This window comes from Streptomyces sp. NBC_00376 (assembly GCF_036077095.1).
GTDB lineage: Bacteria > Actinomycetota > Actinomycetes > Streptomycetales > Streptomycetaceae > Streptomyces.
Genome location: NZ_CP107960.1, coordinates 1 through 57671, shown reverse-complemented (window position 1 = coordinate 57671; position 57671 = coordinate 1). Strand labels below are relative to the sequence as shown.

Annotated in this window: 49 protein-coding genes and 12 pseudogenes (1 of these 61 running past the window's edge); 21 read left to right on the top strand and 40 right to left on the bottom strand. The window is 68.0% G+C overall.

The features are described 5' to 3' along the window. From OG842_RS00310 to OG842_RS00295, 4 genes and pseudogenes are all read right to left on the bottom strand, one after another. Positions 1-57, bottom strand: partial view of an RNA polymerase sigma factor gene (locus tag OG842_RS00310; RefSeq protein ID WP_266726489.1) — the start only. It extends 594 nt beyond the left edge of the window; only the first 57 of its 651 coding nucleotides appear in the window; it begins with the start codon at positions 55-57; the stop codon falls past the left edge of the window. A gap of 150 nt (positions 58-207) precedes the next feature. Next, positions 208-618, bottom strand: a complete 411-nt coding sequence (locus OG842_RS00305) for a helicase associated domain-containing protein (RefSeq protein WP_266726487.1) — start codon at positions 616-618, stop codon at positions 208-210. 128 nt (positions 619-746) lie between these two features. Beyond that, positions 747-1951: pseudogene (locus tag OG842_RS00300) on the bottom strand (IS256 family transposase). A gap of 126 nt (positions 1952-2077) precedes the next feature. After that, a pseudogene (locus OG842_RS00295) lies at positions 2078-2961 on the bottom strand (IS982 family transposase). Positions 2962-3031: 70 nt separating this feature from the next. On the opposite strand from OG842_RS00295, the gene OG842_RS00290 reads away from it, so the two are divergent. From OG842_RS00290 to OG842_RS00280, 3 genes are all read left to right on the top strand, one after another. Continuing rightward, entirely contained in the window at positions 3032-3421 is a 390-nt protein-coding gene (locus tag OG842_RS00290; protein WP_266726485.1) for a hypothetical protein, read from the top strand. Positions 3422-3631: 210 nt separating this feature from the next. Further along, a complete protein-coding gene (locus OG842_RS00285; RefSeq protein ID WP_443064048.1) occupies positions 3632-5068 on the top strand; it encodes an IS1380 family transposase in 1437 nt (478 codons plus the stop codon). Positions 5069-5261: 193 nt separating this feature from the next. Beyond that, positions 5262-5477, top strand: a complete 216-nt coding sequence (locus tag OG842_RS00280; protein WP_266726482.1) for a hypothetical protein — start codon at positions 5262-5264, stop codon at positions 5475-5477. 90 nt (positions 5478-5567) lie between these two features. Here the strand turns inward: OG842_RS00280 and OG842_RS00275 are convergent, their stop codons facing one another. The 9 genes and pseudogenes from OG842_RS00275 to OG842_RS00235 form a co-directional block, all read right to left on the bottom strand. Next, positions 5568-5996: a hypothetical protein gene (locus tag OG842_RS00275; protein ID WP_266726481.1), complete on the bottom strand. Its 429-nt coding sequence runs from the start codon at positions 5994-5996 to the stop codon at positions 5568-5570. A gap of 58 nt (positions 5997-6054) precedes the next feature. Then, positions 6055-6888 carry a hypothetical protein gene (locus OG842_RS00270; RefSeq protein ID WP_266726480.1) on the bottom strand — a complete coding sequence of 278 codons (834 nt, stop codon included), beginning with the start codon at positions 6886-6888 and terminating at the stop codon, positions 6055-6057. 384 nt (positions 6889-7272) lie between these two features. Then, positions 7273-7875 (bottom strand): DUF6207 family protein, encoded by a 603-nt coding sequence (locus OG842_RS00265; protein ID WP_323185676.1) that lies wholly within the window; start codon positions 7873-7875, stop codon positions 7273-7275. Between the two features lie 171 nt (positions 7876-8046). Beyond that, positions 8047-8304 carry a hypothetical protein gene (locus OG842_RS00260; RefSeq protein WP_266726478.1) on the bottom strand — a complete coding sequence of 86 codons (258 nt, stop codon included), beginning with the start codon at positions 8302-8304 and terminating at the stop codon, positions 8047-8049. 285 nt (positions 8305-8589) lie between these two features. Next, positions 8590-9195 (bottom strand): dihydrofolate reductase family protein, encoded by a 606-nt coding sequence (locus OG842_RS00255; protein WP_266726476.1) that lies wholly within the window; start codon positions 9193-9195, stop codon positions 8590-8592. A 127-nt stretch (positions 9196-9322) separates the two neighbouring features. Beyond that, positions 9323-9821: pseudogene (locus OG842_RS00250) on the bottom strand (DUF6233 domain-containing protein). A 37-nt stretch (positions 9822-9858) separates the two neighbouring features. Beyond that, on the bottom strand, positions 9859-10671 hold the full coding sequence (locus OG842_RS00245; protein WP_266726474.1) for a GNAT family N-acetyltransferase: 813 nt from the start codon (positions 10669-10671) through the stop codon (positions 9859-9861). A 274-nt stretch (positions 10672-10945) separates the two neighbouring features. Next, positions 10946-12778, bottom strand: coding sequence for a TniQ family protein (locus OG842_RS00240; protein WP_266726472.1), 1833 nt, complete (start codon positions 12776-12778; stop codon positions 10946-10948). Then, positions 12775-13269 (bottom strand): hypothetical protein, encoded by a 495-nt coding sequence (locus OG842_RS00235; protein ID WP_266726470.1) that lies wholly within the window; start codon positions 13267-13269, stop codon positions 12775-12777. The genes OG842_RS00240 and OG842_RS00235 overlap by 4 nt, the downstream gene beginning before the upstream one ends. A 191-nt stretch (positions 13270-13460) precedes the next feature. Between OG842_RS00235 and OG842_RS00230 the strand changes: the two are divergent. Beyond that, positions 13461-14851, top strand: a pseudogene (locus tag OG842_RS00230) (IS1380 family transposase). Positions 14852-14981: 130 nt separating this feature from the next. Here OG842_RS00230 and OG842_RS00225 read toward each other — a convergent pair. From OG842_RS00225 to OG842_RS00215, 3 genes are all read right to left on the bottom strand, one after another. Beyond that, positions 14982-15599: a hypothetical protein gene (locus tag OG842_RS00225; protein ID WP_266726468.1), complete on the bottom strand. Its 618-nt coding sequence runs from the start codon at positions 15597-15599 to the stop codon at positions 14982-14984. 381 nt (positions 15600-15980) lie between these two features. Further along, a complete protein-coding gene (locus OG842_RS00220; RefSeq protein ID WP_266726466.1) occupies positions 15981-16505 on the bottom strand; it encodes a Mu transposase C-terminal domain-containing protein in 525 nt (174 codons plus the stop codon). Continuing rightward, complete coding sequence (locus OG842_RS00215) at positions 16502-16852, bottom strand: hypothetical protein (RefSeq protein ID WP_266726464.1); 351 nt, start codon at positions 16850-16852, stop codon at positions 16502-16504. The genes OG842_RS00220 and OG842_RS00215 overlap by 4 nt, the downstream gene beginning before the upstream one ends. 588 nt (positions 16853-17440) lie before the next feature. Between OG842_RS00215 and OG842_RS00210 the strand changes: the two genes are divergently transcribed. Further along, on the top strand, positions 17441-18115 hold the full coding sequence (locus OG842_RS00210; protein WP_266726462.1) for a hypothetical protein: 675 nt from the start codon (positions 17441-17443) through the stop codon (positions 18113-18115). 62 nt (positions 18116-18177) lie between these two features. Here the strand turns inward: OG842_RS00210 and OG842_RS00205 are convergent, their stop codons facing one another. From OG842_RS00205 to OG842_RS00170, 8 genes are all read right to left on the bottom strand, one after another. Further along, a complete protein-coding gene (locus tag OG842_RS00205) occupies positions 18178-18591 on the bottom strand; it encodes a hypothetical protein (RefSeq protein WP_266726460.1) in 414 nt (137 codons plus the stop codon). Next, the gene (locus OG842_RS00200) at positions 18588-19436 is read right to left on the bottom strand and encodes a hypothetical protein (RefSeq protein ID WP_328512066.1); all 849 of its coding nucleotides are present in this window, start codon (positions 19434-19436) and stop codon (positions 18588-18590) included. Before OG842_RS00200 ends, OG842_RS00205 begins: the two co-directional genes overlap by 4 nt. Next, the gene (locus OG842_RS00195) at positions 19352-19789 is read right to left on the bottom strand and encodes a hypothetical protein (RefSeq protein ID WP_328512065.1); all 438 of its coding nucleotides are present in this window, start codon (positions 19787-19789) and stop codon (positions 19352-19354) included. The genes OG842_RS00200 and OG842_RS00195 overlap by 85 nt, the downstream gene beginning before the upstream one ends. Positions 19790-19999: 210 nt before the next feature. After that, a complete protein-coding gene (locus OG842_RS00190; RefSeq protein ID WP_266726456.1) occupies positions 20000-20674 on the bottom strand; it encodes a hypothetical protein in 675 nt (224 codons plus the stop codon). Beyond that, complete coding sequence (locus OG842_RS00185; protein WP_266726454.1) at positions 20671-22641, bottom strand: hypothetical protein; 1971 nt, start codon at positions 22639-22641, stop codon at positions 20671-20673. The genes OG842_RS00190 and OG842_RS00185 overlap by 4 nt, the downstream gene beginning before the upstream one ends. Then, complete coding sequence (locus OG842_RS00180) at positions 22638-24161, bottom strand: site-specific integrase (protein ID WP_266733354.1); 1524 nt, start codon at positions 24159-24161, stop codon at positions 22638-22640. Before OG842_RS00180 ends, OG842_RS00185 begins: the two co-directional genes overlap by 4 nt. Then, the gene (locus OG842_RS00175; protein WP_328512649.1) at positions 24082-24792 is read right to left on the bottom strand and encodes a helix-turn-helix domain-containing protein; all 711 of its coding nucleotides are present in this window, start codon (positions 24790-24792) and stop codon (positions 24082-24084) included. The genes OG842_RS00180 and OG842_RS00175 overlap by 80 nt, the downstream gene beginning before the upstream one ends. After that, positions 24764-25024 carry a hypothetical protein gene (locus OG842_RS00170; RefSeq protein WP_266726451.1) on the bottom strand — a complete coding sequence of 87 codons (261 nt, stop codon included), beginning with the start codon at positions 25022-25024 and terminating at the stop codon, positions 24764-24766. Before OG842_RS00170 ends, OG842_RS00175 begins: the two co-directional genes overlap by 29 nt. 275 nt (positions 25025-25299) lie before the next feature. Here OG842_RS00170 and tpg point away from each other — a divergent pair. Further along, positions 25300-25662: pseudogene (gene tpg, locus OG842_RS00165) on the top strand (telomere-protecting terminal protein Tpg); the annotation flags it as partial. Positions 25663-25816: 154 nt separating this feature from the next. Further along, positions 25817-26614: pseudogene (locus OG842_RS00160) on the top strand (IS5 family transposase). Between the two features lie 80 nt (positions 26615-26694). Here the strand turns inward: OG842_RS00160 and OG842_RS00155 are convergent. Next, positions 26695-27537: a DUF6461 domain-containing protein gene (locus OG842_RS00155; protein WP_266726447.1), complete on the bottom strand. Its 843-nt coding sequence runs from the start codon at positions 27535-27537 to the stop codon at positions 26695-26697. A gap of 133 nt (positions 27538-27670) precedes the next feature. After that, on the bottom strand, positions 27671-29971 hold the full coding sequence (locus OG842_RS00150; protein WP_323185674.1) for an NF041680 family putative transposase: 2301 nt from the start codon (positions 29969-29971) through the stop codon (positions 27671-27673). Between the two features lie 1305 nt (positions 29972-31276). On the opposite strand from OG842_RS00150, the gene OG842_RS00145 reads away from it, so the two are divergent. The 6 genes and pseudogenes from OG842_RS00145 to OG842_RS00120 all read left to right on the top strand — a co-directional run bounded on the left by OG842_RS00145 (position 31277) and on the right by OG842_RS00120 (position 35115). After that, entirely contained in the window at positions 31277-31510 is a 234-nt protein-coding gene (locus OG842_RS00145; RefSeq protein WP_266733353.1) for a hypothetical protein, read from the top strand. Beyond that, a complete protein-coding gene (locus OG842_RS00140; protein ID WP_266726445.1) occupies positions 31510-31665 on the top strand; it encodes a hypothetical protein in 156 nt (51 codons plus the stop codon). Before OG842_RS00145 ends, OG842_RS00140 begins: the two co-directional genes overlap by 1 nt. 242 nt (positions 31666-31907) lie before the next feature. Further along, complete coding sequence (locus OG842_RS00135; RefSeq protein ID WP_443063945.1) at positions 31908-32156, top strand: hypothetical protein; 249 nt, start codon at positions 31908-31910, stop codon at positions 32154-32156. 168 nt (positions 32157-32324) lie between these two features. Next, entirely contained in the window at positions 32325-32882 is a 558-nt protein-coding gene (locus tag OG842_RS00130; protein WP_266726443.1) for an EF-hand domain-containing protein, read from the top strand. A gap of 130 nt (positions 32883-33012) precedes the next feature. Continuing rightward, entirely contained in the window at positions 33013-33723 is a 711-nt protein-coding gene (locus OG842_RS00125) for a TenA family transcriptional regulator (protein ID WP_266726441.1), read from the top strand. Between the two features lie 676 nt (positions 33724-34399). Then, a pseudogene (locus OG842_RS00120) lies at positions 34400-35115 on the top strand (IS6 family transposase). Positions 35116-35286: 171 nt separating this feature from the next. Here OG842_RS00120 and OG842_RS00115 read toward each other — a convergent pair. The 4 genes and pseudogenes from OG842_RS00115 to OG842_RS00095 form a co-directional block, all read right to left on the bottom strand. After that, positions 35287-35742 (bottom strand): hypothetical protein, encoded by a 456-nt coding sequence (locus tag OG842_RS00115; protein WP_266726439.1) that lies wholly within the window; start codon positions 35740-35742, stop codon positions 35287-35289. Positions 35743-35886: 144 nt separating this feature from the next. After that, positions 35887-36244 (bottom strand): annotated as a pseudogene (locus OG842_RS00110) (glutaredoxin domain-containing protein). A 462-nt stretch (positions 36245-36706) separates the two neighbouring features. Next, positions 36707-37051, bottom strand: coding sequence for a hypothetical protein (locus OG842_RS00100; protein ID WP_266726437.1), 345 nt, complete (start codon positions 37049-37051; stop codon positions 36707-36709). Positions 37052-37464: 413 nt separating this feature from the next. Next, the gene (locus tag OG842_RS00095; RefSeq protein WP_266726435.1) at positions 37465-37977 is read right to left on the bottom strand and encodes a cupin domain-containing protein; all 513 of its coding nucleotides are present in this window, start codon (positions 37975-37977) and stop codon (positions 37465-37467) included. A gap of 79 nt (positions 37978-38056) precedes the next feature. Here OG842_RS00095 and OG842_RS00090 point away from each other — a divergent pair. Continuing rightward, a pseudogene (locus tag OG842_RS00090) lies at positions 38057-38439 on the top strand (helix-turn-helix domain-containing protein); the annotation flags it as partial. 32 nt (positions 38440-38471) lie between these two features. Here OG842_RS00090 and OG842_RS00085 read toward each other — a convergent pair. Beyond that, complete coding sequence (locus OG842_RS00085; RefSeq protein ID WP_266726433.1) at positions 38472-39707, bottom strand: IS110 family transposase; 1236 nt, start codon at positions 39705-39707, stop codon at positions 38472-38474. 387 nt (positions 39708-40094) lie between these two features. Between OG842_RS00085 and OG842_RS00080 the strand changes: the two are divergent. Then, positions 40095-40427 (top strand): annotated as a pseudogene (locus tag OG842_RS00080) (transposase); the annotation flags it as partial. Here the strand turns inward: OG842_RS00080 and OG842_RS00075 are convergent. Next, the gene (locus OG842_RS00075; RefSeq protein WP_443063944.1) at positions 40314-41126 is read right to left on the bottom strand and encodes a hypothetical protein; all 813 of its coding nucleotides are present in this window, start codon (positions 41124-41126) and stop codon (positions 40314-40316) included. The pseudogene OG842_RS00080 and the gene OG842_RS00075 overlap by 114 nt on opposite strands. A gap of 2091 nt (positions 41127-43217) precedes the next feature. Here OG842_RS00075 and OG842_RS00070 point away from each other — a divergent pair. From OG842_RS00070 to OG842_RS00055, 4 genes and pseudogenes are all read left to right on the top strand, one after another. Continuing rightward, positions 43218-43940, top strand: a complete 723-nt coding sequence (locus tag OG842_RS00070) for a hypothetical protein (RefSeq protein ID WP_266726431.1) — start codon at positions 43218-43220, stop codon at positions 43938-43940. After that, positions 43927-44583 (top strand): hypothetical protein, encoded by a 657-nt coding sequence (locus OG842_RS00065; RefSeq protein ID WP_266726430.1) that lies wholly within the window; start codon positions 43927-43929, stop codon positions 44581-44583. Before OG842_RS00070 ends, OG842_RS00065 begins: the two co-directional genes overlap by 14 nt. A gap of 78 nt (positions 44584-44661) precedes the next feature. Continuing rightward, positions 44662-45240 (top strand): hypothetical protein, encoded by a 579-nt coding sequence (locus OG842_RS00060; protein ID WP_266726428.1) that lies wholly within the window; start codon positions 44662-44664, stop codon positions 45238-45240. 178 nt (positions 45241-45418) lie between these two features. Then, a pseudogene (locus OG842_RS00055) lies at positions 45419-45837 on the top strand (IS5 family transposase); the annotation flags it as partial. Between the two features lie 44 nt (positions 45838-45881). Here OG842_RS00055 and OG842_RS00050 read toward each other — a convergent pair. From OG842_RS00050 to OG842_RS00040, 3 genes and pseudogenes are all read right to left on the bottom strand, one after another. Continuing rightward, positions 45882-47003, bottom strand: a complete 1122-nt coding sequence (locus OG842_RS00050) for a cytochrome P450 (RefSeq protein WP_353962598.1) — start codon at positions 47001-47003, stop codon at positions 45882-45884. Positions 47004-47135: 132 nt separating this feature from the next. Next, positions 47136-48506: pseudogene (locus OG842_RS00045) on the bottom strand (NAD(P)/FAD-dependent oxidoreductase); the annotation flags it as partial. After that, the gene (locus tag OG842_RS00040) at positions 48503-48730 is read right to left on the bottom strand and encodes a ferredoxin (RefSeq protein WP_266726426.1); all 228 of its coding nucleotides are present in this window, start codon (positions 48728-48730) and stop codon (positions 48503-48505) included. The gene OG842_RS00040 and the pseudogene OG842_RS00045, both read right to left, overlap by 4 nt. Positions 48731-49255: 525 nt before the next feature. On the opposite strand from OG842_RS00040, the gene OG842_RS00035 reads away from it, so the two are divergent. Then, entirely contained in the window at positions 49256-49813 is a 558-nt protein-coding gene (locus OG842_RS00035; protein ID WP_266726424.1) for a GNAT family N-acetyltransferase, read from the top strand. A gap of 85 nt (positions 49814-49898) precedes the next feature. On the opposite strand, the gene OG842_RS00030 is transcribed toward OG842_RS00035, so the two are convergent. The 4 genes from OG842_RS00030 to OG842_RS00015 all read right to left on the bottom strand — a co-directional run bounded on the left by OG842_RS00030 (position 49899) and on the right by OG842_RS00015 (position 52609). Further along, positions 49899-51173, bottom strand: a complete 1275-nt coding sequence (locus OG842_RS00030; protein ID WP_266726422.1) for a cytochrome P450 — start codon at positions 51171-51173, stop codon at positions 49899-49901. 257 nt (positions 51174-51430) lie between these two features. Beyond that, entirely contained in the window at positions 51431-51703 is a 273-nt protein-coding gene (locus tag OG842_RS00025; protein WP_266726420.1) for a DUF6529 family protein, read from the bottom strand. A 4-nt stretch (positions 51704-51707) separates the two neighbouring features. Next, positions 51708-52148, bottom strand: a complete 441-nt coding sequence (locus OG842_RS00020) for a hypothetical protein (protein ID WP_266726418.1) — start codon at positions 52146-52148, stop codon at positions 51708-51710. 44 nt (positions 52149-52192) lie between these two features. Beyond that, positions 52193-52609 (bottom strand): cupredoxin domain-containing protein, encoded by a 417-nt coding sequence (locus tag OG842_RS00015; protein ID WP_266733351.1) that lies wholly within the window; start codon positions 52607-52609, stop codon positions 52193-52195. Positions 52610-53406: 797 nt separating this feature from the next. Between OG842_RS00015 and OG842_RS00010 the strand changes: the two genes are divergently transcribed. Continuing rightward, complete coding sequence (locus OG842_RS00010) at positions 53407-53835, top strand: DUF7144 family membrane protein (RefSeq protein WP_443063943.1); 429 nt, start codon at positions 53407-53409, stop codon at positions 53833-53835. A 707-nt stretch (positions 53836-54542) separates the two neighbouring features. Here OG842_RS00010 and OG842_RS00005 read toward each other — a convergent pair. Then, positions 54543-57185: a DEAD/DEAH box helicase gene (locus OG842_RS00005; protein ID WP_266726416.1), complete on the bottom strand. Its 2643-nt coding sequence runs from the start codon at positions 57183-57185 to the stop codon at positions 54543-54545. Between the last annotated feature and the right edge of the window lie 486 nt (positions 57186-57671).

The window sequence follows — 57671 nt, the reverse complement described above, 5'->3', positions numbered from 1 at the left end:
CGACCGCTCGTTCGTGCCCTCGGCACGGTGGACTCCGACGCTCGGTGAAACGGTCATCGGTCGCCTCTTAGGCTCATGTTTTTCCCTCGAAGACGCGGGCATGGTCACCCGCTGTTCGCCGATGGCCCGATTCGAGTTCCCATTTCTGTGCACGCAGGGCCCGCTCGTGTGCCGGCACTCGACGCGGCGGCGCATTGGTCCCCTCCGTCACCCGGCGGTCGCAGTTGCCGGAGGCAGGAGATGCCCGTGCACGGCCGCCCAGGCGCGGGAAGCCGTGAGGCCTTCCTCGAACGCGATGTCCTGGTGGGACCAGACCATGCCCAGCCCGGCCAGCTGTTCGACCCGTCCCGGGTCCAGGCGTCCGGCTTTGTGGGTTTTGCGTTGGTCGGCGAGCCATGTCCCGAGCGGGAACCCGGCCGGCACCCAGTCATCAGGGGTGACGTAGTCGTACGGTACCCGCAGCTCCCGCGCCCCGGTCTCCTTCATGTACCGCGCGCATGCCTGGATTCCGCGCCGCCAGAATGTGTTCTCGGGTTCGATGACCCGCAGCTTCACGAACCGTGCCAGCAGCGCCGGGTCCCTGGGTGTGCTGAACTTCAGCAGCTCCCGCGCGGGCACACCTCGGCCCCTGCTCGCCCTCCGACACTTCCCGCTCAGCCTCCGCCTCGCCCTCCTCGGCTCCCTTCGGGTGCCAACTGCCGCTCCGGATGGGTGTGAATTTAACGGCTGATCTTGGTTGTTGAGGTTCAGCTGTTGGCCGGGGTGAGCCGGCCCTCGAAGGTGATCGGGAACGCGTTGAGGGGTGCCTTCCAGCGCATGGCCCACTTCTTGCGGCCCTTCCCCGTCGGGTCCAGGCTCATCAGCGCCATGTAGACGCACTTGAGGGCGGCGGCCTCGTTGGGGAAGTGTCCGCGGGCCCGTACGGCCTTGCGTATGCGGGCGTTCACGGACTCGATCGCGTTCGTCGAGCAGATGACCTTTCGGATCTCGACGTCGAAGGAGAGGAAGGGCACGAACTCGGCCCAGGCGTTCTCCCACAGCTTGATGATCGCCGGATACTTCCGGCCCCAGGCTTCCTGGAACTCCCCGAACCGCTCTGCCGCCGCGTCTTCGTTGGGTGCGGTGCAGACGGGCTTGAGGGCCTTGGCGACCTTGTCCCGGTCCTGGCGGGCCGCGAGACGGAAGCTGTTGCGCAGGAGGTGAACCACGCAGGTCTGGACAGTCGTTCGAGGCCAAACGGCCTCCACCGCCTCGGGCAGGCCCTTGAGGACATCGCAGACGAGCATGAGCACATCGTCCAGGCCGCGGTTCTTCAGCCCGGTGAACACGTGCAGCCAGTACTCGGCGCCCTCACCACCGTCGCCGGCCCAGATCCCGGGATGTCCCGGGTGCCTTCGACGGTCACCGCCATCACGACGTAGACCGGCCGGTTCGCGACCTGCCCATCCCTGATCTCGACGTTGATGGCGTCCACGAACAGAACCGGATGGACACGGTCGAGTGGCCGGTTCTGCCATTCGGTCATCCCCTCCATCACCTTGTCGGTGATCGTGGAGATGGTCTGCTTGGACACCTCCGCCCCGTAGACCTCGGCCAGGTGCGCGGAGATCTCCCCGTGGGTGAGGCCCTTCGCGGACAGGGAGAGCACCCTTTCGTCCACGCCGGACAGGCGGCGCTGCCGCCTCTTGACGATCTGCGGCTCGAAGCTGCCGGCGGTGTCCCGGGGCACCCTGACCTCGACCGGGCCGACGTCGGTCAGCACGGTTTTCGCACGAGTTCCGTTGCGGCTGTCGCCGCTGTTCTTCCCGGCCGGATCGTGCTTTTCGTAGCCGACATGGTCGGTGATCTCGCCCTCCAGGGCCGACTCCACCACCCGCTTGGTCAGCTGCTGCAGCAGCCCACCCTCACCGGTCAGCTGCAGGCCCTCGTTGCGGGCCCGGTCGACCAGCATCGCGACGAGCTGTTCGTCCGATGCGGCCGACGGCACCGCACCACCGCCCGGCTCCTCGACGGACTCGTGCTCGATCACTGTCCCGCTCACCTGGCGTCTCTCCTTGATCAGCAGATCCGCCGTTGATTAGACACTCCCCGTGGCGTCGTTGTGCCAGATCGCGGCGGTCAGCGCGAGGATGCGTTGCATGACGCGGGCTATGACACCTCCGGGTGTGCGCCCTCGGTGCCGTTCGAGGTCAAGCTGTCCCTTGAAGGTCTCGTTGATCGATTCGATGACCTGTCGCAGCGGCTTGAACAGGGCTGCGCCAGGCCGTTCCCGTTCACCTTTACGTGCAGGCCGTAGCAACTGGACTCCATGCTCGGGCAGTTCGCGTTCGAAACCACGGCCGAAGTAGTTCTTGTCGCCGATGAGAGTCTGTCGGGGGCGCTCTCGCAGAAGCTCGCATTCGGCCGCCAGGAGGTCAAGGAGGGTCTCGCGTTCGTGGCCTTGGCCCCGGTCAGGGCGAAGGCGATGGGCAGGCCCTGAAGGGTGCAGACCAGGTGCAGGCGCAGGCCCCAGAAGAAGCGGCTGTGGCTGGCGCAGTAGCCGTATTCGGCCCAGCCTGCCAGGTCGGAGCGTTTGACGGTCTCGCGGGAGCGGCCGCATTCCACCGGGGTGGAGTCCACGACCCATACGCCGTCGCTCCACACCGAGGTGGTGGTGGCCAGGATCCGGTTGACGCTTCGCATCAGACCGGCAGCCGTGCGCAGCCGCTTGTTGTAGCCGGGCTGCTGGGGCAGGTAGGGGAAGAGATGGCGCAGGTAGGCACGGGCATGGCGGAGCCATTTGGCCTCGGAGGTGTAGCCGAGTATGGCCTGCATCGTGGCGAGGGTGACCAGTTCGGCATCGCTCAGGCGGGGCGTAATGCCGACCGGCGGGCGCCACGGCGCCAGGTCGGGATGCTCCTTCAGCATGTCGTCGGTCGTCGCATAGAGTGCTGACGCGAGGGTGTCCACGTCGTTCGTCACAAAACGATCTTGGACACCCTCGTTCTCGTCTCCGCAGGCACCCCTTGGACCACACCACCAGGAGGAACCAGTGTCATACCCGCAACTGCTCAGCCCCGAGGAGAAGCTCGCCGACGCGAAGAAGCTGTTGAGCCTCCCGCGTATCGTCGTGATCTGCGGCTCCACCCGCTTCATGACCGAGATGAACGAGGCCGATCTACGGGAGACCAAAGCCGGAAAGATTGTCGTCAAACCGGGCTGTGACATGAAGTCGCCGCACGAACTTTGGTCCGATCCTGTCGAGGCCGAGGCGCTGAAGGTTCGACTCGACGATCTGCACCGGGCGAAGATCCGGCTCGCTGATGAGGTGCTCGTAGTCGGCGACTACATCGGAGACAGCACCCGAGCCGAAATCGCCTACGCCCGTTCGCTGGGCAAGCCCGTGCGGTTCACGCACCCTGAAGTCGACCCTGACGCCTGACCGCCCGCTGCCACCTCGACAACCAGGGCCGGCAGCCCGCCGCCTGACCGTCTCGCGGTGGCTTCGGCCGCCGCCCGCCCCACACCCTCCGCAGGCATCCCTTGGAATTGATCATCTAGCCTCGCCGTTTCGTTTGGGTACGGCGGATGTTGGGGCGGAAACGCAAAAGTGCCCTTCCTGACCTGGGACGATGAACCTTGCTGAGGGGTTCTGTCGGTCCAGGCGGAGGGCACTTTCTACGTGCAGGATATCGGGTTGCGTCCCAAGATCCATGTCAGTGCGGATGGTTCGGGGGTGGTCGGTCATGCCGGGTCACGGTTACTGGCTGATCTTGCCGATGCCACGGGGCTGACCGCTGCGTACTCCGCCGCTCTCAGGCCGCTTCGGCCGCGCGGGACCGGGCATGATCCGGGCCGGATCGCCACCGACCTGGCGGTGATGCTCGCCGACGGCGGTGAGGCCATCGCGGACCTGGCCGTACTGCGGGACCAGACAAGGTTGTTCGGTCCGGTCGCCTCGACACCGACGGCCTGGCGGCTGCTCGCCGACACCGACGAGAGGACACTGGCTGCTCTGCGCCCGGCGCGTGCCCGAGCCCGGGAAGTCGCCTGGATGCAGGCCGCCGAGCAAGGCGAGGGCATACCCGCAGCCCGGGCCGCGGGGCACATGCTGCCCGGGCTGGTCCTGGACCTCGACGCCACGCTGATCACCTGCCACTCCGAGAAGGAGCAGGCCGCACCCACCTATAAAGGCGGCTTCGGCTTCCACCCGCTGCTGTGCTTCCTGGCCAACACCGGCGAAGCGCTGTCGGGCCGACTGCGGCCCGGGAATGCCGGTGCCAACACCGCGAGCGACCACATCACGGTGCTCGACCAGGCACTCGCGCAGATCCCCGACGCCCACCGGCACGGTACCGACATCCTCGTCCGCACCGACAGTGCCGGATCCGCGAAAGCCTTCCTCGCCCACGTCCGCGACGTGCGGAAACGAGGAATCCGTACCTTCTTCTCGGTCGGATACGCCATCACCGCGCCGGTCCGCCGCGCTGTCCGGGCCATGCCTGAGCACCTCTGGCATCCCGCCCTGAACCAGGACGGGACACTGCGCGCCAGCGCCGAGGTCGCCGAGCTGACCGGCATGGTCGATCTGGACGGCTACCCGGCCGGCACCCGCATCATCGTGCGCCGGGAGCGGCCGCACCCCGGAGCACAGCTGTCCCTGTTCGACCAGGACGAAGGCCTACGGCATCAGGTGTTCCTCACCGACACCCCGTACTCCGGTGGCGGCTCCGCGCAGTTCCTGGAGGTCCGCCACCGCGGACATGCCACCATCGAGGACCACATCCGGTGCGGCAAGACCACCGGCTTCGGCCGCTTCCCCTCCCGAGACTTCGGCGTCAACGCCGTCTGGCTCGAACTCAGCCTCGCCGCGATCGACCTGCTCGCCTGGACCCGTGTCCTCCTCCTGGACGGGGAGCTGGCCACCGCCGAGCCGAAGAAACTCCGCTACCGGCTACTGCACGTCGCCGGCCGCCTCACCCACGGCGGCCGACGCCTCCACCTGCGAATATCGGCGACCTGGCCCTGGAGAAACGAACTGGCCACGGCCTTCCACCGCCTCGCCGGACTGCCCCGACCCGCCAGCTGACCGGCAAACCCCCGTCCGCCCACGACCCGAAAGAACCCGGAGAACCTGACCACCGCGTCGGGACTCCGACCTGCCCAACAACCGAAATCACGTCGGCCACCCAGCAGTTGGCGATCAGCGACACCGCCTCAACCCAACCGAAACGGCGAGGCTAGGGCGCGCACCGCGTCTGGTGCGTTCTTGCGGCGCGGACATGCCGCAAGAAGGCGTCCGCCTCCGGCACCTGGTGCCGGAGGGGCCCGGCGCGGAGCCGACTCGGCAGCCGGCTCTGATCCAGAATGTGGTGACCGGGGTGCGCCAGTTCCTGCTCCACGGCGTCACGACGAAGGCGGTGCCGTCTGCTATGGCCCAGCTGTACGAGGTTGCGGCGCTCTGGGACCTGCCGGAGCGGGCTGGGGAGAGGGGTTGACCGGCTACCGGATGCGGCCCCCGTACGGGTGAAGGTGCCGCGCAAGAAGGGCGAGCGGGCTACCGAACGGGAGATCGTGGCGCTTTCGGCTCAGGCCCCGACGTCGAAGGCGATGTGGCGGTCGTCCAGCTTCACCGTGCTGTCGTCCCCGCTGAATTGGAAGCCGCCGGTCTTGACCGCGCCGGTCAGGGCAACGGTGCAGCGACCGGCGGGCAGGCCGGCAAGGGCGAACTCGCGGGTGAAGAAGATCGGGTAGGGCGGCTTGACGCCTTTCGCCATGATCTCCTCGGTGCCGATCACCGCTCCGTCGGGATCGGTCAGCGTCAGCGTTCCGGTGACGCGCGGAACGCTGCGGTCGACCAGTCTGTGCCCCTCGCTCTTCCAGCAGACAGCGTCCCAGTACCACGATTTCGCCTCGATCGAGACGACGGCCTTCTGGTAGTCGTCGCTGTCCCAGCCCAAGGTCAGGGACAGCCGGAGGGACGCCTTCTTTATGACTTCAAAAGCCGTGAGATACAAGACTCGATTTCCGTCTTGCATGAGCCGGTGAAGTCGGGAGGCCCGGCGCATCATTGCTTCAACCGGTGCAGCCGGGCACCGTGCCCGCACAGTTCGTCGGCACGTTGCCGCGGACACGGCTGTTGTTGAGACTGACTGTGCCGCCGGTCCTGAGAATGCCGCCAGCGCCTACGCCGTCTGTGGCCGTGTTGCTATTGACGTTGGACCGGATCAGATTGACGGTGCCGCTGAGATTGACGATCCCACCACCATCACCCGCGCTGTTTTCGTTGATGTTGCTGTTCCGGACCGTCAACTGGCCTCCTGCGTTGGCGATTCCTCCCCCCTGATTTCCGGCGCTGTTTCCGATAACTCGACTGTTGGTGATGGTCCCGACGCCGTCAGCGATGAATCCACCACCCCTCTGTGTAACCGTGTTGTTCGTGATGGTGGTGCGGTCGACGGTGATTGTCGTGTTTGAAAGGCCGCCGATCCCGCCGGAGAAAGCAGCGCTGTTGTTGACGATGTTGCTCCGGTTCACGGTAAGAGAACCTGAGCCGATCACGCCGATGCCCCCGCCGAAGTTCGGACTCTCGCCGACGGCGTTTCCGTTGGAGACGGTTGCGTTGTTCAGGGTGAGATGGCCCGAGACCGTGAGAATACGGAAGGCTGACGCCCCGGTGTCGCGGGTGATGGTGTCACCATTCGCGTTGATTGTGATGTTTCCAGTCACGTCCGGTAGCCGCATTGTCAGGTTGTACACGCAGTCCGGGGCGAGTGACAGCGTGGCAGACGTTGCGGCGTTGGCCATTGTGATAGCCGTTGACAGGGCACTCTCGTTGCAGGCGACGAACGGGGCCGGCTGCGCGGCCGCCGGGAATGCAGGCGCACCGACAGCGATGGCGATGCCCATGCTGGCGACCTGAGTGACGCGCCTGATTGACGTGCGAACAGACATGATGTCCCTTCGGTTCATAGGGGAGCCTGTGCCCTAAGGCACTTTTCTGAGAAAGTATGGCACCGGCGGAAGGGATAGGCTCATATGTGCATGCGGCAAGAACTGTGGTCCACCTAATCAGCCGAGCATGAGTGATTCGAAGCTTCGCGAATTGGTGGCGGGATTGACGCTGGGGTGTGAGCTGGAGTTGTGTCAACTTCGTTGAGAACGCGCGTGCTTGTTGCATGTAGCTTCTGCGTCTAAATGGCACTGGCTGTGTTCTTGCTGGCCAGAGACGTTTCGCCTGGTCAGCGTGGTGTGGCTTCCCGCTTTTTCCGGTGGCGGGTTTCGGCGAGGTGATCAATGCGGATCTGGTCGAGGCTGGTCTTCGTGGTGCGTTCGCTGCCATCGAGGATCACGGTGATCGCGGCCTGGCGGATCAGCCGGGTCGGGCTCCCGATCCGGCCGGCGGTGCGCTGGTGGAGATAGGCAGCGAGGCGGGGGGAGTGTCCCGGACCGGTGCGCGCGGAGACCGAGAGCGGTTTGTACCGAGGTGATCAGTTCCCTGAACGGCTGGCGTCGGCCGGGGCGGGTGAGAGGCGCACCGCACTCGATGAGTGACGCCCGTCCGGCAAGCTGCGTCCCACGCGCACCGCTGGACAAGGCGGTCGTGGTGACGTCGATGCCCACGTACGGGCGGCGGAGCCGTTCCGCGGCGTCGGTCCTTACACGGACAAGGGGTGATCGAGCAGGGTGGTGTCCGTCCCGCGCGGCATGTGATGTCGGCGTACACGCGCGCCCGCACCCCCGGCAGGCCGGGGTCGCTGCGTACGGGGTGATGCCGGAGGTGGCCCATCGCTGTTCCAGCACGGCCATCACGGCGTGGGCGGTGTCCTCGTCGGCGGCGGTGATGTCGAGGACCACGTGGCCGGGCTCGTCGATGTGCTGGGCGTCGATCTTCATGCCGCCTGCGACGCGGCGACCGCCCGGCGGGTTCGCCGAAGCGGTGCACGCCATCCGTACGAGCGACGTGAGGACCTGCTTGGCGGGGCGGCGGTTGACGGACGCCGCCTGCCCTACGCCCGGTGGCGGGGGAGGGATGCCGTCGCAGACATTGGCCGGGATCGCCCGGGGTCAGGGGGCGTCGCCGGCCCAGTGCCATCGGCCGGGTTCGCCGGGGCGGGGTTCGTAGTCGGCGCGGCCGCCGGCCCCGTACGTGCCGTCGTTCGTGATCAGCATGGCCTTGGTGGCTCGTTCCTCGTGGGTGACGTCGACGAGCTGGCCGTCCAGGGCGCCGCCGACGAGCTCGACGTACTCGCGGCCGGGCTGCTCGTAGGGGGCGGGGTCGTCGTGGTCGGACCCGTACACCCGTCGCCGGGGAAGTGCAGTCATGCGATCAGGCTGGCACCGGCCGTCCGGCGACGTCATCCGTTTGTGACTGAGCGCTTCAGTTGGCCCCATCGGCCATGTAGAGCGCTCAGCTCGCGAGGCTCTGCCCAGGGAAGCGTCCAGCGGCGCATCCGTATCCGGAAGGTGGATCTTTGCGGAGACCGCGGCCTGGGAGGGCGTACGTGGGCTGACCTGCGACGGCTCGGGGCCAGGTGGGCTGGGCGCCCTGACGTTGGCCGTCCGCCGGCGTCGGCCTGGCGGCCGTCCGGACCGGCGGACGGGGCGTCGTCACGCAGGGACGCTGAGCGGCGGGTTCTCGAGCACGCGGGGCTTGTACTCGACCAGCTGGATGCGGCCGTCGAAGGTGCGGTGCTCGATCATCTCGAGGGCAACGTCCGGATAGCCGTCGTAGATGCGTTCTTCACCCGTGGCCCCGGTGATCACCGGGAACATCACGACCCGGAAGCGGTCGACGAGTCCGGCTCGTAGCAGGGACCGGCACAGGCTGAGGCTGCCGATCGTGCTGAGGAGCCCCGAGCCACTCGACTTCATGGTGCGGGCCGCCTCGACAGCGTCGTCGCGGACGAGCGTGGAGTTGGCCCATGTCAGTGGCTCCTTGAGAGAGGAGGAGAACACCACCTTGGAAGCTTGCGTGAGCTCGTCGACGGACGCCTCCTCTTCGGGCCTGAACTCGTCTTGGCCATTCGGGACCTCGCCTGCGGCGAAGCCCGACATCAGGCGGTAGGTGTTCGCTCCCATCAGGTAGGTGGCCTCGGGCTGCTTGCCGAGCCATGCGAGGTACTCCGGGCCCTCGAGGCCCCAGAACCCGGGCCATCCCTCTCCCGATGCGTGGCCGTCGAGGGAGGTGATGAAGTCGACGAGAAGCTCCGACATGGCGGTGTCCTTTCCTGGGGTGTCACGAGCTTGGACCTGCCGGGAGCCGCAAACTCATCGGCCGCGCTGTGGAGTAACGAGAAAACAACGACAGCGGCTTCACCGTCACCCGCCGCTGACCCGCTGCTCAGTTCTTGCCGAAGCCCTGGTCGAAGCCCTTGAGCACGGGGTCCAGCTGGAGGGCAGCGCCGCAAAGAGAGCAGAGCCGGGTGCCGGGGTGCTGCGCCGCGTCCGGGCCCCGGCCGTGCTACCTCGCAGTCGACGGCGTGCACAACGCCCCGGCCGGGCCCGCGCCCGCCAGCCTTCGACAGCACCCAGCCGGACGGGCGGCGCGGTCCCAGCGCCTGCTGGACGGGCGAGGGCGGCTCCAGGTAATCGGTGGGCACGGTGTCGTACGAGACGCCGTCCACGGGCCGCACGTGGTCAGGGGCGCGCACCCAGACCCGGTACTCGGCAGGCTCCACCGTGTCCTCGGGGCCGTTGCGGTACGCCGGGAGCCCGACCTCGTACCTCCAGCCGTCACGGGCCTGCCTCCGGGACCACAGGTGCGCAACGACCTCCTGGTCCCCGGGCAGCAGCACCCGGATGGGCACCGGGACCGGCTCGGGGGCGGAGGACGTCGTCATGCCTTCCACCATACGGACGGCCGCCCGGGTCATCGGCTCAGCGCGCGGGGCCGGGCAGGACGCCACGGATGACAAGCTGCCGTCCGTAGAGGGTGGGCATGTCCTGCATCTGAACGCCGGTGCGCAGTGGCTTCACCGAGAAGCAGAAGCCCTTGATAGGGCCGTGGCAGACGAGCCCGAGCGGCGTGGGGATGCAGATTCCGTCGGGGGAGAGGGTGAAGCCGAGCCCGGCATAGAAGTCCGTCAGCTCCGGCTCGTGCGTGACGTACAGGATGGCCGCGCCGAACTTCCCCTCCTCATGGGCGCCGGCCGCACGCTCTACGTCGGCGACCAGGGCGCGGGCGATGCCCTTGCCGCGCCACGCTTCGACCACCGCGAGGGAGTCCAAGGCGGCGACCAGCCCGGCGATGATGTGCACATTGGGCGACCCCATGAGCATGGGATGGGTGAACGCCCACGCCGCGGGCAGCGCCATCGTGCCGCCGACCAGCGCACCGGATCCGGTCTCCTGCACCGCGCGGACACGCGTGTACTTGTCGGCGTCCAAGCTCTGGCGGATCGCGGCAGGAAGCTGTCGCCAGGAGCCATCGGGGTTGTCCGGGTCGGCCAGCCGCATCACGGGCTCCAACGCGGCCGCGTCGGACGGCGTCGCGTCCCGGATGACCACGCCATCCGGCAGGGCCGGGACGGTCACCGGGATGACCTCGCCCGGCTGCACCGCGGCCCTGGATGCTGGGGCGGCGTACATGCGCTCGCCCATCACGTTCCCCGAGTACAAGCGCTCCGCCTCGCGGCGCGCCGGATTCCCCGACCGCCGAGCGCCCTTGCGTGCCCCGTTCCGCTTCCCCACGCGTTCCTCCCCTTGCCACCCGAAACCCTCCCCCACCCGCGCAGCCTCCTAACGCCGGTCAGCGAACGTCGACTTGGGCGCGAGGGCCCAGCCGCTGTCCACAGGCGATCCGTGATTCCTGGAGGCATGAGCGATCACGAGCAGCAGCCGGCCCCGCAGCGCGGCAAGGTCCTGGAGGCCCTCGCGCGGGCGGAGAGGAAGTGTAGGTTCCCGCGAACTACGTCCCCTCAGATCGTGCTGAGCTGTGGGTTCGTGGGGCGATCCCACAGGTGTGTCACCCTCGCATTTCCATGGGGCTGTCCATTTCCCTGGATTGCTCGGGGCTGAGTAGATCCTGCACGGGAACCCGGCGCGCGGCGGGTGTCAGTGAGTAGTAGACCCGGCTGTTCCCGACCCCGCCGCGGCGCAGGCGGTCGCTCGCGAGTTCGCGCTGGCTTCGTAGCCAGCCGGCGGCCCTCAGGCGTCGGAGCTGGACGTAGACGGTGGAGACGTCGATGCCGGTGGCGGTGTGGATCTCGGCCGCGTAGGTCTCTGAACCTGCTTCGTAGAAGAGATGCCGCAGGAGTGGCAGCAGGGATGGTGGGACGTTGATGTGTGCCGGGAGGTCAGTGCCTGGTAGAAGTCGAGACACAGGGGTCCTCCTGCCGCCGTATGTGAGGAATGCGTTGACCAGCACGTTCTCGGTGGGCATAGGCGTGATATCCGGCCCCAGGGCGTGGCGCATCAGCTCTTGAGCGTGCGCTTCGTCAAGATGCCGAAGCAATGAGGCGCCCTCGATCGTCGCCTGGTGAGGAATGGGGGGTGCTGCCCGGGTGAGCAGTTGAGTGCCGATCGCGGTCTCCAGCTTTTTGATCTGCTTGGTGAGGCTGGACGGCGAGGTCCCAAGGTAGGCCGCAGTCGACGCCAGCGACGGGAATGCCATGTGGATTTGGAAGCGGCGCAGACGGAGCCATCCGTGGAACGTCCCTTCCACGGCCGCCCGGATGTCCCGAAGCAAGGACTCGTCGAGTCGGGCGATTACCTCTCGGCGGCTGTAGGCGCCGACGGGCCGCAAGATGACACCGAGCTCGCCGAGCCTTCGTTTGACTGGGCCGTCGCTGGTTCCCATGTCGCGCGCGATCTCCCTGGTACTTCGCAGGTGAACGATGTACTGCTCACGCAGCCAGCGATCGTCGACACTGATCGGCCGGCAGCCGATCTTCAAGCTGCGGCCGAGTTCCTTGTATCTCTCAAGGATGATCGGGTAGGGCAGGCCGAGGTCCTTCGCGATCTGACGTACGGACCTATTGCGCGCGTTGTACTCGCGGTCTAAGAATTCATCCGTGATGAAGGTGCGCGCCCGTTCACGCGTCAGCCATGCCCCGAACAGCGAAGAATGGTCCGCGGCCTGCTGGGAAACGAGTTCCCATACCTGGTGCGAGACGGTGTCCATATCGGCGGTCTGTCCCGTGGAGAGTTCGTTCTCCAGCTGAGTAAGCAACCGGTCCACCGTGGGGAAGATCCTGCCGGGGGCGTCCTGACCATGGAGGTCAAGGGCGTCCAGCTGCTGCTGAACGGCGATCAGGGGGTGCTGAGGGCCGAGGCTGAGCGGGTCCACGGCGCTCATGTCGGTTCCGCAGATGTCGTTGGCTTTGGAAACGGGTTTGTGGAGGCACTGCGAAGGCCGGTGCAGATGGACCTGACCTGGGACTCGCTGTCTTGGCGAAGTTCCGCAGCTGGGGCAGCGAGCATGGAGGAGGGCCTGGTGGCGGGTGCAGGCGAACGTCCAGGGGAGCCACCAGCGCAGCTTCCAGCGCCCTTGCGTCTCGGCCAGACACTGAGGGCAGAACCGGCAGCGTGGCGACCGTTGGCCGAAGAGGTCGCCTGGAACGACGGCTTCGTCGAGGCGTCCTGCAGGAAGGGCGAGCCGGACCTCAAGGCCGTGCAGCTCCTGTTCGTCCAGGCCGCTGACCAGCCTGTGGGCGCCTTCGGCCCTCGGCAGGCCGAACGCGGCGATGAGCGCGGGCAGTGGCATCCAGCAGCGCCGGGCGACGGCCTCCAGCCAACTGTCCAGGCTTTTGCCGGGCATCGGGGCCACCCGGATGGACAAGGTCCTCGGCCCGGTCATTCCGCGGTCCGCTTCGGCCGGCTCACCAGACGGCCCGAGGTAAGAGCCTGATCGAGCTCTTCGCGGGCGCGCTCGGCCGCGGCATCGTTCTTCACGTTCTCCAGCAGCTTCGTGTCGATGTACTCGGTGCCGGTGCGTACGGCTCTCTGGCAGCCGCGGTTGATCAGCGTCATGAGCGAGCCGATGTGCCCGCTGCTGCGGGCGAACAGGTAGTCCGACGGATCGTCCGCGAGCATCCCGGGGCGCTTGCCGGACAGGACGATGCGCTCTTCGATCGCGAGGAGCATGTTGCGCCACTCGGACCGCCCCCGCTCGGCGTTGATGTTGAACGGGGCCATGCCGAGGCGGGTGGTGCGGCGGCCGGTCTGGGCGAGGACCGCGTTCTTGTATTCGGTGCCCTCGCTGAACAGGCCGCGGGTTTCCAGCCCGACCCCGATCAGGAGCAGGGTGACCGGGAACTCGTTGGCGATGTACTTGAAGTGATTGCTCACCTCGATGCCGGCCCGTTGGTTCCAGCGGAGAAAAATGCAGATCGTCGACGATCAGCAGCTGTGTCTGAGCCCGGATCCACCGGCTTGATGCCTGTGGATAGCTTCTCCGAAAACGAGGAAGTGCCTTGTGACCTGCGATGATGGGAGTTCTTCACGCTTCCAGCACGCACGATCAGCAAGGCACTTCCGAGATGCAATCTTCCCATGCCTCAGCGAGGGTCTCCGCACGGTTTGATGATCCGAATCTGGTCGGGTACGGCGGGCTGGCCCCGGTGGTGCGGCTGGCCGAGCGGTGCGGACTGCCCGCACTCGTCGACGAGCACGTCCGGCTGCCGGCCTCGAAGGACGGCACCGGGGCCTTCCCCGCGGCGAAGCTGATGTCGCTGGTCGGCGGCATGGTCGCCGGGGCGGACAGCATCGATGACATGGACCGGCTGCGGCACGGTGGGCTGCCGCGGCTGTTCAGCGGGGTGCGGGCGCCGTCCACGCTGGGCTCGTACCTGCGCTCCTTCAGCCACGGACACGTGAAGCAACTGCACGCGGTGGCCCGCCGGTTCCTGCCCGAACTGGCCGCGCACACCCCGCTGCTGCCCGGCGCCGACCAGGTGGCCTACGTGGACATCGACGACACGATCCGCCAAACGTACGGCTACTCCAAGCAGGGAGCCGGCTACGGATACAGCAAGGTCAAGGGCTTGAACGCGCTGCTCGGGATCGTCTCCACCCCGCTGGCCGCTCCGGTGATCGCCGCCACCCGCCTGCGCAAGGGACCGTCCAACTCCGCTCGAGGTGCGGCTGCGTTCGTCGCCGAATCGATCCGCACCGCGCAAGCGTGCGGCGCGAGCGGCCTGCTGGTCGTGCGGGCCGACTCCGCGTTCTACGGCGCCGATGTCGTGAACGCCTGCCGGGCCCTGGGCGTCCGGTTCTCGGTCACGTGCGGATGAACGCCTCGGTCAAGGACGCGATCGCGGGCATCGACGAAGCCGCGTGGAAGGCGATCAAGTACCCCAAGGCGGTGTGGGACGAGGAGGGGCAATGCTGGATCTCGGACGCCGAGATAGCCGAGACCACCTACGCCGCCTTCACCTCCAAGCCGAAGAAGCAGCAGGTCACCGCCCGTCTGATCGTGCGCCGCGTCAAACGGCTCAACTCCCGGGCGGTGCCCGAGGGGCAGGGCACGCTCTTCGCTACCTGGCGCTATCACGCCGCGTTCACCGACTCTCCGCTCTCCCTCTTCGATACCGAACGTGATCACAGGCGGCACGCTGTCGTGGAACAGGTGATCGCGGACTTGAAGAACGGCCCGTTCGCCCACGCCCCCTCCGGGCACTTCCAGGCGAACGCCGCCTGGTTCGCGCTGGCCGCTCTCGCGCACAATCTGACCCGCGCCGCCGGCGCCCTGGCGTCCGCCTTCCACGCCAAGGCCACCACCGCAACGATCCGCGACCACCTGATCAACGTGCCGGCCCGCCTGGCCCGTTCGGCCCGGCGCCTCATCCTCCACCTGTCCGAACACTGGCCCTGGGCCAACGACTTCAACCACCTCTTCGACCTGGTGCACGCGCCACCACCCACCACCTGAGAAGCCTTGGCCACCCCGCCCGCAAGGGCCCGAGACCGCCGAACACGTGGAAGAGCTGGACAGACCAGCGGGTACTCCCTGCTCGAACGGCCAGATCATCTCGCCGACCGCCAGGACAACCCCGAAACGATCACTCCGAAATCAAGCCGGTGGATCCGGGCTCAGCTGTCAGCATGCTGTCCAGGGCCCGATAGCCGAATTCCGCCGCGGTGCCGCGGAAGCGGCCGGGGTGTTCGTAGTACTCCAAGATCGCCCGGTTGAAATCGCGCATTCCCGTGTTCGCGGTCAGCCCGACGCGACAGACGGGCCAGCGTTGATGTCCGGCGTCGGTGAGTTCGCCTTCCTCGCGCAGGATCCTCCGGTGGAGTTTGCGGGCGAAGGCCAGCGCGGCCGTAGTCTTGCCCAAGCCGGGGAAGGCATCCAGCGCGATGCCGCTCTTGATCCTGTCGCTGTCCTGTTCGTTGCTGTCGAAGATGTCCCAGAGGTCTTCGTGGAGGGCCTCCATCTGCGGAATCCACAGTGGTCCGAGGTTCGCGTGCCACTTGCGCCGACCGTGGTTGTACTCGGCGAGGGCGTTCTCGCTCAGCACCTTCATCTGGCGGCGGGTCAACGACTCGGGCCGCGGCCGTGGTGGAGCTTCGGCGAAGCGCTGGAACCCTTCCTTGTGGGACAGGGTGAGCTGGTCGAGCCGGGACCGCAGGTCGTAGGGTGCGTCGGCGGAGCGCGTCCTGGAGCGATCAGTCTTCATCCGCGTCCTTCAATGCCGTGGCGTAGAAGTCGAGCTCCTCGTCGAGCTCTCTTCGAGGCCGTCGGCGTGGTCGTCGCCGGTCTCGGGTTCCAGGTGGCCGGCGGATTCCAGCGAGGGCGCCTGGGGCTGGGCTGGCAGGGTCAGCACGTGGGCGACCGAGGTGAAGCTGGACGACGGCGCGCTCCCTGGGCCCGGGCAGCTCGTCGCTGAGCTGTTCTCGGGCTAGCCGCAAGGCCATCCGCCGCTCGGCGAGCGAGTTGCCCAGGTCGAGATTCCAGCGCGCAAGCAGGAGCGAGAGGGCGAGCCGGTCGTCGGGGTAGGTGTACTTTTTCGCTGCGAGCCGTCGGGCGAACTGCAGAGCTTCTTCACTCAGCGGCATGTTCAGGCTGGGCCCGTGCTCCCACTGGAGGGTGTGCCAGACGCGTTCGTGGTCCCGGAAGTAGATCCTGGTGACGTCGTGGGGTCCGCGCAGAAGGGAAGCCGACGTTTGTCGAGGCCGATGGCGGATCCTGCCATGTCCCGCAGCCCGTCGAGCCAGTCGCCGTTGTAGCGGCGGCCGTTGATCTCAACACCGTAGTGCTGGACCGTGCGCATCGTGACGTCGAGGAACTCGTAGGCCAGGTTCGGGTCGCGGGGCACCTCGATGTAGCCGGCCCGCGCGAGTCCGTGCTCGAACATCGCTGCCGGCGACAACTCCACGTTCGGCAAGTACGGATCGAGCAGGCCCTCATGTGGTCTGCGGTGGTACGACACCGCCGTCCACTCGCGGATGATCGCCTCCAGCTCGTGGTGGAAGAAGAAGGCGTCCTTCTCCGGGTTCAGCCCGCGCGAGTGGATGTCCGGTCCCTTGTAGCCGGGCAGCCGCTGCAGCAGGTCTTCGCGCAGGGTGCGGAAATACCGCTTCACCGGCCCCTTGTCCCGGCCCGTGCGCAGGCGAGCCGGCTGCACCGAGATCCCATCCGGTGGCAGACGCTGGTCAGGTGCGCCGACAGGTAGATCTTGCCGTGGTCGACGATCAACGTCTCCGGAGCAAGCTTCGGCCCCCAGACCCCGGTGACGGGTCCGTGGACGGCCTCAGCCTCTACCAGCACCCCGCGCGGAATGCCGTGCTCGGGCCAAGCCGCCTCCCTCGGCCAGCTCTGCGGGATCGGCTTGGGGCGGTAGGACTGATAGAGGACGGCTGTGGCGTCGATCGCCTTCGTCGACACCGGAGTCACCCGCAGACCGATGATGCAGCGGGTGTGCCAGTCCATCGCGACGTTGTGGAGGTAGTTGCAAGCTGACCGTTGACCGGTGGTCAGAGTCTTCTGGGGCTGTGTCGGTGGGCTGGTGCCGTCATTCTCCGCCGGGCCCACCCGCCGACTGTGACCGTGAGCTCTGGCATGATGGGCGTCATGACGCAGACCCGAAAGGCCGATGGCGCGTAGGCCGCCCGGCGCCATCCGCGCTCAGCGGTGGCCAGCCCGAAGCATGACCCGTCCCGTCCGCCAGATTCCAGGCATTCCCCGCCGAACTCGGGCGGCCATCAACCAGATCGAAGCCTGGCACCTTTGGCCCGGTGCTGTTGCTGAGGCCCTGCACCGATACGAGAGTTTCCTCCAGAGGCCCGGCCGATACCTGTATTTGCCTTGGGACGGCTGCCCCTGCTGCGACCCGACGGACGCCCGGGACACCCTCGAAGACGCCCTCCGCCGACTGCCGCCCGCAGCGCGGGGAGGGCTGCGCAGGATCGTCGCCCGACTCGATGAGGAATTCCTCCGTCGCACCCTGCCCGACCCATCTGCCGCATCGGTGAGTTCATGGCATGCAGCAGCGTGGTGGCGGCAGCGGATCCGGGAGATATGACCGCTGACCTGCTGCCGGGCAGCGTTCTCATAGGTCGGGACGAGACGGACATCGTCGAGCGCGCGCTTTTCATCGCCCTCTATCACCGGCGCCCACCTACGGACGGCGAGCCATCGGTGGAAACGTGCCGATCCCTCTTCGACGAGCTTCGTCGCGTCAGATCGACGGAACCGCCTCCGGAACCCGAATCTCGCCGGCTCGCCGCCGACGGCGTGCAGCTGCAGCACGGACGGGTGGACTGCGTCCTGATCTCGGGCTCTGCCTGGTCCACCGCCCAGTCTGCCCTTCTCCTGGCCTGCTTCGACGACACCTTGTGTGAGCACGACTTCCAGACCATCGTGGGTTGGTCACGCAGCGACTTCCACGCTCTCGCAGCGCAGTGCGAAATCCTGGACGCCGAGGGTCTGCGAGCCGAGCTCTTCCGTGCCCGGGCACTGGGGGACGGTCTCCGGCACTGCAAGCTGCTGACCTTCGCCCTCGACCACATGGACATGGACCCGACCAGCAGGGATGTGGAATCGGTAGAGAGGAGCCTTTCGGAACTGGACAGCGCCTGCGACGTGGAGGTTCTCACCGATCTGCTCGCCAGAGCTCAGGCCAAGGCGCTCAAACCTCGGCGCCGCTCCAGGGGACCGAAGTCTGGCCTCCGTGGTCAACGGCCCTGCCGGTGAGGGCCGTTAGGCACGGCTTGCGCCATCGCCCACCAGCTCGGATTGCGGCCGACTGGCCATCGTCAGTGTCCAGGACGACCGGTCCGATCGATGCGGGTGACCTTGCTGCTGGCTTCGAGGGCTTCGCGCAGGCGGGCGTTGTCCACGGCCAGACGCTGGATCTGGGCCACCGCGAACCGGAGGGTTTCCGTCAGCGACCGGTTCGCCCGGCGGAGCTTGGCGTTCCTGGCGGCAAGGATCTCGTAAGGGCTCGGATGCCTTTCCGCTGCGGCAGCGGGTTCCGGGGTCGAGCGGGCGGCGGAAATCTCTTTGGCCAGGTCAGGGAAGTGCCGCCGGAAGGTCGTGTTGCTCAGACCGAGCTTGGTGGCCAGGGCGAGGACGCTCGGCCTGGTGCCGTTGTCCTGGCACTCCGTCATGTACTGGTCCATGACACGGCGGACGCGGGCCTCGGCGGGGACGTCGGCAGGACGGCTCATGCGGACTCCAGGCCGGTGGTGTTCTCCAGGAGGAACGCGGCGATCTCCGCGCGGCGGGACTCCAGCCGGTGCCGCAACAGCGGCGGCAGCGTGGGCCGGGAGGCCAGACGGCGGGTGATGCGGTCGATCTCGCGCTGCCAGGCCGCGGTGTTCTCCGGGGTGAGCGCGACGTTGCGGCAGGCCAGGGGCTTGCAGCCGCCGTGGTCGGGCAGCCCCTCGGTTCGTCCTCGGCGAGCGCGTTCGCAGAGGGCCTTGGCGTGGTCGTGGATGCAGGTGATGTACTCGCCGGGATAGACGGCCGGGTCGTGCTTGGCCATAAGCCGCCTCAGCCGGTTGTCGTCGAGGACGACCTTGCCCTGGAAGCGGGCCCGTGCGCCGAACTCCTCCAGGCGGCGGGCGGCCTCCTCGGCAGCCGGGCCGGTGAGTTCGGTGTGCTCGTGGGCGTCGATCGCGGCCATGAGGTGTTCGCCGCGGGCCAGGGCCTGCTCGCTCTCCACCTCGGCCCGGAAGCCGGATTCGCTGGTGCCTGCGTAGCCTTCGAAAACTTGGACGCAGTGGTGCCGGAAGGCCAGTGCCCCGGCAATGACACCGCCGGGCCGGCGCGCGATGAACCACGCCAAAGTCCTTCTGAACTGGCTGTTTTTCAGGTGCCAGGGCTGCTTGTTGACCGTGGGAATGCCGTCGGTGCGGCCGTGCTGCTGGCAGTAGTCGTTGATCCAGGCGGCGAAGGTGTTCAGGCGTGCATTGGTAGCCCCGCTGGTCAGCACCTGGCTGACGGCCGTGCGCTTGACCCCTGGGCTGTGGGCAAGGCGGGCGAAGAGGAAGTCGGTGCCGGGCGGCTGCAACTGCTCCAGGACTGCGATGGCCCGGGCAGCGGTTCCCCGATGCTCCAGACGGCCGGGACGCCGGCAGGGTCGTCCTCGGCCTTGAAGGCCAGGCTGTGCATCTTCCAGCGATAAGGCGTCCCGTCCGCGTCGCACTCGGTCCTCAGGCCACCGCGTTTGAGGTGCTTGATCTCGCTGTCGCGAGCGCCGGAGAGGAAGGAAAGGACCAGGTAGCAGGCGTCCTGCAGCATACGGGCCAGGGCGGCGAGGCTGTCGGGCTCGGTATGGTCGGCCAGGATCGCTGCGATCCACGGCTGGTCGTCGAGTCGGCCGCAGATGGGCCGGTCGCCGACGGTCTGCGGGGTGAGTCCCACGATCGCGGCGGCCTCCTCGATCAGGTGCCGGTAGCGGCCGAGCGAGATCGGGCTCCGGCCCAGCGCGTCGGCGACCCCGGTGGTGCTGGGCTCGCCGCGCCAGCCAGGCAGCGGCCGCCGTGCCGCGATCTGCTCGTCCAGCCAGGCCCGCAGCTGGATGGGCGGGGCGCCGTAGAGGTGCGGCTCTGTCGGCGCTGCCAGCGGGGTCCTTCAATAGCGGTCCGCCGCGAGGATGTCGGCGGAGAACTCGTTGATGAAGCGCATCGCCCAGACGAACAGCGGCCCGAGGACCTCTTCGGGGATCCGTGCGGTGGCGTTCTCGCCGCTGTGTGCCTTGGGCTCGCTCCATCCGTCGAGGTGCCGGGGATCGAACCGCAGGGCGTCCGAGGGCAGGGAGTTGCGCCAGATCCAGAACTTGCGCGCTGCTGAGCGGGCCTTCTGGCGGGCGTCAGATGCGGGCAGCGACTTGATCAGAAAGCGCTGGAAGTCCTCAAGATCCCGTCCTGTCAGGGCGTCCAGGCGAGTGGTGCGATCGGCGGCCCAGCGCAGGAACCGGACGTACTCGGTGAAGGCGGTGCGGATGCTGCCGACGGCGGCCCGGTCCTCGCCTGCCGGGACAGTCCCGGACAGCATCGCGTAGCAGAGTTCCTTCGCGGCCTGCCGGTTGGTGGCGGGGATGAGGGCGAAGTCGAGGATGGCCCGGCGCTCGTGCTTCTTGAGCATCGCCGGGCCCAGGACCCAGACGTCGTCGCTGAACCGCGAGGTCTCTTCGAGCCGACAGCCCTCGCGCAGGCGCCGACCGTGGAAGACGTACGGATCCGTTGTGTCGGCCCGGGCCTGCGTGAGTCGGCCCGGACCGGGCATGAGTCGCATGGCGGTGGTCACGGCAGTTCCCAAGGGTTCTCGACCAGGTCAAGCAGAGCGTCGTGCGGCTGCTCGGTCCGGGCCTGCTGGAGTTCGGCGGGAGTGAACTTGACGAGGATGTTCTGGCGGATGGCGACCCAGGCCGGGCCGTAGCGCTGCCACCACACCTCGTCGGACAGCTCGCGACGGCGCTGGGCCAGGGCGTCGAGCAGGCCGAGGAGACGGGGCAGATGATCCCGGGTGACCAGGCAGTTCCCGCAGTGGAAACAGTCCAGGAAGGTTACTTGGCACGGCTGTTGGGTGAGCGGGTGCCGGTCGTGGTCGGCGCAGGCCGTCCACCCGGTGTCGATACTGCCCTCCGCGGCCTGCCGGGCCGTGTCCGCGTCAAGACCACCCTCGGTCAGAGCATCGGCGTCACCCGGGCCGGGCAGGACTCGCGGTCCTCCTCCGGCAGCCTGTGCCGCCTGCTCGTGAGCGCGACGGGCGGCCTGTTCGGCATCGACGAGGGCCTCACCGAGGACTTCCTCCGCCCAGGAGGTGATGACGGGGTCACCGCTGAGGTAGTTGCGGAACAGCACCTGCATGGTGTTGGACTTGGCGGCCGACGGCAGGTGGCCGCCCATCCGCTTCGTGCGCCGCACCTCCATGCTGGTCTTGATCCGGTTGAAACTGACCTGCAGCGGCAGTCCCGGGGCGGCTGTCACAGGCGACGCGCCATCAGCTCCGATAGAGGGCTGGGGGTCGGCGAGCAGGGGCCGGGACCGGTTCGCCGCCCACACGGTCGGCAGGACAGACGTACAGCTCAGCGAATCCTGGAACGGTGCGTAGTGGTCGTCGGCAACGCCGAGCCCGGCTCCGTGACCGTTGCGCCAGACAGACCACAGCAGCGAAGAGGTGCACCGCTGACGGCTGCGGGCAGTCAGCTCCAGCAGCAGGAGGTAGAACCCGCCCGGGGTGTGCAGTTCACGGCCCGGGGCCCCGATCTCCCAGGTCACGGTCTCGAACCAGCGCCTTGCGCCACGGCGCCGCTTGACGATGACCAGCTCCACCGCCCGGTCCTCCAGCACGCGGTGGCGGACCGGAAGTTCCTTGATGGTCTCGCCGTTGCGCTCCGAGAGCGCCGCCTGGAGCATCATCAGCGGCGACAGGTCCCGAAGCCTCAGGAACAACTGCCCGGCCAGTTCCTGGCGCTCGGGGCAGAAAGGACTGGGCCGGACCGCGGCAGGCGTGGGGACCTGGCCGGTGACGGCCATCCGCTCCAGCATCCGGCCCAGGACCCGGTCGCGCTCGTCTAGGGCGAGCGGATCGGCCCGGAAGCGACGCAGCAGGTCCTCACCGGCCCGGATGCGGTCGCGGACCTTGGCGGCGTCTGCCCGCAGCGCGGCCAGCAGCCGCTCCAGTTCTCCGTCGGAGTAGCCGCTGGTCAGCCGCTTCTCGCCGCCCCGGGGGTTCTCGGCGTCGGGGGCCGCAGTCGCGGGTTCGGGTGCGCGGGGTGTGGGCAGGCGTCGCTGAATGTGGTCGAGGACCTCAGCGGTGACCTTGTCGCGTAGGGAGGTAAGGGTGAACAGCATCCGGGCCTCGCCCAGGTCCCGCAGTGCTGTGGTCGGCGTGGTCTTGGCCCGGTGGTCGTGGAAGGCTTCCAGATGGTCGGGCGTGAGCTGGTCCGGGCTGGTCGGGGGTTGCGGCAGGGAGGCGAGGAACTTCACCAGCCGGCTCTGGGCTCCCCAGCCGGTGGTCGCTGCGGAGAATGTGCGGAGCCCTCCGCCGGGGCCGGTCCGCTCTGCCACTGCCGCAGCCAGGGGCTGATGCCAGCCGGGCAGTGGGAGCCGCGAGATGTCGAAGACCCGGCGGCGGTCGTCGTCCCCGTGGAAGGCCACCACCATTCGCCCGTCGGGGAGTTCGCGCACCGGCCTGGAAGGGTCGTAGGTCCCCTGAGGCAGGGCGGAGGGTCGGCTGGGACCGGTGCTGCCGCGTCCGCGCCGGGTCATCCGATCGTCTCCCTCTCCTCGGCTGACGGCGGCGTGTCCTCGCCGATCCGCTGGAGCGGGGTGTCGCGGGGGTCCTCCCAGGAGTCGGGGACCAGAGCCATTCGCGTCTCCATCTCCAGCTCCTGCAGGGCGTGCAGGTAAATGGCCGTGGTGAGGACCGACCGGTGTCCGAGTCTGCGGCGGACCCAGTCGAGAGGGTCGCCGAAGATGCGGGTGTAGTGGCCGCGTTGGGCCTCGTTGAGCTCGGCCAGGGCCGCGATGTGGCCCCGCTGAAGCTGTTCCAAGGTCACCACGGCAAATCCGTGCCGCAGAAGGTGGGCATGACACGACAGCGCGATCCGCTGGCCCCGGCAGCGGTCGTTGGCGTCGGCGAAGACACTCTTCCAGGTCGACACCGCCAGAGGCTGCCCGTCCTCGCCGAGCCAGAACAACGCCGGCTCCAGGCCGTCCGTAGTCTCCACCAGCAGCCGGCGCCGTTCCATCGGCTTGAGCTCGCGCAGGTTCAGAGGGCGGCGAGCCCCGCCGGTTACCCGCACCAGCTGCGGACGCGACGGGTCGTCGATCACCAGCGGGCGGCGCCACCGCCGGTAGCGTCCGGCCGCGCGGGCGTCCTCGGCCACCTCCGCGCGGTCCAGTTCCGCGTAGGCCGCCAGGTCGCGCACCACGCTGTGCGGGGCGTAGATCCAGCGGGCGGAGAAGTACTTCGCGATCGCCCCGGGCAGCCAAAACCGCTGGTAGCCGCCCAGACCGACCCGGACTGGCATCTCCATCGTGGTCAGGTGGGATTGCTCGGACAGCCGCATGCCGGTGCGGACCATGAGATCCGTGAACGTCGCGTTCCTCGCCGACCAGCGGCCCTTGAACCGGCCCGAGGGCAGCCCGTCCGCCCCGTATCCGCGCAGGCCAACGTCCCGCCAGAGCCGGTAGGAAGCCGGCGGGAGCCACTCGATCCGCTCGGCGCCCTCATCATGCGCATAGGTCGCAGGGACCGTCTCCTCCGCGTAAGCCCTCGGCGTACCCGTGAACGTCCCCAGCGGCGCAGGCCGTCGCGAGCGGTGCGGGATCGGGACGGCGCCAAGCTGGTTCTGCCGTACCGCCCACTCGAAGAACTGGTTGACGTGCGCGACCTCCTGGCTCCAGGTGCCGCCCGCCACCCGCGGACCTGCCGGATCACGGCGCCGCCACTGATGAAACGCCAGGTGATCGGCCTCGGTCGCCTGCCGCCACGACTTCCCGCCACGGGCGCGGTGCAGGAAGTTCAGGTAACTCGCCAGGGCACGAGCCCGGTTGGCGTTGCTGTTCCACGGGGCATCGATGAGATCCACTCGATGGAAGTACGAGTTGAGCACCACGTCGTACTCGAATCGAGGCGACAACAGGAACGGCAGCCCGTCCGGCAGCCCGGCCTCGTCGAGCCACGGCATCAGGTCATCGGGCAGGTCACGCAGCCAGGAAGGCCCAGCAGCGGGCCGGTCGACGTCGCGGCTGGTGTAGTGAACTGTCCAGCCAGATCTCTGCATCACCGGCGCAACGTACGCGGTCAGTGACCAGTCGTGCACAAGCCAGCGTCAACTCCGCCTGCATCCAACGCAGCGTCACCGGATCGAGCGCGAACACGTCCAGCCGCGTGGTGTCCATCAGCACGTACTCGCCCGGACGCGTGGGCCGCAGCTTCCCGTAGACCCCCTTCGGGCGATCGGCGATGTCCCGGTTGCGCTGGGTACTCAGCCGGAACGTCGGATGGCGCCGCTCCAGCTCCTGCATCCACCGGTAGGCCGTCGTCTGCGGCGGCACCGGCACCTTGATCAGCTTGAACTTGCTCTTGACTCGGGCCTCGGCCTCTTCCAACACCACTTTCACCGAGGGCCGTGACTCCTGCGCGTGCTCGCTCAACACCTCCACCGCGGCCTCCACCCAGTGCGGGTCGGCATTGCTTAGCCCGCCGTCCGCGTGCGCCGCCCTCGGCGCCAGACCAGCCTCACCGTGCTCACGGAACGCCTGCACCCACCGGCGCACTGATCGGGTGGACACTCCCAGTTCCGCGGCCTTGGCCTCATACCGACCGTGCAGCGGCAGGCCAGGAGCGTACTGAGGCCGTGGCTCATCAGGCCGCGGAAGATCCTCACTGCCCGAGCGGTAACCCGTCAGCATCTCGCGCACATGCTCGGCCCGCTCCAGGGACCTCCTTCTTCTGTTCCTTGGTCAGCCAGTTCAAAAACACAGCCGCGGCGTCCTCGTCATTGCAGGAAGCCGGACCCGATCCGTTGTGAATCAGCTCCGCGCGATCCGAGGTCAGCAGCTCGCGAAGCGACATCCGCGCCAGCCGGTCACGCCCGTTCTTGAGGACGACCTCCAGGCCCGTGGCCAAACTGGCGAACTCCACGACCTCGACCGTCTCACCGTCCAGCCGGAAATGGGACCCGCCCCCCAGCCTCGTCCCCGCCCCGCTCAAACAGCCCTCCGCAGCACGTGCCCCGCGCTCAGCGGCCGGTCCAACTCGGCCGCCACATACCCGGACCACAGCAAGTGCAGCACCGCCGACTTCACCAGCGGCCGTGGCCACTCCGACAGCAGCCTGAAGGCATCCCCCAGTGACATGCCGCCCAAGTCCGCAGCCCGAAGGGCGGCCACCAGGCCCGGGTCGAACAGCCAGCCACGGCGGTAGCCGGCGAGGAACCCCTGGTGGAAGCGACCGAATCCGAGTGGCAACCGCAGGTCAGAGCACAGGCACGCGCACAGGCTTCCACCTCCAGGGGCATGATGGTGGAGGTGATGGCGTACTTCGGATTCACCTGCACGGGCAGCTCGGACGACGGCCGCGAGCGCCAGATCACCACGGACATCTCGCCCACCTACACGAAGCAGATCCTGGAGCTCCAGGAGGCCGGGGCGACGGAGGAGGAGCTGCATCCCATCGTCGCGGAAGCCATCACGGAGTCGCATTTCACGGAATGGGGCACACGGGCCGATGGCCTCCGCGCGGATTTCACGGCCGTGTCGAAAATTTCCTTCCGGTTCTGACCCGGCCGAATTCTGAGCCTGCTATAAACCAGATCTTGAGCCAAAGCGCGATAGTTTTCACATAGAGCTTGTAACACGATCTTGTTGAGATGCTCTGGTTGGGCGTTACCGGTGTGACGATTCGGCCGTTCGTGATGGTGTGGGTACTCGACCGTTGATCGTGGACGATGAGTTGTGGGCGTTGATCGAGCCGTTGCTGCCTCCGTGGCCGGAGCGGTCGCCGGGGCCTCGGCCGGTGTCGGACCGGCTCTGCCTTCAGGGCATCTTGTTCGTCCTCTACAACGACATAGCCTGGCAACTTTTGCCCCTGGAGCTGGGGTTCGGCTCAGGGCAGACCTGCTGGCGTCGCCTGGACCGATGGCAGAAGGAAGGGGTTTTCGACCGGTTGCACCGGACCCTGCTCGCGGAGCTGAACGCGGCCGGCGAACTGGACTGGTCGCGGGCGTGCGTGGATGGTTCCCACATCCGCGCGAATAAGGGGGACCCGACACCGGTCCGTCGCCGGTCGACCGGCGGAAAACGGGCAGCAAACATCACCTGATCTGCGACGGACGCGGCACCCCGCTCAAAGTCATCACCACTGCGGCCAACGTCAACGACGTCACCCTGACCCTCGCTCTGGTCGACGGCGTCCCGCCCGTCGCGGGCCGCCCCGGACGACCTCGCCGAAGGCCCGAAGCCCTGCTCGGCGACAAAGGGCTACGACTCCAACCCCAACCGAGAGGAACTGCGCAAGCGCAGGATCCTGCCCGTCATCTCACGCAAGGGCGGCCCGAACATCAAGGGCCTGGGCAAGCTCCGCTACGTCGTCGAGCAGACCTTTGCCCTGCTCCACCACTTCAAACGACTCGCCGTCCGATGGGAACGCCGCACCGAACTCCACGATGCCCTCATTTCCCTCGCCTGCAGCCTCATCTGCTACCGACGGCTCAAGAGGGCAGCCGCTCCGTGATCGAAGAAGCTCTCATGGCGGCAAGCTCCCCTGCAGAGGGCGGCGAGTGCCCCGGGGGGCACCCTCCACGCGCCCGTTCGCTACTCACCTGTCTCGTGCTCCGAACGATCCATGGCCACAGGCTCGTTGTAGGTGATCACGACCGGCGCGTTCGCCTCCGTCCGTGCGCGGTCCGAAGCCGCCGCGATCTCCTCGTAGGTCCATTCCTTGTAGAGACGCTCCCCGTGGGCATCGGTGATGTCGATGACTAGGCCGGTCCACTCCTCGGCAGGCTGTTCGGGGACGAGTCCCAGTTCGTACGTGGCGTCCTGGAGGAGGGATTCGGTGACGCGTATGCCGGTGAGTCTCTCGGCCAGAGCGAGGACCGCCGCCTTCCCGTCGACGACCGGGGCGCTCTCGTCGTGCTCTCCCTCGGGAGTCAGAGGGAAGCCGACTTCCCGCAACAGGGGAACCAGTTCATCGGGGCTGTTGCCGTCGCGCGCCGAGGGGCCCTCGAACGTCGTACAGAGCTCACCGTCCTCGAACCAGTGGAAGAGGTGGATGGGCTTGCCGCCGTTGCTCGAGTGCGCCACGACCCGGCCGCCCTTCGACAGCGTCTCCACGCACGCGCCCTCGATCCCCAGGCCACCATCGAAGCCGAGGACGAGTGTCCAGTCGCCGTTCTCGCCCGGAGTGCTGAAGGCGCCCGCGACGTAGGACTCGTCCCAGTAGTCGTAGCCCGTCTCGGCGCGGTGGGCGTCGTCCGCCTCGATCAGCCCGGCCGTTCCCTCCCCAGTGCCGCGCGGTTCCGCCTCCATCGCGCGCAGCACCTCGCGCGGGCTCCGCCCCTGTATCAGTGTCAGGGTGTATCCGCTCTCCATTGCGTGGCGGAAGAGCGGCGAGGTGCGGATCCAGGCGTAGTCGTGCGCGGTCACCAAGTTCATACGGCGCAGTGTGCCTGATGCCTCTGACAATGCGCGGTGCAAGCCGGTTCTTACAGCTGGAGCTGGTACTCGGGCTGCGCCCAGTCCGTGTCAGCAACATGATCGTGTTACGAGCTCATAGGCAGGCTTGTTGTCACCTGCGAGGTTGGGCGCCGGACTCGGGGGTGTTGGCCGACTCCATGGTGGTGGGTCGGCGTCCGCCGCAGCAGGCCACCACTACTGTCGCCGTGGAGTTCAGGAAGATCGTGAACCAGGATGACCTGTCCACCGCGTCGATGGATCCGGTACGAAGCGGCTCTTCCCCGGCTCGCAGAAGGATGTCGACACTCTCGGCCGCGCCATCGACCGTGCGGCCACGCTTCAAGGAGTGGTGCATTCGACGCCGGAAGACGCCTGCGTGCCGGTTGGCAGGGACCAGGCCGTCCCAGACGACGAAGTCAGCCCCGGCGATCAAGGCGTTACGCGCAGGTCCGCATGCCGGAGTCTGGTCGCGGAGCATCGCGATGAGGTCGTCGCGAGTCACACTGCGCCCCCGTGACAGGAAGACCAGTGACCGACTATGTGTGACAACTCCCGCGCCTCTCTGGTGACAGTCCGGCTGCTTCGACCTGGTTTCTGTGCAGCCTATAAGCTTGTTCTTTATGGTCCGAGTCGCCTTGAGAGTGGGTGACGCGACCCGATCAGATGCTGAGTAGGGTTGCGGCCATGGCCAAGGGGATGGGGCGGCGGCCCAAGGTGGACCTGGACAGCGGCGTCGAGGACGTGACGCTGTCCATCCTGGAGTGGCTAGGCGAGCAGGGAGTCGGTGCCATGATCCGGGTCGACGCGGAGCGCATGCGTGACGGTCAGCCGGCGTGGACATTCGCTGCTTCTGGTGGGCCGCTGGACGGTGGGATGAGGGCCGACGGGGCCTCGGTCGCCGAGTGCATGGGCATGGCACTGCTTCGATTGCGCGAGGCCGGGCTGGCCGTTCCATTCTGATGTCGTGTTCCGCCTCTGAGCTGATCGCGTTCGGTGATGCTTTCCGGGCGTCTGGTGGTCTTGCCCACGTCGTAGCGGGTGGCGGGGTGCCGGTTTTTCGAACCGAGTGGTCTGCCGGGGCCCGGCCGGTTGGGTTTGGGTGCACGCGCAGGGCAAGGCAGGTTCGGGCGGAGGTTCCTGAACCCCGGCGGACCCGGGCGGGAGTGAGCCGGCCGGGCTCGGCCGGCTTCTCCCAGGGGTGGCGGAGGTCCACCGCCAGTGGGCGGGCGAGGCGGAGTTGCGTGTGGGCAGCGACGATCAGCCAGGTCCACCGGTCCGCCGCCTCAGGTGTGCGGAGCTTTGGGCGGGTCCAGCCCAGCGTCTGCTTGATCATCCGGAAAGTGTGTTCCAAGTCGAATCTGCGCAGGAACGCCTGCCAGCGCAGGTCGACACCCTCGCCCTCCAGGCCAGTGGCTGACGACCACAGCCAGAGCGGGAGCGGATCGTGGCCGCCAGGCAGGCGGTCGACCTCCAGCCGGATCAACGTGCCCTCGATGACGGGGAGTTCACCGGTGTGGTCGATCCACGCCGACCGAGTGGTCAGACGAGGATGGATACGGTCCCAGGCCATCACGCGAACGGTGCCGTATCGGTCGGTGACCTGCACCGTCGCGGCGTCGGTATCGCCCCAGGTGTCGGGCTTGGCGAAGCGGAACTCCTTGCCGTGCTTGGGCGGGCGTCCACCCTGCGGCGGTGAGATCCACGGCACCGGGACCGGCTTGCGCATCACACGGTCCGTGCGCATCCGCCCCAGGACCTCTACCGGCAGTCCTTCCAGCAGATAGGCCATGCGCGGAGCGTCATAGCCGGCATCGAAGACGACCAGGATGTCGCCGTCACCTGCCTGCCAACGGCCCATGTCGATGAGGTCCTCGACCACACGGCGGACCTGGGCAGCGGTGACCTCGGCGACGTCGTCGGCCGGTCCCAGCCGCAGCGCGTCCAGGATCTGACACCACGAGGTCCGGCCCGACTCCAGCGCGGCGACGAACGAGTAGGGCCAGCCGGGCACGAACTGGTCCGAGGAGCGTCCGCTGCGGCCATAGACGTGGCAGAACAAACGATCCGCGCTGGTCGGCGCGTCCGGCCGGAGCCAGTGGGTGACGTCCACCGCCAGGACCAGACGCCCGTCGGCGGCCTCGGGCTGCGGCAGCCCAGCCAGCACCTGCCGCAGCCGCGGCACGTCCACGTGCCCGCGGTTCAGCGCGTCGTACATCGCGCCGTGCCCGCGACGGTGTTCGGCCGTCAGCGTCAGATCCACCGGCGTGGTCACCGGGCCGTCCGCGCACAGCACCGCGTCGGTCAGCTCGAACAGCGTGTCCCCGCGCACGGTCAGACAGTCGAAGAAGTCGTCCCGGAAGCGTGACGCCACCGCGAACGCTTTGCGCCGGACATCGTGATGCAGCAGACTCATTCCCCCACGGCCTTCGTACTGGTCAGTGCCTCTTTGGTCGGAGCACAGGATCAGGCGGAGGCCGTGTTCACGTCCCTGGAATCCCCGTATGAGCGACCGCGTTCGGGGCATCGTTCGAGGCCAGACCATAAAGAACAAGATAAGCAGTGCCGCCGGTGACAACTACCGAGCCTCGGCTCAGATCTGCGGGCCGCCGTACAGCGCCCTGGCGGCGGCCCGCCCCGAATCCGCACCACGAATACGAGGCCGAAGATGACCACGCCCCGGCACACCGCACACCGTCCGCTCGCCCCGCGCGTCGCTGGGCCCCGCGAGCCGGTCGACCCCGCCCGCATCGGCCGCCGCGTCGTACGGCGCCGGGCGAAGGGCGCTGTCGCGGCGGCCCTCGATGACGCCTGGTTCGACGCCCGGCAGGTGTCCCGGCACGAGAACCTGGCCGACGACGCCCGCGGCCCGGCGGAGCTCGCGGAGTGGGAACGCATCGACCAACTGCTCGCCGCCGCGCCTGCAGGCACCGTCTATGACCCGGACGCCGACGACTTCGTCCAGGCCGAGCTCGCCGCCGACGCCGCGGCCGCCGCCCGGGAAGCCGAGCTGCGAGAAGCCGCCCGGATCGCGGCCCGCGCCGACGAGCTCCAGGCGCTGCGCGAGCTGGGCACGCTGGAGCAGATCGAGCCCCGCGACGGCGACGAAGCCGCCCGTGACGAGCTCACCGGCGAGCCAGCGGCTACGTCCAAGCCGACGTCGACGCCTGGCTCGCGCACGCCCTGGCCGCGCACCTCGGATACTACCGCGACCCCGCCGCCCGCGAAGCCGCCGCCGGCCTCCTGCCGCCGCCTGTCCTCGCGCACGCCGCGCTGCTCGCCGAACTCGCCCGCCTGGTCCCCGGCACCGACATCGACCAGCTGGCGTTCGCGGCCCGGATCGCCACCACCGAACCTGAAGCCGCTGGCGCGCTCGCCGCGTTCCTCACTCGCGTCCGGCCGTAGCACCGCATCCACGATCACCGAGGTGATTGTCACGCTGTCACGCCCACCTGTGTCACGCACCCCGATCCGGCTGTCACGTCGGGGTGTCACGCTGACAGTCCGGCCCGGAACCACGGGCCCGGCCCTGGATTTGGGCCGCCTCGCCGATCAGCGTGACACCCCTCTCGGAGCAACTACGCGTGCCGGCGAACTCTGGTGCCTCAAGGTGGAAGGAACTGCAGCCGCACGCCCGGGGCTGAGTGAGCGGAGCGGTCCCACGGCCGCCGTGCGGCCGATACCGTGGTGGCACACGTCCGTTCGCGCCCTGGAGGCCTCGATGAGCGAACAGCCGGCCCCCGCCGACACCGCCGCCCGGCAGCTGGAGCCCGCGGCCGCCGACGCGGTGCGCGCGTACGCGGCCAAGACCCGCGCCGACGCCGACCGGTTCGCCGTCGTCCTCGAGGATATCGCCACCAACGGCCTGCCCGACCCCGAGCAGTGCACCCCGTGGGAGGAGCTGCGCGAGGCCCACCTCACCCGCCTCGCCGCTCAGCGCCCGGCTGTCGCCTGATGCCCCACCAACACCGCCGCCGTGCCCGGATCGCGTTCTCCGAATCCGCCGGTCCTCGGCTGCGCGAGTACGCCGACGAAGTCGAGCACGTGCGCCTGCTGTACTGGGTGAGCGCCCTGGGCACCACGGTGGTCGTCGCGTACATCGAGGTCTGAACAGCGATGGAGCCGAGGTGCCCGCACGATGTACGCGAGCAGCCCGGCCTCCCGCAGCATCCCCAGGTGGTACTCCACAGACCGCTCCGACAGCCCGGTACGCCGCACCAGGTACTCGATCCCCGGACGGCACGGGAACAGCTGCGCCAACTCCTGGGCGACCCGCACCGTCGTCGGCCCGAAACTGCGCGGCCCGTGCGACCGTGCCGCTGCGGCCGGCACAGCCCGGACCCAGCGACCCAGTGGACCGCCTGCATCCAGGGGCCTATCTGGACCAGCTGCCGCATTACGGCCTGGGATGTCTGCCGCCCCCAGTGACCGCGCTCCTGCTGATCGCGTGGGGACACCTGCATGGCCTCGTCGCCCTTGAAGTGTTCCGGCATACCTCTTTCCTCGGTGCCCACCACACTGAAATCTTCCGCACAGCGATGCGGAACCTGCTTGAGGACATCCATCGCCGGATCGCGGTCGCGCCGGCGCCACGCCCTTGAACCTGAAACTGCCAGGTCGAATTACTCACTCGAATGAGTGGTGAAGCTTTGGTGCCGGCGCCCGGGAAGGGAAACGCTGCCACCCTGAGCTCACGAGTCATTGCTCGTGGACCGGGTTGCGGTGGGTATTCGATTCGCCCACCGCACAAGAAAATTCGAGGTTTTCGCATGCCGGAAAAATCCATTATCTACAGCAAGGCCCAGCATTACTGCAACGTGTTCCATCGCGAGCGTGATGGGTGGGTCAGCGAAACCGACGTGTACGCCTGGGTGGGTCGCACGACGCGGGAATTCAAGCTCACGCCAGGAATCGTCCCCGCCAGCGCGCTGCAGAGATCCCTTCTGGAGTACTGGAAGAGATTGTTTGTCCCTATGGACACAGACGGGGACGGCGTCGTATCACGCGAAGAACTCCTGGCCGGGTTTGTCAGCCTGGGGGACAAGCCGGATGATTACGCGCGGATTGTCACGCCGTCCGCCAAGGTCTTCGTGGCCACCGCCGACGTCGACGGAGACGGCGAACTCGACAAGTCCGAGTTCAAGCGCCTGTTTCAGTCCTCTTTCGCGCTGAGCGACGAAGACACCGACGTTTCGTTCGCCGACATCGACACCGACAGCTCCGGCTCCATCTCAACTGACGAGCTGAGAGCGGCCATTCGCGTGTTCCACAGCAGTACTGATCCGAACGACCGAGGTCACCGCCTCCTGGGAGCCCTGCGTTCCTGAGCCGAGAGAACCGGACAGCGTCCTCTCGTCCGCCGTCGGGTGCTCATTCCACTCGGCACCGGCGATCGGAGGGGCTCCGCCGGTCCCGCATCGAGCCGCGCTCAGGAACAACACGCCAGGAGAAGCGACTGTGACCACCCATCTGCAGACAACCAAGGCCCCGCTGGTGACAGCGCACGCCAAGCACATCGTGGCCGAGACCGGTGTCCTGAACAATCCGTACTTCCGAACGCTGGTAGACGGAAGCATGTCGTTGGAGAACTTCCGCACAAGCCAGGAGAAACTAGGTTTCGCCGTCACCTACTTCGCCCGTCCGATGGCTGCGCTGGTGTCCCGGATCGAGCACCCCGCGGATCGCATCGGCATCCTGGGCAATGTCGTGGAAGAACACGGCGGATTCCGCCCTCAGGAATTCCATCACGAGACCTTCCGCGGATTTCTGGCCAGCATCGGCAGTGACACCGTACGGCTGAACGGCCTGAAGATGATGCCGGCCGTCCACGCGTACAACAGCGTTCTCAGTGCGGTGTGTACGTGGGAGGACCCGCAGGTAGGAATTGGCTGCATGGGCGCGATCGAGTACGCATTCGCCTCGGTATCGGCCATCACGGGCAATGCGGCTGTGAACCGCGGTTGGGTCGCTCAAGCCGACCTGATGCACTACGGCCTTCACTCCGAAATCGACGAACAACACGCAGAGGACTTCTTCCTGCTGCTAGAACCTCACTACCGAAACCCAGCCGCACGACGCCGAATCGACCAGGGCCTCGGCCTGGGCGCGTACGCGCTGAACCGCCTCTACAGCGATCTGTCCGAACTGGGTCGTTCACAGCAAAACTGATCACGGCTGGGCGAGCAGGAAGGCTGCGAGCGCGGTGAATTCGTCAACGTCGGCAAGCAGCCGCAGGCCGTCGGTGTCGAGGCGATGGGTCCGAACGCCCCTGCCTGGTCCCGCAGAGCGAAGCTCGCGGAGCGGGCACCCACGACCCGCTCTCACCTTCAGCAACGCCACGTTCGCATCCCGCACGCATGATCCTTCCCGGCGCTGCGCGGCTGTCTGCGGCGTTCTGACACCCTCAGGGCTCCCGAGGGCAATCAAGGGCCCCAGAGCCGCTCACGGCGGCGTACAGCGGTTCGAGCGGGCAGAGGAGCACCTGATCCTCGGCAACGGCTTCACGATTGCGTCGCCATGCCTTCCCATTTCGGCGCTGCACCCTCGCTGCTTCCGGCCCGAGCTCTGCTCTCAGGGGGAAGGAAACTCAACCCGCAGGTAGGTACTACAAGTACTTACCTACATTGGGGTGCAAAGCCGCTCCCGCCAGGGCCCGGCCGCCGACGGTCGTCACCAGCCGGTGCAGCACCATCGCTGCTCCGCCCGCAACGTCCTGCTGCTCCTGGTGAGGATGGGTGCAAGCAGCCCTGCTGCTCTGCTGCGGGGGACTTCGCCCGGGGCGCTGTCACGTTGGCGGGTGGCGTGGGAGGATCCTCGGGTTGATCATGGTGGAGGGGGATCGTCCGTGGGGGGCGTGTCGCCGTCGTACAGGGGGCACCGGTACCCGGTCGAGGTCATCGTGCACGGTGTGTGGCTGTACTTCCGGTTCCCGCTCAGTTTCCGTGAAGTCGAGGAGCTGATGCTCGAGCGCGGTGTCATCGTGTCCCACGAGACCGTGCGCCGCTGGTGTCTGAAGTTCGGGCAGGCGTACGCCAGCGCGCTGCGCCGCCGACAGCCACGGCCGGGGGGCAAGGGGCATCTGGACGAGGTCTTCATCAAGATCAACGGTGAGCAGAAGTATCTGTGGCGGGTGGTCGACCAGGACGGCAATGTGGACATCCTGGTGCAGAACCGGCGGGACACGGCCGCGGCCAGGCGCTTCTTCCGCAGGCTGATGTCGCCGACGGGCGGGGTGCCGCGAGTGGTCGTCACCGACAAGCTGCGTTCCTACGGCGCCGCCCACCGCGAGGTCATGCCCTCGGTGGAGCACCGCTCCCACAAGGGATTGAACAACCGGGCCGAGAACAGCCACCAGCCGACGAGCAACGCGAACGGGCCATGAAGGGCTTCCGCAGCGTGGGCGGGGCCCAGCGGTTCCTGTCCGCGTTCAGCGGCATCTCACCCCACTTCCGGCCCCGACGCCACCTGATGACCGCATCCGAACACCGAGCCGAAATGACCATCCGCTTCACCACCTGGGAGCAAATCACCGGCGTCACCGGCCGACTTACCGCGGCCTGAGCCCAGGCCGGCACCCGGCCCCACCACACCTCGACGCACCATCAGACACCCACACACCCAACAACGTGACAACGCCGTGAGGACCCCATGTGGCCCTCACCCCGGCCCCGTCCGGGCGGCCTCGTACACCGTGGTCTGCGAGGCCGCCCGGGACGACTCCGTGCTGGAGCGTCACCCGGCCCCGTAGCGCCTGCCGATGGTCAGCACCTCCTGCACGGCTCCGGCGGGTTCGAGCAGCATCACGCCGGCCTCGCGGCCCTCGTGGTGGACGCGGAGGCGGGGGCCGTCCGCCACGACGCGCAGTTCCGGCCACGGGTGGTTCCACAGCAGGACGGCGCGTTCCCACATCTGCATCCCCCGTGTGGTGAGGCGGAGTTGGTACTGCGGGCTCTCGTAGGGCGGCGGCGGGCCGTGGTCCGCGTACGGCGGGCGAACCGTGTATGTGCCGATCACGATTTCCCCCGGCTCCAGGGTCTCGGCGCGCGTGGCGTCCTCCCGGCCCAGCCGTGCACCGGCTCGGCCCCCGAGTGCCGCCACCAGTACGGCGGCGGGTGCCAGGACCCACCACGGCGGTGCGACCTCGGCCAGGCGCGCGGCGGCGGTCACGGCTGCGAAGAGCGCTGTCACGGTGCCCGCGCACACTCCGGCCCGTCGGATGCGCCGGGACGGCTCCTCGGTGGTGTCCCGACCCGGTGTCGTCCGCGTGTTCCTCGGTATCCGCACGTTACCCAACCCCCAGCGCGTCGTAGGCCTCGTCACCCGGTCGATGTCTCAAGCGGAATGGGACAGCTGTCGGCGCACCCGCGCGGGATCGGGGTTGGTGTGCGGCGGCCCGCCACGACGACGGTCGGCACCGTCTCGTTGCCGTCGTTGACCGCCCGCACCGCCGCGGCCCCCTCCGGGGCGCCAGATATCGACCCAGAGTGCCTGGCGGGCGCTCAACCCCAGCCGGACGCGCAGGCGCATGCAGTGCGTGCAGCCGGGCCGCCAGTAGACGACCGGCCGCCCGTCGGCCGCGCTGCGCCTTCAGCGCGCCGATCGACCTCGGGAAGAACAGGGGCGGGTTCACACCCGCGAGGGGCGCCGCGAGGACACCATCACCGTCCAGACCCGCAACCAGGTCCGCCACCTCCTGGTCCTGGACTACGACAGCGTCACCGGCGGCGACCAGGACCCCTCCATCCCGGCCGTCGACATCGCCTTCGCAGCCGACCCGGGGATGACGGGGCCGTGCGGCATCCGCAGCTGCTCCGCGCCGTGTCTTTCACGTACCGGGGCGGCGGGATACCGCGGCGGCTAGGGCCTGTCTCCTTGACCATCTGCAAATTGGGGCGCTTGCGGTGATCTTTGGTGGTGCCATCAGGATTCCGCGCGAAGGCGGCCTCTAGAACAGCAGGGAGGTCTGCCTCGGGAACCGTGGTGCGCAACTCCGTCAGAACCTGAGGAAAGTGGTCAGCGTTGATGACGCCCATGTGCTCCTGACGGAGTTGGTAGACGATCTCGACGAGCTCCGGTCTCAGCCGCATCCAGGTCCGGGAGGTACGGATCTCTTCATCGACCTGGTGCATGAACCAGCGCATGAAGCGCGAGGCTAGGGCTTGTGGTCCGGTACTGACTCGGGCAGTCCTGCGTACCAGCCTTGGACGGCCAGCCAGAATCCGGCCAGCACTACGGCGACGAGCGTGACGCGGCCTGCATACCCGACAACGGGTGGTCCGATCATCCATCGTCGGGGCAGCAACCACGCTGACAGAGCGGCTACCACTCCGACGAGAACAGTCAGCGGAAGCTCCGCGTACAGCACGCTCCAGTCCGGCCCTGCTTCGAATCCGGCGCGCGCCCGGAGTTCGGCATCCGCGGCCCATCCCAGCAGCCCGACGAATCCACCGGCCAGCGCCACCCCGGTACCACTCAGTACTTCACCGCGTTCCCTCATAATCACTTAAGACGCTGGCTACCCCGCGGGAGTTCCTGCAGAGCCGCACGATTCTTCGTCGCGAGACAGGAAGGCACCAGGTCCGTCAACCCGAACAACTCCCCGGGCCAACCGTCCACCCAGGCGCCCGTTCAGGACACGCTGCGCCGCGGCCGCGGTCTTCTGCGCCGACGCTCCTTCGTGGAAGGTCTTCCTCGCGGTGGGTTTCCTGGTCGGGGCGGCCTTGTACGGCAGGGCGTGGGGGCGGCCGACGGGTCCGCACACCCGGAGTCCGCCTCTCCAGGTGGAGGCCCGCCTGGTAGGCGATGGCGAGCTTGTCTGTTCGCATGGCCAGGCCGCGCCTATGTAGAAGCGTTCTGTGGAGGCGAGGTCCCGCGAGGGGCGGGCCACGCGGATGTGGCTCGTGGAGTCGATCACACCGAGCGCTCCAGAGCGGCACGCCATACCGGGCTGTCGACGTAGTGGTTGTCGAAGCGTTCCGCGGAATCGGCGATCTCCTTCGGGTCGGCCTCACCGCGCATCACCCGGCCGAGCAGGCGCAGATAGTCGAACCGGCCCATGCCCGGGGTGAAAACGAACAGGACGTCGGCCTCGGCGCCGGGCGCCGCCGCGAAGGCATGAGGGGTGTGCGGCGGCACCGCCAGGAAATCGCCTGTGTTCAGGACGGTGACCTCGTCTCCCACCAGCACCTGCAGGGACCCGCTGATCACGAAGAACAGCTCCGTCGCCCTGGTGTGGAAGTGAGCCGGTGCCCCAACGGCCCCCTTGCTGAAGGTGGATCGGTAGCTCGTGAAGCCGCCGGCGCCAGCTGCGTCCGAGTCGGCCAGCAGGGTCATCACACTGCTCGGGTCGGCGCAGGTCTCAGCGTCCGCGTGGCGGGTCAGCACCGCCTGGAGCGTGGTGGCGGTGGTGGTTTCCTCAGTCATGATCGCGACTCTACGGTCCGAAGTGCTCCACTGAGCAGGCCATTCCAGCACCGGAAAGTTGGGCCAATTACCCGGTGGAATGGGGTATCTGACCGGACCGGGAGAAGCCCGGCCGCCCGGGGCGCGGTCAGCCCCGTTCACTGGGCTGAGCCCGCGAGCCTTCGGGAAGCTGCTCACTCAGCTGCGGCGGGAGGGAGCCGATGCGGTTCGGCCCGGCCGCCCTGGGCACTGCCGCTGGAGGACCGGATACTGCTTGTCGCGGCATACTGGCGCACCAACCTGACTTTGCGCCAACTTGCCCCGTTGTTCGGGGTATCCAAGTCGGCAGCAGATCGGATCGTCGACCACACCGGGCCGCTGATCGCGCTGCACCAGCGGAAGCGGTTTCGCCAGGGCACAGTGCTGATCGTGGACGGCACCCTGGTACCGACACGGGACCACAGCATGGCGGAGCAGTCCAAGACATCTCATGTCGCTGGTGGGTCAAGTTGGTGCTAGGCGGCAAGGTTCAGAGGCGACGCGAAGGCGCGATCGGGCTCGTAGTGCACCCGGTTCTGAAGGCAGTGATAGAGGCAGCCGAGCAACTTGTTGAAGAGGTTCCTCAGCGCGGCTGTGTGGCGTTCCCCGCCCGCTCGTCGTCGGTCGTAGTGGACACGTGGGGCCTCGGTGCGGAGGGCAGCGAAGGCCCACATGTATCCGGCGGCGGCCAGCCGCTGGTTCTTCACGGTTCGAGCTACGACGACGTGACTGCGACCTGAGGCCCGAGTGACGGGAGCCGCGCCAGCGTATGCCTTCACGGCTCTGGCGTCCGCGAAGCGTTCGCGGTCATCACCGATTTCGGCGAGGACGCGTGCTCCGGACAGTACGGACAGACCGGGGAAGCTGGTGATGATGTCAGCATCCGGGTGCGTGAGGAATGCTGCCTCCGTCGCTGTCGCGAGTTGGGCGACACTGTTGCAGGCGGCATCGAGCTGCTGGACGAGTGCTGCTGTTTGGTGTCCCAAAGCCAGCTCGACCTGGGGTAGCTGACGGAGACTCTCCGCGCGGAAGATGTCCCGGAGCCGCTCGACCTCGGTGTCGATTCCGCAGCGCGGGCGGGCGGCGCGCTTGAGCAGCGCTCGCAGCTGGCTGCGGGTGAGCTTGGCGGCTTCAGCCGGCGTGGGTACGGCAGCGAGGATCAGGCGAGCGCGAGGTGAGTCGAGGCCGGGCTTACCCGGGCCGTGGAAGGCTGCGAGGGCTGCCGGGTAATACTCACGCAGGTGGGAGCGGAGCCGGTTGATCATCTGCTGCCGGTCCCAGACCGCGTCCTGGTGAGCACGGGCGAGGGCCGCGACAGCCTGCCCGGCCTCGCTGTCCGCGGGCAGAGGACGGTGAGCATGCCGGTCGGTCCGGAGGATGTTGGCCAAGACCCGAGCGTCGGCTGCATCGGACTTGGCGCGGGAGACGCTGCCACGATCGCGGTAGCGGGCCGCGGCAAGTGGATTGATGGCATAGATCTGGCGGCCGGTGGCCCGCAGGCTGGCGACCAGCAAGCCGCGCGGGGTCTCGATGGCGACCGGAATCGGGAAGTCGGCGGTGTCACCGTGTCGTGCAAGTAGTTCCGTCAGCGCGTGGAATCCGGCGCTGTCATCGCTGATCCGAAGCTTGGCCACCTGGGCGCCATCTTGGTCGACGAGGGCTATGTCGTGGTGTCCTTCCGCCCAGTCGATTCCGCAAAAGACCTTGCTCAACTTCGTAACCTCCACATCGACTTGCCGGTCCAGTCCGTGCGGAGCACGCGGCGCTCTAATAGAAGTGCTCGGGGCACGCCATCTCATGCGCCGTTCGTGTCTCCAGCGACCGGCAGGGACCTCGGTCTGTTGGAGAGCTCTCGGGCTCGCGAAACGCTGAGAGGTCGGCCCCTGCCGGCGGGCTGGGGACATGAAACCTGTGAGGCCCACGCTCCTGCCAGGCGGGACCGGTCTTAGACAAGAGATCAAGGTCCCGGAACTACCGAAGGTCTCCGCCCGGCAGGGCGAGGGAGCGAGGCGGTGCCGGTCTGACCACGGGGATCGAGGCATCTGCTTCGCATGGCACCCCTTGCACTCACGCGCTTGGGGCCACCAATGGCCTATTAGAACTACCGCTACTCGACCAACCACCAGGTCGTCATCGATGCCGACTCACGCCTTGTCGTCTCCGTCGGCCGGCCTGTGCCCAGCAACCGCAATAACTGCAAGGCATGGGAACTGTCCGGAGCCAAGAGCTCGGTCGGCAAGACCACCGTAATCGCCGACGGTGGCTACTGCGGCACCGGTCTGATCATCCCGCACCGCCGAGAACCCGGCCAGACCGAGCTACCGGCCTGGAAAGAAGCCCACAACTCCTCCCACCGCAAAGTCCGCGCCCGAGTCGAGCACACCTTCGCCCGCATGAAGGAATCGGGACGCTCGGCCCGGGCGCCGGGGGACGTCCGGGCCGAGGGCTCGTGGTGCGGCTGCCGGGCTACTTGGCGCAGGTGCGGTCGCGGGCGGGCAGGCGGCGGTGTTGCGGGTCGTGACGTGCGGCAGGAGCGGGCCGTTGGTGGCCCGGCACTGCTCCGCGACGCTTCTGGCGCGGGCCGTCTGGCGGTCGAAGCCGGCCCGGTCGGGGCCTGCCGAGAGCAGGCCGGGGCCGGAGGGCAGGCCGCAGTCCAGGGGGGTGCTGCGGCCGGTGAAGCGCGGGTCCATGCCGATCAGGTCGTAGCGGGCACCGGTCTTCTTCATCACGGGGCGCACGGCGAGCCCCGTGATGAGGCCCGGGCCGCCCGGACCTCCGGGGTTGATCAGGAGGGAGCCGATCCGGTGACGGGTGTCGGTGGCCCACTTCAGGCGGGATATGGCGACGGTGATGGTCCGGCCGTGGGGCTTGCCGTAGTCGAGCGGCACGGTCACGTCCGCGCAGCGTGCGCCCGCGGTGTCGAGGGCACGGCCCGTCTCGTCGTCCGCACCCTGGGCGCAGCGGTGCCAATGGGGGCGCTGCTGGTAATAGCGGCCGAGCCCGGCCGCGGGGGCCGCGTCGGCGGCCGCGGCGGTGGCGGCGGGTGGGGTGGCCAGGCCGGTGGTGAGGCTGGCGGCGAGGACGAGTCCTACTGCCGGGGTGTGCCGTACGGCGGTGCCGGGGGTGATCATGGTGCTTCTCCTGACGGTGATGAACACGGCCGGTCCGGAGAGCGTCCGGGTCGGTCAGGTCGAGCCTTCCAGCGCGCCCCGCCCGCGCGCATCGCCGTGCGGCACGAACTGCCGGTACGTCAGGCGCACAAGGACGGGCCACCGACGTGCGCCCTGCGTACTACCTCCGCCCCCCGTTACCGTTTTCGTGGCTCCGCAATGGGGCTGCCGGCCTTCAGGTCCGGCATGACGTCCCCCTGCTGCGGTTGATGGTCCGGGAGGTGGTGTCACCGGGCCCGGAGGCATCGACGGACCGCTGATGAGGGGCTTGAGTACCGGCTTCACTCGAGCCGGAAGGGCTCTCCGCACCGTGGATGTGGCAGGACTCGCCTCGCACGACCCCAGTCAGCGGTTGTTGGGGCTCAGCAGCGTGGCGGCCGTGGCGATAAAGGCGACGGATGCTTCCTTGGCCGCATGCCGCCGGGCGTCCAGTTCGGTCCGGTCGATGGCCTTGCGCAGCGCGTACGTGGCATCTGCGGCCTGCTGGGCGGGGGCCGGCCAGCTCGGGGACCAGGACCTGAAGACGGATGTGGGGCGCAGTGATTGCCGCCCGGGTGTCGTGGGATCTCGTCTGGGCCTCCAGCTGGTGCTCGGTGCCTGCCTCGGTCAAAGTCAGACGCTCCCGATGGAACATTGCCGAGCGGTGCGCGTCCAGGGCGGCCGCGAAGTCGGTGACGGCGCCGAGCTGGTCCTGGCGGTGGCTGTCGGCACGCTCCTCGGCGCGTGCGGTGCGTGCCGAACGGTGTTGGAGGAGTCCGGCGGTCAGGGCACCAGCGAGGGTACCGAGTACGGCAACGATCGAAGGCCATATGGACATCAGGTGTTGGGTCCCCTCGGGTAGTCGGTTTCGGTGGTGAGGCCAGCGGAGAGCGAGATACGCGGCGGTGCCTTCGGTGGCTGGGTTACGCCTGTGGACTTACTCTGGCGGCTAGTCTCCGGCTGGGCCAGAGATGGACCCGGATCCCCATCGAATCCCGGCCCCCTCTCGGGTCCTGCGTCCTGGTCGCCTACCAGCGCATGCCGAGCTCATCGAGCTCTGTCCGGCGTTGCTCGGGGAGCTTCCCAGCGCGTTTGAGGGCGTTGTCGAGCCACGTCCCGAGCTTGGCCACCACGCCCCGTCAGCGCCGCCCTGACGGCCTGACAGGGCGTCTTGGGTCTCCAGGTGCTCGCCGTGCTTGCGGGAGACTCTCAGGTGTCCTTCGCAGGTGTGGAACTGCCTCGCCGCCGCCAGGTTGAGGGTCCACATGGTGTCCTGCGTCCGCTTCACCGGCCGCTCCTCTTCCCCGGCCGGTGTGACCTTGAGGGTGTTCTCCAACAGCCACGGCTGTACGGGCAGGAGCTGCTCCCACCCCAACCGCTGCGCCGTGACCCACCGGCCGAGGTCCTCGCCCTGCACGACGACGTCGCCCGCAGCCACCGGGAGCATGCCGCCGGCCTGAACGTGATTCTGGACCAGTCGGTAGCAGCGTTGCACTCGGCGCCCCACACCGGGCACCACCCCGGATCGACCGCATCCAGCTCTTCCTGCCGCACCTCGGTCATCGCCCCGGCCGCCAAAGAGACGGGACGGCCGACCGCACGCAGCTCCTCGTTCTTCCGCGCCCTACGCGCCGCTGCCCTTACGTCGCCCACACACCGATCGGATGCCCCTCCCACACCGCGGTCGTCGGAGGAAGGAAGTGCCCGTGCACCGCGGCGTACCCCCCTGGCGACGGCCAAGCCGTCCGCCCAGGCCGCATCCTGCTCCGACCGCACCATCGCGAGCACCTCCTCACCCGCCTCTCGCCGCTCCAGTTCGACCGCATCATCCTCGGCCGGTACGCGTTCTTCCGCCCGGCCGAGGCTGGGCGCCGGCCGCTGCGCGAACCATCGGTCGGTGACGATGAGAGCGGGCTATAGGTTCTGCACGGATGGCCGCACCGGGTGCGGTCCGAAAAACCGTTCGCGGTCCCGGGGGCATTGAGCCGAGACTGATGGGTCGATCACATCGGACAGGAAGAGTGGCCAGCGCTGACGTACAACCGTGACACCCTGCCCTTCCCCGAGAACCGTGTGCCCCCCATCACCTACGAGGGCATTCGGAACTGGGATGAGTTCGACCCTGCCTGCCACTCGTTCGTCTGGGACGAGGACGAGGAAGCCCTCCTCCGCTCGCTGGTCCGCGAGTGGGTGCCACCCGTGCTCTCCGGTATGGCCGGTTGGTGGCAGGGCGAACGCTGGTGTGAAAGTCAGGTAGACGCGATCATCCGGGAGCGATACGGCACCTGGGCCTGGGGATGGAGCTGGTGCTACCGCTACGGCGGGCCCATCGGTAACTGGGTCAGCGGGCCAAGCTCGGTGACGACCCCCGACGAGACCGCAGAACGTGTCGTATCCGCGCTGTTGGAGTGGCGGGAGTGGTTGGAGCGAACGGCCCAGCGCTTCGCCGAATTGGCGCCGCCGCCGGACGCCGCACCCGAGGACCGTAGTTGGCACCTGGAACGGGCCTGCGTTCGGCTCGTGACCCACACGCTGGACTCGGGCGCGGAGGGCGGCTGGCACGGCCAGGCCTCGATTGTCCTGGGCTGGTTCCTCACCAGCACCGGCATGAACCGAGCCGACGCCGCGCGAGCGGTGAAGAGCGCGATCGGCGGCCGGTTCAAGAGCTGGGTCACCCCGGAACGGACGCTGATCGAATCCGTCGGCGAGGACCTGGCCGCTGGCCTCACCGGCCACGCCCCGTACCAGGACCACCGTGAGAGGGCGGCTCTGGAGGATTTCCATGACCGCTACTGACAGCCTTTCGGTCTGGCTGGGCGTGCGCCGTGAGGCCGACTGGCAACACGCACCGGCCCTACAGCGGGTCCCGCCCGACCGCGATGGGTTCCGGTCCTGGTGCGAGGGGCCGGTGCGCTGGCGCGACCCGATTCGCGCCGAGCGTCTGCTCGCCGCACACACCCTGGCCCGAGAAGATGCCGCACGCCACACCCCACTGGACTTCGCTCTGCTTGCCGGTTGGCAGCGGGAAGTCCTCGCTGCAACAGGGGCACCGTTCCGCGTGAGCGACGCCTATGCGAAGGCCGGCCGCGAGCGCTACGGCCTGACCCCGCATACCCAGGCCAATTTCGATTCCTGCCTGCGCGAGACGACCGACCCGGACATCCCGCTGGCGGCACGCGCGGCCCGCGCATACCTCGACGTGGCGTTTTCCACCCCTTCACCGATGGCAACGCCCGCGCCGCGCTGTTGGCCTTGGTCTATGTTCTGGCCCGGGAGGACATCGTCCTTCCTGAGGTCGGCCCACTCCAGACCACCCGCTACGCGGATGACCCGGCCGGTGCCGCCGACCTTGCCACTCTCATCGGGGTGCTCAACCGCCTCCGACACTGAGGCGTTCGGGCGAGAGCACCGACAACTTCCGCCAGACTTCGTTTCCTGAAGGCCACCAGGCAGGCCGCCCGACGACCCCTCAGAGCCTTCAAAAACTCCTTCAAAAACCAGGTTCGGTTCAACCACCTTGAGCACGTGTACTCACGCCCCCGCCGCGCCCGCGAAGGGACACTGGGACCATGACCGTCGTACCAGCACGGCCGCAGTCGCGGTGCTCTGCGTCCTCGCTCTGACGAGCTGCGGGAAGGACGTGGACGATCTCTTCTCCAATCTCAACGGCACCACGTCGTCCGACATCTCCGAACACGAAACCCTGAGCAGCGGCACGGCCAGCCCGGACGCGCCGCCCTTCTACGGCGACAACAGCCGGGCCCGACGCCCGGACCGTCCGGCCCCAGCGGACGAGAAACAAGCCCGGGAGAAGGTCAGGCACATCACGCAGGCCCTTGAGGACCTGCGGCGTCAGCATCGGACCCGGCCCGCCCAGGTGCGGGTGGCCCTTGCACCACTGGCCGCTCCTGCCCATCTAGAGGTGACGGAGCGGCCCACCTCAGAAGACGAAAGCCCCGCTCAGGGCAGCATGTACGGAATCGGGATCGGCAGAACCGCCTGCGTCACCGGTGCCGTCACCGCAGAGCGCGTCTGGTCGGACGTCAACGGCCACTTCCCGGAGACAGGCTGTCTCCCCCCGGCGCGGGCCCATTGAGGCCCTCAAGCCCACGGTCGTGTCCCGCCATGTGGTGTAGCGGCGATTGGGCACAAAGACGCAGGTCGCACGAAGAACCCGGGGCGGCTCAGCATCCGTTCCGGTCCACCCCGCCCGGCACACCCAGCGCCAGAGACCACGGGCGGCCCTTGCGGACCGGATCTGCACCTTCGCTGCGCTGGACATGAATGACGCGGCAGTCGACGGCTCTCATGTCCGGGCACTCAAAAGGGGGCTCACACCAGACCTTCGCCGGTCGACCGCGCGCGTCCGGGCAGCAAGCACCACCTGATCACCGATCGGCACGGCACTCCCTTGGCCGTCTCGCTGACCAGCGGAAACCGGCACGACGTCATTCAGCTGATGCCACTGCTGGACTCGATACCCCGCATCCGCGGGGTCCGCGGGCGGCCGAGGCACCGGCCGGGCCGGCTGTTCGCCGACCGCGGCTACGACTACGACAAGTACCGCCGCCTCCTCCGGGCCCGCGGCATCACACCGAAGATCGCCCGCAAGGGCACAACCCACGGATCCGGCCTGGGCAAGACCAGATGGGTCGTCGAGCGGACCTTCGCCTGGCTCCACCAGTTCAAACGCGAGCCGTCCGCGGCGCGACCTTGCAACTGCCTTCGGCTGCCGCGTCAACCGTCACCCTGCTCGATGTCCAGATGGATCGGACCCCGAAGAACGGGGCTGGGCCGGTACGGCGGCGGGTCGGCGACCAGCCTGGGGCGGTCGAGCCGGCGTACCAGCTCGGTCAGCGCGATCTGGGTTTCCCGCCGGGCCAGCGGGCCGGCGAAACACAGGTGGATGCCGCTGCCGAACCCCAGGTGCTGGTTGTCATGCCGATCCGGGTCGAAGCGGTCCGGATCGTGGAAGCGCTTCGGATCGCGGCTGCCTGAGGCCAGCATGAGCATGATCTGCGAGCCCCGGGGGATGACGGTGTCGGCGACGGTGACGTCGCTGTACGCCACCCGCCAGGGAATGATGTGCACGGGGGGCTCGTAGCGGAGCAGTTCCTCGACCAGCGGCACGACGAGGTCCGGTCCGTCGCGCAGTCGTTGCAGCACCTGCGGGTGGCGCAGCAGTGTCAGCATGCCGTTGGTGATGAGGTTGACGATGGTCTCATGGCCGGCGATGAGGAGCAGTCTGGCGGTGGCGACGATTTCGGCGTCGCCCATCCGACCGTCGGGCCCGTCGTCGTTGGCGAGTCGTGACAGCAGGTCGTCTCCCGGGCGGCCGTGGCGCTGTTCCACCAGCTCGCCGAGGCACTGGCGCAAGTCCTTGCGGGCCTGTACGCCCTTGTCCAGTTTCTCCTTCGGGTCGGTCTTGGGGTCGTAGTCGATCGAGTTCATGATGTCGTTCACCCAGAGGTGAAACCTCGGCTCGTCCTCGCGTGGCACTCCGAGCAAGTGACAGATCACGGTTACGGGGAACGGCAAGGCGAAATCGTCGACGACGTCGATCTGCTCCTTGCCCACCAAATCGTCGATCAGGCTGCCGACGGTGGTGGTCAGGAAGCCTTCAAGCCCGGTCACCAGCCCAGGGGTGTGCGGGGGACCGAAGTGACGCATCGCCATACGCCGCAGGCGATCGTGCTCGGGCGAGTCCATGTGGATGAACGACGACGTGGCCCCTCCCTCGGCTGGGGGCATCGGACGCGACAGATTGCGCACGTCGGAACTCAGATGCGGGTCATTGAGTACGTCCGTGATCTCGCGATAGGTGCTGATGGCGTAGCTGCCGTCCTCTTGCCGAGCCACCGGCGTCTTGCGCAACTCGGCATACAGCGGGTAAGGGTCGGCTCGGGTGGAGTAGTCGAAGATCCGTTGCAGCGTGCCGGGCGTCCCGGTCGTGGTCGTCTGGCCTTCTTCCTGCCGATGTTGGTGCACGGCTGTGACGCGGCGCTCACCCCGGTCATGCCCTGTGACGACCACCGCGGCGCTTTGCGCGAGCAGGGCGGGGCCGGGGAAGTCGACGGGCACCGGTTTCATGTCTGCCGGTTGGTCCGGCGTGGGGCAGGGGGGCGGAAAGGGTGCGGCCATCTCGATCAACCGTCGGTAGTGGCCCAGCCACTTACCGTTGTTGAAGCTCGCGGCAGCCGTGACGCGGCCTCGATAGCCATATGCGGTGACGAAACGGTGGTCGTCCAGCGATCCCTGGGTGACGACCACCTCGTCGGCGAAGGCCGGTACGCCGACGGACTTGATGTTGACGCCGAACTGGAACGACCAGAACAGCGGGATGGACAGGTTGGACCAGCGGTCCGCCTGGGCACTGACCATGTTGTGTGCCGCGACCTCTGCCTGCTTCACGGCGTTGGCCCAGTGCTCCAGTGAGATGAGCCGGTATTCGTAGATGGGGTTCGGGCAACGTGCCACGTCTCCCGCGGCGAAGACGTCGTCTGTGACGCGGCCATTGATGTCGAGGGCGCGGCAGCCCGTGTCACAGGTAAGTCCCCACTCGCCCGCCGCCAGTCCCGACTTCCGCAGCCACTCGGTGTTGCGGATGCTCCCGAGTGCCACCACCGCCACATCGGCGTCGACCGTACTGCCGTCGTCGAAGTGAGCACGGCGAAACCGTCCTTGCGCGTCACCCTCCAGCCGGGCGACCTTGACACCGCACCGCAGGTCGACACCGTGAGCGCGCTGCATGTCGGCCGCAACCTCGCCGATCATGGTGCCGAGCGCCCCGGCCAGCGGGGCCGGCGCGAGTTCGGCGACGGTCACCGGAATGTCCCGCTCGCGGCAGACGGAGGCGATCTCGGAGCCGGTGAATCCCGCACCTATGACCAGCACACGGGAGGGACCGGCGGCGAGGGCTCGCTGCAGGCTCTCGGCCTGCTCGTGTGTACGTACGACGAACACCCCGTCCAGGGCCGCCTCGGACTCGACGAACCACGGCCGGGCCCGTACCCCGGTAGAGATCAGCACCCGGTCGAAGGGAACCTCGCGTCCGTCAGCGAGACGCACGTGGTTCGTCGCGAGGTCCAGCCCGCTGGCGGGCACGCCCAGCAGCCATTCCGCATCGATGCCACGAAAGCGGGGCAAAGTGGTGCCCCCGGCCGGCACCCACCCGGTCAGTACTTGCTTGGACAGGGGAGGCCGGTCGTAGGGCTCGCCCAATTCGTCACCGATCATGGTCAACGATCCGGTGAAACCTTCGTCTCGCAGAGCCTCCGCGGCCCGCAGCCCCGCCAGCGAAGCCCCGACGACCACGATGCGGCCATCGCGCTTGAACGCACGCAGGTTGTCGGCACTGGTCATGACGGCGACGCCTCCGCCGGCGCGTGCCGCGCCTCCAGCAGGTCGACCAGGATCGCCTGGACCGGGCAGGCCGCCGCAGTGCATAGCACCTGGTCGCGCTGGGCGTCATCGGGGTTGGGGTCGTACATGAGCGCTTCCTCACCGTGCATCCGGAACGCCTCCGGAGCCAGGAACGCGCACTGCGCATACCCCTCGCATCGGGAAAGATCAACGACAACTTTCACCCCGACCTCCACAGGGAGTGGGAGCTGCAGACCCTCAAGCCGGCACCACTCCGGCGCGCAACGAGGGATGATCCGGCCGCTACCCACCCCTGCGAAGTGTGAGGGGTGCACCGCACTCGTCGGGTCTCCATGGAAAGAATTGATCATCGCGGCTAAGACGATCGGCGCCTGACTGGGGACGTATCCATGGTTGCGGCTGCATTTTGGTTACGTAAGTGGTGCTCTTTTGGATTGCCATTTCAGCGTAACAGCGGCACCGATACCGGCGAGTCCGATGGCCCAAGGTCAAGCGCTGGCCAGGGCGGACGCCGACAGAAGAGGGGGGAGTCAGTCTCGCTGACTCCCGCCCTCTCTCATTGTCTCTGGGTGTTCGCGACACACCTCCGACACAGTCGGATTTGCGCCCGCTGCGCGACCCGCTGCTCCGGACGAAGACGACGATCAGTGGTGAGACAGAGCACGGCGGGCAACGCCTGCCTCGGCGTGGCTCTCGGCCTCGCGTGCGCTGAGCGTGATCATTAGGGCATGACATCGTCCTGGTCCGGTAAGCGGGTACGCCTCCGCGCTGTCGAGCCCGACGACTGGATGGCGTTCGCGCGTTTCGCCGACGGTGACGGGCGGCGAGGGGGTCGGCTGGATCTGCCTCGGTCCGCCGAGAGCTACCGTGTCTGGGCGAAGGAGCAGGCCGTTGCCGAGTGCGATGACGACCGTTTCCGGTTGGCAGTCGAAACGACGGTCGCGGGAGAGGTGATCGGCGCAGTCGGCTCACATCGCACCGGCCGTCGTTCCGGCTGGTTCGAGCTCGATATCACGATCGGCGCCGACCACCGGCGCAAGGGCTACGCGGCAGAAGCCGCAGTGGTGCTGCTGCGCTTCATGTTCGCCGAGCGGCGCTATCACAAATGCCTGGCGGCGATCTTGGCCCATAACGAGGCATCGCTGGCACTTTTTCGTCGGCTCGCCTACACCGAGGAGGGGCGCTTGCGTGAACACGTTTTCTTCGCCGGCCGGCATCACGACCTCGTCATGATGGGTATGCTCGTCGGCGAGTTCGACCGGCGACACGCCATGAGCGGACCATGAGCCGGTCATCCGAGCGTGTGTGGAAGGGCGCTCGGACGTTGCTGTTCGCGGGTTGAGACGGCCTGGCAGCGGAAGCACACCGCCGTCAGCCGCGCACGGTGGCGCGCAGGTGCAGGCCGGGGGTTGCGAGACCTTCGAAGGTGGTGACCTGGTAGCTGGGTTCCGGTCCGGGCGGCTCGCTCAAGTGGTATCGGCGGGCGGTCTGCGCGGTCAGGAGCGTGAGCATGGCCATGGCCAGAGCGGCTCCCTCGCAGCCGTGCGGCCCGGTACCGAAGGCGAGGAAGACCCCCGGTTTCGCCAGTGAGCCCGAATCGTCGAGCCAGCGTTCGGGCCGGAACCGGTCCGGCTCGGGGTGTTGCCGTGCGTCGCGGTGGGCGGTGTAGGGGCAGACGAGAACGGTGGCCCCGGCGTCGATGGTGTAGTCGGCGAGCCGAGTCTGTTGCGTGGCGCGCCGGGTCAGCAGCCAGCTGGGGGGCTGCAGTCGGAGCACCTCGCGTACCAGCGCCTGGGTGTATTGCAGGCTGTCGAGGTGGGTGCTGGTCGTCGCGGCCGGGTCCGCGGGCAGCGAGGAGGCTTCGGCCGCGACGCGGTCCGCTGCCCGGGGGTACCGGGCCAGGTGGAGCAGGATCAATCCGGCTGCCCTGGAGGGTGTCTCGAAGGTGGCGACGGTGATTCCGGGGAGGGTGTCGAGGATGGCCCCTTCCGACAGGATGCCGTAGCGGGGGGAGGGGCGGAGCATGTGTCCCAGCACGTCGTCACCGAGCCGGCCCGATGAACGGCGGCGGCGCACGATCGGCCGCAAAGCGTCGGTGAAGGCGACTTGCTGCCGTGTGCGGAACCGCCGTGCCGATGTGGGGACCCAGCGCGGCCATACCCAGCGCGAGGGGCGTACGAGCAGCTCCCGGGCCACGAAGAGCTGCCAGGCGAAGGGCAGCAGAGTGGGAGCGTCCTCGGAGAAGAGGTAGCGCACGCCGATGTCTGCCAGGACGTGCCGGACTACGGGCAGAATCTCTACGTCCCGGCCCGTGGGCCACTGGTCGGCGAATCGAGCGGTGCCGGGCGCGATCTCACCGATCCGGGCCGCCACCGCCCGCGTGCGCAGTCCGCGCATGCGGGCGGCGCGTGCGTGCGCATGCTCCTCGGGCGTCAGCGCGCTGTTGGCCCGCTTCAGCGGCGGGAAGAGGGGCGAGGGTGGCTTGGGGAAGTCCTGCACGCGGTGCAGGACTTCTTCGCACGGGCCGGCCGTAGCGACTACGCAGGTGCCCGGCTCCAGCTGCCAGACGTCGCCACATTCGTCAGCGCCACGGCGCGCCAGCGCCAGCCGGTCGCGGCTCCAGGCCGCGAAGCCTCCTCCGGGCAAGCGTGGCGGCTCATCCATTCGGCCCATGAGATCGCCCCTGACGCTCGTACCTGTCCAGGCCCGTATCGCCGGCAGCATGGCCAGGAGCCGGCGGGCGCCCGGGAGCACCCGCCGGCAGTGCGGTCACAGTTTGTCGGCGGACGTACCCCAGTCGTGGACCCCGTACGCACCGTAGTTGCGCGTGAAGAACAGCTTGCGAAGCAGCTTGGCGATCATGATGCACTCCTCTCACCTGTCTTCAGCAATGTGCCTATACGTCACATTTTCACACATTCTCTGCCGCCGGGCAGTCGGCCGTACATCCACAGCGCGAGGAGCATCTGGATCAGCGCCAGGCCTAGCAGCGCGCTGCCCAGCTGGGCCTTGAGCAGGATGACGGCGTCGCCTTGCACCCCGAATAGGCTGCGCCGGTGCTCCGGGGTGTGCACCAGGCCGTACCAGATGAGGCCGCCGGTCACCGCCAGGGGCAGCAGCAGCCACAGCACCCCCAGGAGCTGCCGGGATTCGGTGCGCGGGGCGAGGCGTGGCATGCGATCAGCCGCCCACGCCGCCAGCCTTGTCGCCCCGAGGAGCGCTGGCCTGAGAGGATGCAGAGCGTGGCGGGCCGGTGATCAGGAAGCCAGCGAGCGAGGTCACGGCGCCGACGGCCTCGGCGATCGCGCTGGCGGTCTTCTTCGGCCACCAGGCTGGCTCGTACATGTTCGGCAGCGGACCGAGCGTGCCCACGTTCACGTACCGGTAGAGCAGCACGGCGCCCAGGGCGGAGACGGACACCAGGAAGGCGAACACCCACACGGGTCGCCGGCGACCGAGAAGTAGGACCAGCAGCGCGGCCAGGGACGCCGCGGCGGCTTCGAGGCGGAACAGCGTTCCTTGGCTGATCTGCTGTCCGATCGGGTCAAAGGCAGAGGCGAGGTCGGCGTGGACGTAGGCGTTCACGGCCAGTGCGGCCGCGGTCACCACTTGGAGCAGCACACGCGTGACCGTGTGGCGGCGGTCAATGGGTTCGGGAGCCATCGCTACTGCCCGGTCGCCCTCGCCGCGGCGCTGCCGGGCGCCGGGGACGCCGGGCCGCTCCCGCCGACCTGGAGGTGGGTGTCCATGCCGAGTTTCTTGTGCTTGTCGATGGGACACCACAGCTCATAGCTGCCGGGCTGGAGGTTGACAGTGAGTCGTGCCGTGCCGCCAGGAGGGATGGTCGAGGTATGAGATTCGGACACACCCGACCCCGAGACGGCCAGCGCGTGTGCCAGGGCGCCGGCGTTGTCCACGACGAACGTGACGGTCCCCGCGGCCACCTGGGCCTGCGAGAGGGCCATTGAGTACTCCTTCTCCGTGACGGTGATCGTCGCAGCCGCCCGCGCGCTCGGACCAGGACTCCCAGCCGGGGCCGAACCGCTGGAGCACGCAGTGGCAGCGGTCCGCCCGACGAGCATCAGGAACTTCACACCGTCGCGAGCGAGGCGCGGATATCCGAAGCAGCGCACGGCCACGTTTTGGGGCCTCCCTTTCGCGACGAGCGTGGCCTACGTTTCCCGGTCGCGCCAACGCCGACACTCTCCACGCGTGGACCATCACCCGGTCGGACGAGGATGCGCCCGCGGCACGCCCCAGATCCTTCGACAGCAGCGCGGTGCCCACCTGGTTGTCGTGCGCGCCGGCGGTCATCACTACGACCGCGATGATCAGCCCTGTCCCGGGTGAGCGTGAGTGGGGCGCGGTGAGCTGTCTCTCACGGTGAGGCCGACGTGCTGGGCCAGGGTGAGGTCGAAGAGCTGGAGTGTGCTGACGGTGGCGCCTTCAGTGCCACCACACCCGAACTGACGCCGGGAACCTCCGCGCTTTCGAAGCCGCGTGCCGGGGTCTGCGCACCCGGCACGTCCGTCCGCCAGGGCTGGCCGTGCGCCCGCCCGCGGTACACCGTTCCCGGGCTCCCGCAGCTACCGCCCGGCCGTCTCGACCCCGCGCCGCAAGTAGGCGCGCTCGGGGTCGATGACCCGCAGTCGGACTAGCCGGGTGTGAGTCGCCTTGGTCCGATCGTCTGTTGAGAGGCCTGCCCTCACTGCCCGAGCGCGTCGAGGGGACGTCGTTCCCGCATGCGGCCGTGTCGGCATCTGTCGGTCTCTTCGCGGTGGCGGTACCGGAGAATCGCGGGGATCCTGGCAGGGGAACGTGGCTGTCTTCGCACGGGCCGTGTGCGTCGGTGGCCGCACCGAACAGGAAGGCTACGGCCATGACAGCGATGCCGAATAAGACACCGCCAGGGCCCAAGGGGTCCGGCGCGAGGATCGACGGTGCGTCCCAGGTAGCCGGGGCCCTGCTGATGCTCAGCGGGCCGCTCAGCATTCTCGTGGGTGCGTCCGGTATCGCAGAGGACAACCTGTTCGCCGTCTCGACCCGTTACGTCTACCGGTTCGATCTCACGGCCTGGGGCGTGATTCACCTCGTGGTCGGTGTGGCGCTCGTCGTTGCCGGGCTGGCGATCCTGACGAACAAGAGCTGGGGTCGCGGGGCCGGTGTGGCGGTGACGGGGATCAGCATGATCACGCAGTTCATGTTCGTTCCGTACTATCCGGCCTGGGCCATCCCTGTCATGGCACTCGACCTCGTGATCCTTTTCGCGCTGACGAGGTTCCATGTGGGAGCCGACGGAGGCCGGTGAACCCAGACAGTCACGATCTCGATCTGGACCGCTCAGTCTCCCGGGATGCGATGACCGTGCGTCCGGGGAGACGACCATGACCCGCCTGTCTTCGTTCACTTCAAGGGGGTTCTGGCACACATGCCGTGAGAACGATCAGCGGAATTCCATGGCGACGTCGCGTCATCTGGGACCGTGGTGCGGTGTGATGACCTCATAGCGGTGCTGTTTCCGCACTTCAGCGCAGTTCTCGGGAGCGGGTGTTCACAGAGTGCGGTGTGGTGCACATTGTTGCGAGAACCCTCGATGGCACTGAGCCGTGCCCCGACTGTGAGTGTCCGTCGAATCGTGTGCATAGCTGCTACCAGCATCCGGTTGTCCCACCGCCGCGTTCAGCACCGCCTTTGTCGTTCGCCGGCACACTTCGGTCCTCATGCCCGGGGCCGGGGACCACGCTACCGCCAGCGAGACCGCAGGGCTTTCGCGTTCATCCCGTAGGGGCCGCGACGCGGCCGATCAGCGACGATGTCATCTCCCCAGTAAGAGGAGCGACACGAAAGGCCCCAGGCACCACACCGCCGGCACGGACAACCCCGTCACCATCAGGCACCTGCACCCCTCCAGCTGTTACCCGGGCGCCCAGACCGGCCCGTGCGGTATCAGGGTGTCCGGCAGAACAGCGAGGAACAGTCCCGTCCGGTCAAAGGACGGTTCCTGCACGCCCTCGCCTACCAGCGCATACCAAGCTGATCGAGGTCTGCGTGGCGTTGCTCGGTGAGCTTGTGGGCGCGTTTGCGGACGTTGTCGAGCCAGGTGCCCAGCCGTACGGTCACAGGCTCTCCAGCGCCTGCTTGACGGCTTGCTGGGCCCGTCGTCCCCTCTGCTGCTCCTTCCAGGTGTTCGACGTGTTTGCGGGGTACGCGTAGGTGTCCTTCCCGGGCGTGGTACTGCCGTGCCGCTGCGAGGTTGAGGGCCCACATGGTGTCCTGCGTCCGTTTCACCGGCCGTTCTGTCTCTTCGGCGGGTTCGATTCCGAGGACGTTTTCCAGGAGCCATTGCTGTGCGGGCAGGAGCTGTTCCCACCCGTGCCGCTGCGCGGTGACCCACCTTCCGAGGTCTTCTCCTTGCACGATCACTTTGTCGGCCGTCACCGGCAGGGCCCCGCCGTCCTGGAGGAGGTTCTGGATGAGCCGGAAGCACCGCTGCCACCCGGTGTCCCATACCGGGCACCATCCCGGGTCGATCTCGTCCAGCGCTGCGCGCCGTGCCTCGGTCGACGCACCCGCACTGCTCTCGACAGCCAGGCCGGCCTCACGGCGTTCCGCGTTCGTGTCCGCGGTCCGGGCGGCGAATCGCTGGTTCTTGGTCCAGGTCCCGACCGGGTATCCGTCCCAGACCGCGGTGACGGGCGGCAACAGGTGACCGTGCACGGCCGCCCAGGCGCGGGCGGCTGTGAGGCCTTCCTCGAACGCAACGTCCTGATGGGACCACACCATCCCCAGCCCATCGAGCTGTTCCACCCGCCCCGCATCCAGACGCCCCACTTTGTGGGATTTCCGCTGGTCGGCGAGCCAGGTCCCCAGCGGGAACCCGGCCGGCACCCAGTCATCAGGGGTGACGTAGTCGTACGGCACCCGCAACTGCCCTGCCCCGGTCTCCTTCACATACCGAACGCATGCCTGGATACCACGCCGCCAGAACGTGTTCTCCGGCTCGATCACCCGCAGCTTCACGAACCGCGCCAGCAACGCAGGATCCCGGGGCGTGCTGAACTTCAGCAGCTCCTGCGCAGGCGTGCTCGGTCCCCGCTCACCCTCCGACACTTCCCGCTCAGCTACCGCCTCGCCTACCTCGGCACCCTCCGGGAGCCAACTCCCACTCCGGACACGAGGATCCGCCAGGTGCTCGATCGTTTCGGTGTCGTGCGCCCGCAGCGCTGAGAGAACCTTCGCCAGGGCTCCATAGGCATCCGAGGTCAGCATTTCGTCCGGTGTTTCACCCGGAGCGAGGAATACCGGAACAATCAGAGAAGCAATTTTCCCTTGACCAGGCTTGATTCTCAGGGCACGTCCGACCATTTGCACGATATCGATCATCGACCCCCGCGCATCACAGAAAGCGACGGAATCACAATTCGCCGTATCGACACCCTCGCCCAGCACCTTCACCGAGCTCAGCACCCGCAACGCCGCCGGCACCGGCCTTTTCCCCGACCGCTGCCCACTCCTGCCGTGCCCGCCGCCCCTGCCATCCCTGCTGCGCCCCTCGACGCCACCCTCGACCAGTTGCGCCTGACCCTGCGCCTGACCCTGGTTCTCGATGGTGTCGGAGGCGAACTCCTCCAGCACAGCCCGCCGGTGGGCGGGCGAGTGTTCGCCATACAGCCAGTCGGCCCATACCCGCTCCGGCTCCGGATAGCGTCGCGGATCGTCTTCCCACAGCTTCCGGGCCGCATCCACCACACCGGTGGCCATGGCTTCGGCTTCACTGACCCGGCTGTGGAACGTCAACACCTTCCGCAGGTTCTCCTCGGCGGCCGCGGTCACGAGCCCGGTCTGCAGCGCCGCGAGCCGTGCCCCGCGTGCGGCGTCCGACCCGTACCCGGCTTCCTCGCGCAGCTGATGGAACTCAGGGTCGGAGATGTCGACGCACACCACCTGGTACGGGGCCACCAGGCCCCGGCTCACAGCTTGTGAGAGCGTCAGTTTGTACGCCACCGGCCCGAACACCCGCGACCCCGGATCCATGCTCGCGATCAACCGCGGCTCACCCGACTCACCACCCTGAGCATGCTCGGGCGCTTCCCAGATCCGGGCCGTGGCGGTCATGTACAAACGGCGGGTCGCCGGGATCCGCACCTGGTCGTGCACCGCGGCCCACGGCTTACCCGCGTACCCACTGGTGCGGTGCGCCTCGTCGACGACCATCAGGTCCCACGCACCAAGGCCGACTGTATGGGCGTTCTGGAGGATGCCGAGTCCGACGGCGGCGTACGTGGCGAACACCGTGACCCGCTCCAGCCCCCTTACCCAGGAGACGAGTTCGCCAGGGTCGGTCGTGCACGGCACACCGTCGGAGTCGTCGGCCCGGAGAGAGCAGACCCCGACCATTGCCCCTGTACGGCCTCCTTCCCGCCATGCGGCCGCGGTCTGGGTCAGCAGATCCAGTGTCGGCACCAGGACCAGGACATGCCGCGCGCCGAGTTTCTCGGCGGCCGCGACGGCGATCAGGGTCTTCCCGGAGCCGGTCGCGGCGATCACCTGGGTCCGCAGCCCCTCGGCCGGCAGGTGCCCGCTCGCAGGCGTCTGCAAGCCCCTCAGAACCGCGTCGACCGCCTCCACCTGATGCGGAAACAACTCCTTCAGCGTCACCAGAACTTCCTCTCCTCAACCGCTTCAGACATATTTCCAAGCCAGAAAAGACCCGGATCCCTGTGCAGCAACATGCATTTTTCAGCGACAACCAAGCACAGACAATCGACCCCAGGGACAGCGGCAGGGTGTCGGCTCCCACTCCTTAATCTAGCTGGGCATTAAGAGTGACGCACACCGACAGTAGAAGTGTTTCCGAACCGCTAGTCTGTCATCTGCGCAGGACCGCCCCTGCCAGCCCCTGAACCCTCCTGACAGGGACTCAAGGGACCAGAGAACGGGCAGGAAGCCCCGGTCCTCACGACCCGTCACCGAACATCCCAGCAAGACCACCCCCAACTCATGGCCCGCCACCCGGATCGCGGAGCGATCCGAGCCGCAATCAACGAAGTTGACTGACCGGGCCACGGAGTGGACCGGCAACCCGGACGAAGTCCGGGAACAACGCACGGGTGCGTTGTCGTCTTCCGCCGCGTAGCGGCGGCG

What these genes read in the sequence shown, in the direction of transcription:
- OG842_RS00280 (WP_266726482.1), top strand. Translation starts at nt 5,262, where the DNA reads ATGCCGCAAGAAGGCGTCCGCCTCCGGCACCTGGTGCCGGAGGGGCCC.
- OG842_RS00270 (WP_266726480.1), bottom strand. Translation starts at nt 6,888, where the DNA reads ATGGGCATCGCCATCGCTGTCGGTGCGCCTGCATTCCCGGCGGCCGCG.
- OG842_RS00265 (WP_323185676.1), bottom strand. Translation starts at nt 7,875, where the DNA reads ATGAAGATCGACGCCCAGCACATCGACGAGCCCGGCCACGTGGTCCTC.
- OG842_RS00260 (WP_266726478.1), bottom strand. Translation starts at nt 8,304, where the DNA reads ATGACTGCACTTCCCCGGCGACGGGTGTACGGGTCCGACCACGACGAC.
- OG842_RS00255 (WP_266726476.1), bottom strand. Translation starts at nt 9,195, where the DNA reads ATGTCGGAGCTTCTCGTCGACTTCATCACCTCCCTCGACGGCCACGCA.
- OG842_RS00240 (WP_266726472.1), bottom strand. Translation starts at nt 12,778, where the DNA reads ATGACCGGGCCGAGGACCTTGTCCATCCGGGTGGCCCCGATGCCCGGC.
- OG842_RS00225 (WP_266726468.1), bottom strand. Translation starts at nt 15,599, where the DNA reads ATGAAGACTGATCGCTCCAGGACGCGCTCCGCCGACGCACCCTACGAC.
- OG842_RS00215 (WP_266726464.1), bottom strand. Translation starts at nt 16,852, where the DNA reads ATGGACTGGCACACCCGCTGCATCATCGGTCTGCGGGTGACTCCGGTG.
- OG842_RS00210 (WP_266726462.1), top strand. Translation starts at nt 17,441, where the DNA reads ATGACCGCTGACCTGCTGCCGGGCAGCGTTCTCATAGGTCGGGACGAG.
- OG842_RS00205 (WP_266726460.1), bottom strand. Translation starts at nt 18,591, where the DNA reads ATGAGCCGTCCTGCCGACGTCCCCGCCGAGGCCCGCGTCCGCCGTGTC.
- OG842_RS00185 (WP_266726454.1), bottom strand. Translation starts at nt 22,641, where the DNA reads ATGACCCGGCGCGGACGCGGCAGCACCGGTCCCAGCCGACCCTCCGCC.
- OG842_RS00180 (WP_266733354.1), bottom strand. Translation starts at nt 24,161, where the DNA reads ATGCAGAGATCTGGCTGGACAGTTCACTACACCAGCCGCGACGTCGAC.
- OG842_RS00175 (WP_328512649.1), bottom strand. Translation starts at nt 24,792, where the DNA reads ATGCTGACGGGTTACCGCTCGGGCAGTGAGGATCTTCCGCGGCCTGAT.
- OG842_RS00155 (WP_266726447.1), bottom strand. Translation starts at nt 27,537, where the DNA reads ATGAACTTGGTGACCGCGCACGACTACGCCTGGATCCGCACCTCGCCG.
- OG842_RS00150 (WP_323185674.1), bottom strand. Translation starts at nt 29,971, where the DNA reads ATGAGTCTGCTGCATCACGATGTCCGGCGCAAAGCGTTCGCGGTGGCG.
- OG842_RS00145 (WP_266733353.1), top strand. Translation starts at nt 31,277, where the DNA reads ATGAGCGAACAGCCGGCCCCCGCCGACACCGCCGCCCGGCAGCTGGAG.
- OG842_RS00140 (WP_266726445.1), top strand. Translation starts at nt 31,510, where the DNA reads ATGCCCCACCAACACCGCCGCCGTGCCCGGATCGCGTTCTCCGAATCC.
- OG842_RS00130 (WP_266726443.1), top strand. Translation starts at nt 32,325, where the DNA reads ATGCCGGAAAAATCCATTATCTACAGCAAGGCCCAGCATTACTGCAAC.
- OG842_RS00100 (WP_266726437.1), bottom strand. Translation starts at nt 37,051, where the DNA reads ATGAGGGAACGCGGTGAAGTACTGAGTGGTACCGGGGTGGCGCTGGCC.
- OG842_RS00095 (WP_266726435.1), bottom strand. Translation starts at nt 37,977, where the DNA reads ATGACTGAGGAAACCACCACCGCCACCACGCTCCAGGCGGTGCTGACC.
- OG842_RS00075 (WP_443063944.1), bottom strand. Translation starts at nt 41,126, where the DNA reads ATGATCACCCCCGGCACCGCCGTACGGCACACCCCGGCAGTAGGACTC.
- OG842_RS00065 (WP_266726430.1), top strand. Translation starts at nt 43,927, where the DNA reads ATGACCGCTACTGACAGCCTTTCGGTCTGGCTGGGCGTGCGCCGTGAG.
- OG842_RS00035 (WP_266726424.1), top strand. Translation starts at nt 49,256, where the DNA reads ATGACATCGTCCTGGTCCGGTAAGCGGGTACGCCTCCGCGCTGTCGAG.
- OG842_RS00025 (WP_266726420.1), bottom strand. Translation starts at nt 51,703, where the DNA reads ATGCCACGCCTCGCCCCGCGCACCGAATCCCGGCAGCTCCTGGGGGTG.
- OG842_RS00015 (WP_266733351.1), bottom strand. Translation starts at nt 52,609, where the DNA reads ATGCTCGTCGGGCGGACCGCTGCCACTGCGTGCTCCAGCGGTTCGGCC.
- OG842_RS00010 (WP_443063943.1), top strand. Translation starts at nt 53,407, where the DNA reads ATGACAGCGATGCCGAATAAGACACCGCCAGGGCCCAAGGGGTCCGGC.